53 protein-coding genes (1 of these 53 only partly in view) are annotated in these 56,136 nt (G+C 71.0%); 13 read left to right on the top strand and 40 right to left on the bottom strand.

The genetic code is table 11. From position 1 onward, the window contains the following. A protein-coding gene (locus ABGB01_RS16810) for an NADH-ubiquinone oxidoreductase-F iron-sulfur binding region domain-containing protein (protein ID WP_347774276.1) crosses the window boundary here: on the top strand, positions 1-1,494 show its 3' portion. The gene continues 126 nt to the left of window position 1, outside the view; the window shows 1,494 of its 1,620 coding nt (coding positions 127-1,620); the start codon falls outside the window, past its left edge; its stop codon occupies positions 1,492-1,494. Positions 1,495-1,520: 26 nt separating this feature from the next. Here ABGB01_RS16810 and ABGB01_RS16805 read toward each other — a convergent pair whose 3' ends face one another. Beyond that, entirely contained in the window at positions 1,521-2,132 is a 612-nt protein-coding gene (locus tag ABGB01_RS16805) for a L,D-transpeptidase family protein (RefSeq protein ID WP_347774275.1), read from the bottom strand. A 299-nt stretch (positions 2,133-2,431) separates the two neighbouring features. Between ABGB01_RS16805 and ABGB01_RS16800 the strand changes: the two genes are divergently transcribed. Further along, the gene (locus ABGB01_RS16800) at positions 2,432-3,067 is read left to right on the top strand and encodes a GNAT family protein (protein ID WP_347774274.1); all 636 of its coding nucleotides are present in this window, start codon (positions 2,432-2,434) and stop codon (positions 3,065-3,067) included. 21 nt (positions 3,068-3,088) lie between these two features. Here the strand turns inward: ABGB01_RS16800 and ABGB01_RS16795 are convergent, their stop codons facing one another. From ABGB01_RS16795 to ABGB01_RS16735, 13 genes are all read right to left on the bottom strand, one after another. Next, positions 3,089-3,838 carry a GntR family transcriptional regulator gene (locus ABGB01_RS16795; RefSeq protein WP_347774273.1) on the bottom strand — a complete coding sequence of 250 codons (750 nt, stop codon included), beginning with the start codon at positions 3,836-3,838 and terminating at the stop codon, positions 3,089-3,091. Continuing rightward, the gene (locus ABGB01_RS16790) at positions 3,835-4,149 is read right to left on the bottom strand and encodes a hypothetical protein (protein WP_347774272.1); all 315 of its coding nucleotides are present in this window, start codon (positions 4,147-4,149) and stop codon (positions 3,835-3,837) included. The genes ABGB01_RS16795 and ABGB01_RS16790 overlap by 4 nt, the downstream gene beginning before the upstream one ends. Further along, positions 4,149-4,592 (bottom strand): cupin domain-containing protein, encoded by a 444-nt coding sequence (locus tag ABGB01_RS16785; RefSeq protein ID WP_347774271.1) that lies wholly within the window; start codon positions 4,590-4,592, stop codon positions 4,149-4,151. The genes ABGB01_RS16790 and ABGB01_RS16785 overlap by 1 nt, the downstream gene beginning before the upstream one ends. 143 nt (positions 4,593-4,735) lie before the next feature. Next, the gene (locus ABGB01_RS16780) at positions 4,736-5,653 is read right to left on the bottom strand and encodes a VOC family protein (protein WP_347774269.1); all 918 of its coding nucleotides are present in this window, start codon (positions 5,651-5,653) and stop codon (positions 4,736-4,738) included. A gap of 31 nt (positions 5,654-5,684) precedes the next feature. Further along, complete coding sequence (locus ABGB01_RS16775) at positions 5,685-6,482, bottom strand: SDR family oxidoreductase (protein WP_347774268.1); 798 nt, start codon at positions 6,480-6,482, stop codon at positions 5,685-5,687. Further along, a complete protein-coding gene (locus ABGB01_RS16770) occupies positions 6,482-6,916 on the bottom strand; it encodes a cupin domain-containing protein (RefSeq protein ID WP_347774267.1) in 435 nt (144 codons plus the stop codon). Before ABGB01_RS16770 ends, ABGB01_RS16775 begins: the two co-directional genes overlap by 1 nt. Continuing rightward, on the bottom strand, positions 6,916-7,992 hold the full coding sequence (locus tag ABGB01_RS16765) for an alcohol dehydrogenase catalytic domain-containing protein (RefSeq protein ID WP_347774265.1): 1,077 nt from the start codon (positions 7,990-7,992) through the stop codon (positions 6,916-6,918). The genes ABGB01_RS16770 and ABGB01_RS16765 overlap by 1 nt, the downstream gene beginning before the upstream one ends. 115 nt (positions 7,993-8,107) lie before the next feature. Further along, the gene (locus tag ABGB01_RS16760) at positions 8,108-8,929 is read right to left on the bottom strand and encodes an SDR family NAD(P)-dependent oxidoreductase (RefSeq protein WP_347774264.1); all 822 of its coding nucleotides are present in this window, start codon (positions 8,927-8,929) and stop codon (positions 8,108-8,110) included. After that, entirely contained in the window at positions 8,926-9,855 is a 930-nt protein-coding gene (locus ABGB01_RS16755) for a fumarylacetoacetate hydrolase family protein (RefSeq protein WP_347774263.1), read from the bottom strand. Before ABGB01_RS16755 ends, ABGB01_RS16760 begins: the two co-directional genes overlap by 4 nt. Before the next feature lie 95 nt (positions 9,856-9,950). Further along, positions 9,951-10,922 carry an ABC transporter permease gene (locus ABGB01_RS16750; RefSeq protein WP_347774262.1) on the bottom strand — a complete coding sequence of 324 codons (972 nt, stop codon included), beginning with the start codon at positions 10,920-10,922 and terminating at the stop codon, positions 9,951-9,953. A gap of 36 nt (positions 10,923-10,958) precedes the next feature. Then, positions 10,959-12,476 carry a sugar ABC transporter ATP-binding protein gene (locus tag ABGB01_RS16745; protein ID WP_347774261.1) on the bottom strand — a complete coding sequence of 506 codons (1,518 nt, stop codon included), beginning with the start codon at positions 12,474-12,476 and terminating at the stop codon, positions 10,959-10,961. Between the two features lies 1 nt (position 12,477). Continuing rightward, positions 12,478-13,515: an ABC transporter permease gene (locus ABGB01_RS16740; protein ID WP_347774259.1), complete on the bottom strand. Its 1,038-nt coding sequence runs from the start codon at positions 13,513-13,515 to the stop codon at positions 12,478-12,480. 31 nt (positions 13,516-13,546) lie between these two features. Then, positions 13,547-14,692 carry a sugar ABC transporter substrate-binding protein gene (locus tag ABGB01_RS16735; protein ID WP_347774257.1) on the bottom strand — a complete coding sequence of 382 codons (1,146 nt, stop codon included), beginning with the start codon at positions 14,690-14,692 and terminating at the stop codon, positions 13,547-13,549. A gap of 557 nt (positions 14,693-15,249) precedes the next feature. Between ABGB01_RS16735 and ABGB01_RS16730 the strand changes: the two genes are divergently transcribed. Then, positions 15,250-16,320 carry a LacI family DNA-binding transcriptional regulator gene (locus ABGB01_RS16730; RefSeq protein WP_347774256.1) on the top strand — a complete coding sequence of 357 codons (1,071 nt, stop codon included), beginning with the start codon at positions 15,250-15,252 and terminating at the stop codon, positions 16,318-16,320. A 21-nt stretch (positions 16,321-16,341) separates the two neighbouring features. On the opposite strand, the gene hisD is transcribed toward ABGB01_RS16730, so the two are convergent. The 6 genes from hisD to ABGB01_RS16700 form a co-directional block, all read right to left on the bottom strand. After that, positions 16,342-17,667, bottom strand: a complete 1,326-nt coding sequence (gene hisD, locus ABGB01_RS16725) for a histidinol dehydrogenase (RefSeq protein WP_347774255.1) — start codon at positions 17,665-17,667, stop codon at positions 16,342-16,344. A gap of 345 nt (positions 17,668-18,012) precedes the next feature. Beyond that, on the bottom strand, positions 18,013-19,083 hold the full coding sequence (gene rhaS / locus ABGB01_RS16720; RefSeq protein WP_347774254.1) for a rhamnose ABC transporter substrate-binding protein: 1,071 nt from the start codon (positions 19,081-19,083) through the stop codon (positions 18,013-18,015). Further along, a complete protein-coding gene (locus tag ABGB01_RS16715; protein WP_347774253.1) occupies positions 19,080-20,066 on the bottom strand; it encodes an ABC transporter permease in 987 nt (328 codons plus the stop codon). The genes rhaS and ABGB01_RS16715 overlap by 4 nt, the downstream gene beginning before the upstream one ends. Continuing rightward, on the bottom strand, positions 20,059-21,102 hold the full coding sequence (locus ABGB01_RS16710; RefSeq protein ID WP_347774252.1) for an ABC transporter permease: 1,044 nt from the start codon (positions 21,100-21,102) through the stop codon (positions 20,059-20,061). The genes ABGB01_RS16715 and ABGB01_RS16710 overlap by 8 nt, the downstream gene beginning before the upstream one ends. Next, entirely contained in the window at positions 21,099-22,595 is a 1,497-nt protein-coding gene (locus tag ABGB01_RS16705) for a sugar ABC transporter ATP-binding protein (protein WP_347774251.1), read from the bottom strand. The genes ABGB01_RS16710 and ABGB01_RS16705 overlap by 4 nt, the downstream gene beginning before the upstream one ends. Before the next feature lie 113 nt (positions 22,596-22,708). Next, the gene (locus tag ABGB01_RS16700; RefSeq protein WP_347774250.1) at positions 22,709-23,701 is read right to left on the bottom strand and encodes an AraC family transcriptional regulator; all 993 of its coding nucleotides are present in this window, start codon (positions 23,699-23,701) and stop codon (positions 22,709-22,711) included. 102 nt (positions 23,702-23,803) lie between these two features. On the opposite strand from ABGB01_RS16700, the gene ABGB01_RS16695 reads away from it, so the two are divergent. Then, a complete protein-coding gene (locus tag ABGB01_RS16695; RefSeq protein WP_347774248.1) occupies positions 23,804-25,489 on the top strand; it encodes a zinc-binding dehydrogenase in 1,686 nt (561 codons plus the stop codon). Here the strand turns inward: ABGB01_RS16695 and ABGB01_RS16690 are convergent. From ABGB01_RS16690 to ABGB01_RS16680, 3 genes are read right to left on the bottom strand one after another with little or no spacing between them, the layout of a single operon-like run. Beyond that, complete coding sequence (locus ABGB01_RS16690) at positions 25,476-27,440, bottom strand: acetoacetate--CoA ligase (RefSeq protein ID WP_347774246.1); 1,965 nt, start codon at positions 27,438-27,440, stop codon at positions 25,476-25,478. The genes ABGB01_RS16695 and ABGB01_RS16690 overlap by 14 nt on opposite strands. Positions 27,441-27,498: 58 nt before the next feature. Beyond that, on the bottom strand, positions 27,499-28,356 hold the full coding sequence (locus tag ABGB01_RS16685; protein ID WP_347774244.1) for a serine hydrolase: 858 nt from the start codon (positions 28,354-28,356) through the stop codon (positions 27,499-27,501). Between the two features lie 43 nt (positions 28,357-28,399). Continuing rightward, a complete protein-coding gene (locus tag ABGB01_RS16680) occupies positions 28,400-29,329 on the bottom strand; it encodes a LysR family transcriptional regulator (protein WP_347774243.1) in 930 nt (309 codons plus the stop codon). A gap of 99 nt (positions 29,330-29,428) precedes the next feature. Here ABGB01_RS16680 and ABGB01_RS16675 point away from each other — a divergent pair, with 99 nt between their 5' ends. Then, positions 29,429-31,033: a penicillin-binding transpeptidase domain-containing protein gene (locus tag ABGB01_RS16675; RefSeq protein WP_347774242.1), complete on the top strand. Its 1,605-nt coding sequence runs from the start codon at positions 29,429-29,431 to the stop codon at positions 31,031-31,033. A gap of 43 nt (positions 31,034-31,076) precedes the next feature. Here ABGB01_RS16675 and ABGB01_RS16670 read toward each other — a convergent pair whose 3' ends face one another. The 7 genes from ABGB01_RS16670 to ABGB01_RS16640 form a co-directional block, all read right to left on the bottom strand. After that, positions 31,077-31,784 (bottom strand): haloacid dehalogenase-like hydrolase, encoded by a 708-nt coding sequence (locus tag ABGB01_RS16670; RefSeq protein ID WP_347774240.1) that lies wholly within the window; start codon positions 31,782-31,784, stop codon positions 31,077-31,079. A gap of 169 nt (positions 31,785-31,953) precedes the next feature. Next, complete coding sequence (locus ABGB01_RS16665) at positions 31,954-32,580, bottom strand: HAD hydrolase-like protein (RefSeq protein ID WP_347774238.1); 627 nt, start codon at positions 32,578-32,580, stop codon at positions 31,954-31,956. A gap of 88 nt (positions 32,581-32,668) precedes the next feature. Beyond that, the gene (locus ABGB01_RS16660) at positions 32,669-33,106 is read right to left on the bottom strand and encodes a DUF2690 domain-containing protein (RefSeq protein ID WP_347774237.1); all 438 of its coding nucleotides are present in this window, start codon (positions 33,104-33,106) and stop codon (positions 32,669-32,671) included. 115 nt (positions 33,107-33,221) lie between these two features. Continuing rightward, entirely contained in the window at positions 33,222-33,722 is a 501-nt protein-coding gene (locus ABGB01_RS16655; protein WP_347774236.1) for a hypothetical protein, read from the bottom strand. A 124-nt stretch (positions 33,723-33,846) separates the two neighbouring features. Beyond that, entirely contained in the window at positions 33,847-34,506 is a 660-nt protein-coding gene (locus ABGB01_RS16650) for an HAD family phosphatase (RefSeq protein ID WP_347774234.1), read from the bottom strand. Positions 34,507-34,548: 42 nt separating this feature from the next. After that, entirely contained in the window at positions 34,549-35,220 is a 672-nt protein-coding gene (locus tag ABGB01_RS16645) for a response regulator transcription factor (protein WP_347774233.1), read from the bottom strand. Beyond that, positions 35,217-36,605 (bottom strand): sensor histidine kinase, encoded by a 1,389-nt coding sequence (locus tag ABGB01_RS16640; RefSeq protein ID WP_347774231.1) that lies wholly within the window; start codon positions 36,603-36,605, stop codon positions 35,217-35,219. Before ABGB01_RS16640 ends, ABGB01_RS16645 begins: the two co-directional genes overlap by 4 nt. A gap of 135 nt (positions 36,606-36,740) precedes the next feature. Between ABGB01_RS16640 and ABGB01_RS16635 the strand changes: the two genes are divergently transcribed. Genes ABGB01_RS16635 through ABGB01_RS16625 form a run of 3 tightly spaced genes read left to right on the top strand, consistent with a single transcriptional unit; the run spans position 36,741 to position 40,002 of the window. Continuing rightward, positions 36,741-37,658: an ATP-binding cassette domain-containing protein gene (locus tag ABGB01_RS16635; RefSeq protein WP_347774229.1), complete on the top strand. Its 918-nt coding sequence runs from the start codon at positions 36,741-36,743 to the stop codon at positions 37,656-37,658. Then, positions 37,655-39,229: an ABC transporter permease subunit gene (locus tag ABGB01_RS16630; protein ID WP_347774228.1), complete on the top strand. Its 1,575-nt coding sequence runs from the start codon at positions 37,655-37,657 to the stop codon at positions 39,227-39,229. The genes ABGB01_RS16635 and ABGB01_RS16630 overlap by 4 nt, the downstream gene beginning before the upstream one ends. Further along, positions 39,226-40,002 (top strand): ABC transporter permease, encoded by a 777-nt coding sequence (locus ABGB01_RS16625; protein ID WP_347774227.1) that lies wholly within the window; start codon positions 39,226-39,228, stop codon positions 40,000-40,002. The genes ABGB01_RS16630 and ABGB01_RS16625 overlap by 4 nt, the downstream gene beginning before the upstream one ends. A 25-nt stretch (positions 40,003-40,027) precedes the next feature. On the opposite strand, the gene nagZ is transcribed toward ABGB01_RS16625, so the two are convergent. The 6 genes from nagZ to ABGB01_RS16595 form a co-directional block, all read right to left on the bottom strand. Continuing rightward, the gene (nagZ, locus tag ABGB01_RS16620) at positions 40,028-41,329 is read right to left on the bottom strand and encodes a beta-N-acetylhexosaminidase (protein ID WP_347774226.1); all 1,302 of its coding nucleotides are present in this window, start codon (positions 41,327-41,329) and stop codon (positions 40,028-40,030) included. A gap of 46 nt (positions 41,330-41,375) precedes the next feature. After that, positions 41,376-43,043 carry a phosphoenolpyruvate--protein phosphotransferase gene (gene ptsP / locus ABGB01_RS16615; RefSeq protein WP_347774225.1) on the bottom strand — a complete coding sequence of 556 codons (1,668 nt, stop codon included), beginning with the start codon at positions 43,041-43,043 and terminating at the stop codon, positions 41,376-41,378. Further along, on the bottom strand, positions 43,040-43,300 hold the full coding sequence (locus tag ABGB01_RS16610; RefSeq protein ID WP_132596043.1) for an HPr family phosphocarrier protein: 261 nt from the start codon (positions 43,298-43,300) through the stop codon (positions 43,040-43,042). Before ABGB01_RS16610 ends, ptsP begins: the two co-directional genes overlap by 4 nt. Positions 43,301-43,413: 113 nt before the next feature. Next, positions 43,414-43,860: a PTS glucose transporter subunit IIA gene (locus tag ABGB01_RS16605; RefSeq protein ID WP_347774224.1), complete on the bottom strand. Its 447-nt coding sequence runs from the start codon at positions 43,858-43,860 to the stop codon at positions 43,414-43,416. Positions 43,861-43,870: 10 nt separating this feature from the next. Then, positions 43,871-44,107, bottom strand: a complete 237-nt coding sequence (locus tag ABGB01_RS16600; protein ID WP_347774223.1) for a PTS glucose/sucrose transporter subunit IIB — start codon at positions 44,105-44,107, stop codon at positions 43,871-43,873. Between the two features lie 51 nt (positions 44,108-44,158). Beyond that, positions 44,159-45,193, bottom strand: coding sequence for an SIS domain-containing protein (locus tag ABGB01_RS16595; protein WP_347774221.1), 1,035 nt, complete (start codon positions 45,191-45,193; stop codon positions 44,159-44,161). Between the two features lie 124 nt (positions 45,194-45,317). Between ABGB01_RS16595 and ABGB01_RS16590 the strand changes: the two genes are divergently transcribed. The 3 genes from ABGB01_RS16590 to ABGB01_RS16580 all read left to right on the top strand — a co-directional run bounded on the left by ABGB01_RS16590 (position 45,318) and on the right by ABGB01_RS16580 (position 48,224). Continuing rightward, entirely contained in the window at positions 45,318-46,043 is a 726-nt protein-coding gene (locus tag ABGB01_RS16590) for a GntR family transcriptional regulator (protein ID WP_347616450.1), read from the top strand. 31 nt (positions 46,044-46,074) lie between these two features. Then, positions 46,075-47,388, top strand: a complete 1,314-nt coding sequence (locus ABGB01_RS16585; RefSeq protein WP_347774219.1) for a PTS transporter subunit EIIC — start codon at positions 46,075-46,077, stop codon at positions 47,386-47,388. 383 nt (positions 47,389-47,771) lie between these two features. Then, positions 47,772-48,224, top strand: coding sequence for an Rv3235 family protein (locus ABGB01_RS16580; RefSeq protein WP_347774218.1), 453 nt, complete (start codon positions 47,772-47,774; stop codon positions 48,222-48,224). Positions 48,225-48,369: 145 nt separating this feature from the next. On the opposite strand, the gene secA is transcribed toward ABGB01_RS16580, so the two are convergent. Then, entirely contained in the window at positions 48,370-51,159 is a 2,790-nt protein-coding gene (gene secA, locus ABGB01_RS16575; protein WP_347774217.1) for a preprotein translocase subunit SecA, read from the bottom strand. A 223-nt stretch (positions 51,160-51,382) separates the two neighbouring features. Here secA and ABGB01_RS16570 point away from each other — a divergent pair, with 223 nt between their 5' ends. Together ABGB01_RS16570 and ABGB01_RS16565 are read left to right on the top strand one after the other, a co-directional pair. Beyond that, positions 51,383-51,643, top strand: coding sequence for an HGxxPAAW family protein (locus tag ABGB01_RS16570; RefSeq protein WP_132596035.1), 261 nt, complete (start codon positions 51,383-51,385; stop codon positions 51,641-51,643). A gap of 266 nt (positions 51,644-51,909) precedes the next feature. Next, the gene (locus ABGB01_RS16565) at positions 51,910-53,106 is read left to right on the top strand and encodes a crosslink repair DNA glycosylase YcaQ family protein (protein WP_347774216.1); all 1,197 of its coding nucleotides are present in this window, start codon (positions 51,910-51,912) and stop codon (positions 53,104-53,106) included. Positions 53,107-53,221: 115 nt separating this feature from the next. Here the strand turns inward: ABGB01_RS16565 and ABGB01_RS16560 are convergent, their stop codons facing one another. The 3 genes from ABGB01_RS16560 to ABGB01_RS16550 form a co-directional block, all read right to left on the bottom strand. Then, positions 53,222-53,920: a response regulator transcription factor gene (locus ABGB01_RS16560; protein WP_132518859.1), complete on the bottom strand. Its 699-nt coding sequence runs from the start codon at positions 53,918-53,920 to the stop codon at positions 53,222-53,224. A gap of 172 nt (positions 53,921-54,092) precedes the next feature. Continuing rightward, positions 54,093-54,761 (bottom strand): ribosome-associated translation inhibitor RaiA, encoded by a 669-nt coding sequence (gene raiA, locus ABGB01_RS16555; protein WP_347774215.1) that lies wholly within the window; start codon positions 54,759-54,761, stop codon positions 54,093-54,095. Between the two features lie 601 nt (positions 54,762-55,362). Continuing rightward, positions 55,363-56,001 (bottom strand): ComF family protein, encoded by a 639-nt coding sequence (locus ABGB01_RS16550; RefSeq protein ID WP_347774214.1) that lies wholly within the window; start codon positions 55,999-56,001, stop codon positions 55,363-55,365. Positions 56,002-56,136 lie beyond the last annotated feature (135 nt).

Genomic DNA, 56,136 nt, shown 5'->3' with positions numbered 1-56,136 from the left:
GAGCTGGGCGAGCTCATCTCCCTTGCCAACGACGTGGACATGCGCGGGCGGGGCGGGGCGGCCTTCCCGTTCGCGCGTAAGCTGCGGGCGGTCGCCGACGCGGCGGGCACGGGCGAGAGCGTGGTGCTGGTCAACGGCGCCGAAGGCGAGCCGGCCAGTTCCAAGGACGCCATGCTGCTCACCCGCAACCCCCACCTGGTGCTGGACGGCGCGGTGCTGGCCGCCGAGGCGCTGGGCGCCCGCGAGGTGGTCGTCGCCACGGCCGGTGGCGAGGTCGCCGAGGCGTCCGTCGCCGCCGCCGTGGCCGAGCGCCGGGCCTCGAACGTGTCGGGCGGTGCGGAGAGCCGGGTCCCGATCCGGGTGGTCGGGATTGAGGAGAGGTTCATCTCCGGCGAAGGAGGCGCGCTCGTCAAGGCCGTGAACGGCGAGGAGGGCATCCCGCCAGGCCGCAAGAAGCGGGCCGCCACGAGCGGCGTGGACGGGCTGCCCACCCTGCTGTCCAACACGGAGACGTACGCGCAGTTCGCCCTGCTGGCGGAGTACGGCCCCGAGAAGTACGCCGAGGTCGGCACCAGCAAGGAGCCCGGCACCATCCTGCTCACCGTCAGCGGCGGCGCGGCCCAGGGCGCGGTCATCGAGGCGCCCACGGGCACCTACCTGGCCGACGTGCTCGCGCTGACCGAGGCCGAGATCGGCGACGGCGTGCTCATCGGCGGCTACCACGGCGCGTGGTTGTCCGCGGAGGTCGTCCAGACGGCCGTGCTCTCACGCGAGGGCATGAAGCAGGCAGGAGCGACTCTCGGGGCCGGGATCATCGTCCCGCTCGGCGAGTCCACCTGCGCGCTCGGAGAGGCCGCCAGGGTGTCGGCCTATCTGGCGGCCGAGTCGGCCGGCCAGTGCGGTCCGTGCCGCCTCGGGCTGCCGGACATCGCCAGGGCCATGTACGCGCTGGTCGAGGGCACGGGTTCGGTGGACGCCGTACGCCGTTGCGTGCGCGGCGTCGAGCGGCGCGGGGCGTGCTTCCACCCCGACGGCACGGCGAAGTTCGTGTTGTCGGCGCTGGACGCGTTCGAGACCGAGATCGCGCAGCACCTGGAGCACGGCTCGTGCGGCCGGCCGATCCGCGGCGTGCTGCCGATGCCCGAGCGCGAGGCCGACCCCGAGTACCGGCTGGAGGTCGACTGGTCCCGCTGCCAGGGGCACGGGCTCTGCGCGCACCTGCTGCCGGAGTTCGTGGACCTGGACGACTACGGGTTCCCGTCGTTCAGGAACGTCCCCGGCTACCTCGCCAAGGAGGCGCGGCGGGCGGTCGACATGTGCCCGGCGCTGGCCCTGCGGCTCGCCCGGACCACCGGGAACGGCCCCACGCCCGCCGGCTCGCCCCTGCGGCTGGTCAAGGACGGCGTGCTCAGGAGGGCCGGGGCGAGCATGCCCCGGCTCACGCGCGTGAGCACCGGCCCGAACGTCTCGAGGGTCGGAGGTACGGCGGGGTGACGCGACATATCCGAATATTTCAGTAATTACCATTTCTGTCGCACATATACCGGCTCCCCCATGCCCACCATTTGGTAGAGCCGCTTGGACGTTTCCATCGGAACGCGTACGCACCCGTGGGACGCCGGCCGGTTCGGGACTTTCGTGGAGCCGTGCAGCGCGATGCCGCCGACGAAGTAGAGGGAGTTGTACATCGACCCGAGCGGCCCGGTCGTCCAACCGGGCGCTCGCCGGTTGACGCGGAAATCGCCCACGGGCGTGACCGCGTCGCCGCAGCGCCCGTTGAGGCACCAGCGTTTCTGGGCGCCGCTGGAGATGTGCGAGATCAGCGCGGGACGGTGCCGGCGGTAGACGATCATCAGCTGCTCGCGGAGCCTGACCTCGACCCGGTTCGCCGGGCCGCCGGGCACCAGCGCACGGGTGCGAAGCGGCCGGTCGAGCGCCCGCCAGACGTCCGGCCCCACCGCGCCCCGCACCTGCATCTTGTGGCTCTTCTGCACTGCCCAGACCGCGAACTTCGTCTGCTCGTCGTAGCGCCCGTTGATCTCGCCGAAGTAGTAGCGGCCCTGGTGCAGTCTCCGCTGGAGCAGCTCGATCTCCTTGCCGCGGTCGCCCGGCCGCAGGAGGGGCGCCTTCACCTCGGCCGTTTCCACCGGTATCGGACGGTCTTTGTCCGCCATCGCAGGTATGCCCATCAGCAAGGGCGCCCCGCATCCAACGGCGAAAGCGCCGATTCTCCGAAACTTTATGATCATAATTCGATGCCTACCCACATCGTCGAGAATTCACCTCATGCATGGGTTTTGTCCGGTAAAGGCAGCGAATTAACGAATCCCGCTATAAACGGGCATTCCCCGTTTATTCGACTATCACTCCCCGCGACGGCCGGCGAAAAATCGGTCGCGAACGGACACACCGGCTGCCACCATGCGGTGGTATGCGGAACTGGCCCCTGTTCGACCTGTCCATCACCACGCCCCGCCTGGAGCTGCGCCTCCCCTCACTCGACGAGCTCGACGAGCTCGCGGACCGCGCCGCCGAGGGCGTCCACGAGGCGGGATTCATGCCGTTCTTCTTCCCCTGGACGGACGCCGAGCCCGCCGAGCGGGCCAGGAGCACGCTGCAGTACCACTTCCGCGCGTGGGGCTCGCTCGCCCCGGAGAAGTGGTCGATCGACTTCGTGGTCGTGTACGACGGCCAGATCGTCGGCACGCAGGGCATCACGGCGACGTCCTTCGCGGTCACCCGCGAGGTCGGCACCGGCTCGTGGCTCGGGCAGCGCTTCCAGGGCAAGGGCATCGGCACCGAGATGCGCGGGGCGGTGTTGCACCTCGCCTTCGCCGGGCTGGGCGCGCGCCACGCGACGACCGAGGCATTCGAGGACAACCCCGCCTCGCTGGCGGTGACGAGAAAGCTCGGCTACCAGGAGGACGGCATCACGGTCCACGACCGCCAGGGCCGGCCGGCCGTCACCCGGCGCTTCCGCCTGGCCAGGGAGGACTGGCAGGAGTCACCCGGTTTCGAGATCCACAACCTGCCCGCCTGCCTGCCCCTCCTCGGCCTCGGCGGCTGAGCGCCCGGCGGCTCCGGGCGCTCAGACGATCTCGACGTCGGGGGAACGCACCACCATGCGGAGCGCCTCACGAATGGCGCGCGGTTCGTACTCGGGCACGAGCAGGGCCGCGGCGCTCAGGGCCACCCGCGCGTAGTGGCGGGCCAGGGCCACGCTCGCCGCCTCGACATTCCGGTCACGCACCGCGACCAGGATCTCGTGATGCTCGCGCAGGCCCTGCCCCCATGCCGTCGGCACCTGAGTGGTGTAGGAGAACCGGTATCTCTCGGCGTGGTCGGCGGCCCGGTCGATGTCGGCCAGCAACCTGTCGCCGGCGAGCGTCAGGCAGGATCGATGGAACTCCCGGTGCGGTTCGTGCCAGGCGTCGTAGTCATGGTTCTCCGCGTGCCGGCGCATCGTCTGCTCCAGCTCGGCGATGCGGGCGATCTCCTCGTCGGTGAGGCGGGGAAGGGTCAGCCGCAGCGCGAGGATCTCGAGGCTGATGCGCACGGCGTAGATCTGGTCGAGGTCTTCGATGGAGAAGGGCGCCACGCGCACCCGCCGCCTCGGCTCGCTGACCACGAGCCCCTCGCGCTCCAGCAGGCGCAGCGCCTCGCGCAACGGGGTGCGGCTCACTCCGTAGCGCTCGGCGAGCTGGACCTGGCTGAGCACCTGGCCGGCCTCGAGCTCACCCCGGATGAGAGCCTCTCTCAGCCGGGCGTGCACGAGGCTGACGCCGTGCTCCCGCTCACCGGAGTCCACGGCGCCGTCGCCCGCTCGCGTAACCGTCACCGTGGATCCGCGGCCACGTCTAGTCTGGTCACGAACACGTCCAACCCCTCCTGACCCGCTGTGACGGCGACCCGGCTGCCGAGCCCGACCGTCAGCGACACGCCTTCGCGCAGAGGCACCGAGTCGTCGCCGATGGCGCCGGCGCCGCTTCCGGAGATCACGAAGGCCGCCAGTTCGACATTGTCCGCGACGAACTCCTCCCGCTGTCCAGGCGCCAGGCGCAGGTGCTGGAAATCTCGCCACGGGCCGGCGAAGTAGTCGCCGGCCGCGAGGCTCTGCCCCGGCTTGAGCGTGGTCACGAGCCCGGCCATCAGGCACCTTCCTTCTCGTCGGCGGCACGCTGCGTGCCGGGGTTGCGCTCTTCGGTGGGACGCCGCGGCGGCAAAGCCCTGCTGATCGCGGGCGGGAAGACCTCGATCACCACGTAGTCGAGCCGCTCGTCTCCGGTGTTCCAGGCCGCGTGGCTGCTGTGGTGCGGAGTCAGCACCAGGGTGCCCGGCGCCACCTCGTGGGTCTCGCCGTCGAGCTCGATCACGCCCGTCCCCTTGAGGAAATACCAGATCTCCTCGGTGTGGCTGTGCACGTGGAGCCCGGCCCGCGCGCCCGGCTCGAGCGCGACCCATTCGATGCCGTCCCAGTCGCCATGCAGATGCGAGCCCGTGGCCAGGCGCTTCCACAGCAGGGCGCCCGCACCGCCGTGCACCCCCATGACCGTGGCCGGTGCGTCGGCATCTCCGACGATGACGCTTGACATGTTGCTTCGTCCCTTTCGTTGACGGAAAGTGTATACAGTTTTGATCAGTGGAACAAGGCGACTCCACCGCGGGCATCCCCGCTTTCGCCGCATCTACGGAGCTTGCTCGATCGACGGTCGCCATGTTCTGTATGCAGCTCTACCTACTGGTGGGCGTCCGTCATCAGCGCGGCGAGGTCCTCGGGTTTGAGGAACGACGGCGGTGGCGGCGGGCCCCAGTTGTAGAGGCTCTTCATCCCCTCCCACACACCCGGCTCCCACAGCTGGTCGTCCACGATGCAGTCCATGTCGGAGTAGTACTCGGAGAAGTTGCCCGCCGGGTCGCGCAGATACCAGAAGAAGTTGGATCCGACATGGTGGCGTCCCATCCCCCAGACGTGCCGTTCGGGATGCTCCTCCAGCATCTGCATGGCCCCGCGCCCCACCTCGTCCACGTCGTCGACCTGCCACGACGTGTGGTGCAGGAAGGCCACGGGCGCGCGCTGCACGAGCAGGTTGTGATGGTCGGTCGAGCAGCGCAGGAACGCCGCTCGATCCGCGACCAGGTCGCTCACCTTGAAACCGAGTCCCTCGGTGAAGAAGCGCTGCGTGGCCTCCTGGTCGGTCGAGCCCAGCACGGCATGGCCGAGCTTGCGCGGGCGCACCCGGCCGTCGCGCAGCACCCCGTCGGCGCGGGAACCCTGCCGGTCGATCCTTCCCGGGCCGTTGTAGACCGGCGCCGGGCGCGCCTCCTGCACCGTCCGCGGCGCGATCTCGACCGTGGCGCGCACGCCGGTGACGGGCTCGACCGCGCTCACCGATCCCGTCGCGCGCTCGGTGGCCAGGTCAAGCCCTCGCAGGCCGCGTTCCACCCGGTCGAGGTCGTCCGGATCGTCCACCCCGACGCGCAGCTCGATGAGCCTGCGCGTGGGGGCGTACGTGAGGCGCAACTGCTCCCCGCCGTCCAGCGTCGCCAGCCGCCCGCCGCCCAGCGGGGTGAGCCCGAAGTCGGTGTAGTAACGCTCGGTCTCCTCGACGTCGGGCACGCCGATCGTGAGTGAGGTGAGTCCGTGAGAGGGCATACCGGCCTCCTTCCTTTCGTGTTGCCGCCCGTCAGTACAGTCCGTGGATGGTGCCGCCCACGTCGAAGGCCGAGCCGCTGATCCGGCGGGCCAGCGGCGAGGCGAGGTAGGCGACGAGATCGGCCACGTCCGCCGGCTCGCTCAGCCCCAGAGACAGCTGCCGGTCCTCCAGGTAGCGCTCGACCGCGCTCTCCCGATCGGTCCCGTACATGCCGGCCAGCCGGTCGGCTATGCCGCCGCGCCGCGACCAGAGCCCGGTCCACACCGGGCCGGGCAGCACCGCGTTCACCCGGACGTCCGGGGCGTAGCCGCGCGCGAGCACCTTGTTGAGGTGGAGGATCGCCGACTTCATGGCTCCGTAGTCGGCGGGGACCGTGTCCGGCTGCTTGGCCAGATCGGAGGCGATGTTGACGATCGCGGCGCCGCCCGCGGCCGCCATGGCGGGGGCCAGGGCCCGGCACGTGCGCACGTAACTCATGAAGTTGAGCTGGAACGTCAGCTCCCAGGCGGCGTCGTCGATGTCGGCGAACTCCCTGGAGACGCAGATGCCGACATTGTTGACCAGGATGTCGGGCGCGCCGCCCAGCCCCTCCAGCACGGTCTCGACCGCCCGGTTCACGCCGTCCGCGGTCGAGAGGTCGCATTCGGCGAGCACCGCGGGCCCGGCGTCCGAGGACCAGCGCGGCCCGCGGGCCCGCAACGCGGCGCCGTCGGCGTCGGCGATGGCCACGCGGACGCCCTCGGCGCAGAGCCGGTCGGCGATGGCCGCACCGATACCGTGCGCGCCGCCGGTGATGTACGCGGTCTTCCCCGCGAGGCGAAGATCCATCAGCCCTTCCTGTCCTGGTCGTCGATGCCGGCGATGGGAGGCGGGGCGGGGTGCGACTCGTAGCCCGCCTCGGAACGGTCGCCGACGCCGCCGTACACGCTGACGATGGTGCACACCTGCTGATAGGGGTTGGCGAAGCCGTGCCACTCACCGGCCGGGACGTGCACCGCGTCGCCCGCGACGACCTCGACGCCGCCGCTCTCCGTCAGGTGCACACCGCGCCCCGCCACCACGAACACCGCCTGCTCGGCGTGCGGATGCCGGTGCAACCGGTGCGCGGTGCCCGCAGGCAGTTCGTTGGTGTTGAGCACGATCGAGTCGGCGCCGGCCGTGCTCCGGTCGATCAGCCACCACACGGCGGTGCCCGCCGTGTCGGGGCGGGTGGTCGCGTCCCGGTCCTGGGGGACGTCGCGCCGGGATCGGATCCGCGCCATCACTCCTCCTCCGAGCCGAAGTCCAGCAGGACCTTCGGCCGGGCGCGATCCGGCTGAGCGAGCCGCTCGAACGCCTCATCGACCCGGCGATAGGGATAGACGTGGTCGATCAGCGGTGCGAGCGCCACCCCGCCCTTGCCGATCACGCCGATCAGGCGGTCCCAGTCGTCGATGCCGGACAGCACGCCGTGCACCGTCGCGTTCTTCACCACCAGCGAGGCGGCCGGGAAGTGCGGCACCGGGTGGTGGGGCACGCCGACCAGCCCCAGGCGGCCGCCGTACGCGAGCGCCGACGGCGCCTGGGCGGCGGCCTCGACCGCGCCCGACGCCTCGATGACCACGTCGTACCGGTCGTGCTCGACGTCCTGGGGCGTCAGCACTCCGTCCGCGCCGAGGCTGCCGGCCAGGTCGAGCCCGTACCGCTTGACTCCCGCGACGTGCACGCTCGCCCCGCGTGCCCGCGCGAGCTGCATGGTGACGAGCCCGAGCGTGCCGGTGCCGAAGACCAGCACCGAGTCGGTGTCCTGGACCCCGGTGCGCCGCACCGCGTGCAGCGCCGTACTGGACGGTTCGAGCAGCGCGGCCTCAGGACCGCCGATCGTGTCCGGCAGCGGTGTGAGCACCTTGGCCGGGACGCAGGCGAAGCGGGCGGCCACGCCCGGGTAGTCGCCGAGGACCCCCATCTCCGAATGGGCCCGGCACAACACGCGCCGGCCGGCCCGGCATTCGGAGCACGCGTCGCAGGTGACGAAGTTGTGTCCGGCCACCCGGTCGCCGCGGGCGAAACCGCGCACGTCGTCGGCGACCTCGACGACCGTTCCGCTCCACTCGTGCCCGAAGATGAACGGATAGTGCTTGAGCCCCTCGCGCAGATACATGCTGGAACCGTCGTGGAAGGACGCGTCGGCACCGCACAGTCCGACGTAGGCGATACGGACGACGCAGTGGCCGGGTCGCGCCGCCGGCGCCGGCACCATCCGCAGTCGCAGGTCCCGGGGGCCGGCCATGGTCAGGGCCGGCATCAGCTCACCCGGCCGCGGCGGTCGCGGCGTCGTGAGCGGCGTCGCCGTCGTCATCGCGCTCCTCCCCCGCCAGGCCGCGCGGGCCGGCGGTTCCGTGCTCGTGCCGTGTCGTGCATGTCGGGGTCCTTCACTCGTGTTCCGGGCCTCGTGTTCCGGGGGCGGCCGGGCGTCAGCGGGCGACCCATCCGCCGTCCGCCAGCAGGCTGCTGCCGGTGATGAGCTCCGCGGCCGGTGAGGCGGCGAAGGCGACGACGTCGGCGACCTCTTCCGGCGTGCCCATGCGGCCGAGCGGGATCTGCGCGAGTACGGACTCGCGGAAACGGGGGTCGGCCAGGTACGCGCCCGTCATCGCCGTCTCGACGAACGTCGGCGCGACGGACAGGACGCGGATGCCGTGCCCGGCCAGCTCGACCGCCAGCGCCTTCGTCAGCCCCTCGACCGCGTGTTTGGTGGCGCAGTAGACGCTGCGGTCCGGCGCGCCGACATGGCCCATCTGGCTGGTGACGTTGACGATCACGCCCCGCCGGCCGCGCTCGAGCAGGGACGCGACGAAGCGCTGGGTGGTCAGGAAGACCGCGCGGAAGTTGAGGGCCAGCAGATCGTCGAGGTCCCGGGCGGCCACCCGCACGAACGGTTCGGGGCGGTTCGTCCCCGCGCAGTTGACGAGGATGTCGGCGTCTCCGGCCTCTCGCATGGCGGCGGAGAGGGCGGCGTCGTCGGTGAGGTCCACCGGGACGGTGCTCGCCCGGCCTCCTCCTGCACGGATGGCGTCGGCCACCTCCCCGAGCTCGGCCGGGCTGCGCGCCATCAGCACGACGTCCGCGCCGCGAGCCGCGAGCGCGCGGGCGGCCGCGCGGCCGATGCCCCGTCCCGCCCCGGTCACCAGCGCCCGCCGTCCCCTCAGGGAGCTCCGGTCCGGCGCGTGCCCGTCGCCGTACCCGTCCCCCTGCCCGTCCCCATGCACGGCCGCATGCGCCCGGCGGTCGTTCACGCCGTCGCGCCGGCGGTGACGCCGCCGGCCCGCTCGGCCGCCGGGCCTGCCACCCGGTTGGCCAGGGTCCCGAGCCCGTCGATCTCGACCTCCACGAGGTCACCGTCCTTGAGCAGAACCGGCGGCGTGCGCTTGAAGCCCACCCCGGCGGGCGTGCCGGTCGCGATGATGTCGCCAGGCTCCAGGGTCATCGCCCGGCTCAGGTGGGAGATGAGCCGGGCGACGGAGAACACCATGTCCGCGGTCGTACCGTCCTGAACCGTCGCCCCGTTGACACGAGTGCGCAGCCGCAGGTCGTCCAGATCACCGACCTCGTCCAGCGTCACCAGCGACGGTCCGCACGGCCCGAAGGTATCCACGGCCTTGCCCATGGTCCACTGGCTGGTCGCCGCCTGCATGTCGCGGGCGCTCACGTCGTTGAACACGGTCACCCCGGCGACATGCCGCAGGGCCAGCTCCTCCGGGATCGCGCGGCCGCGGCGGCCGATGACGACGGCCAGCTCGGCCTCGTAGTCGACCCGCTCGACGGCGTTCGGGAGCACGATGGCGTCGGCCGGGCCGATGAGGCTGTTGCGGAACTTCGCGAACACCATCGGCTCACTCGGTAGTTGCAGCCCCGCTTCCTCGGCATGGTCGCGGTAGTTCAGCCCGATGCAGAGGATCTTCTCCGGGTCGGGCACGGGCGGGAGCAGGCGGACCTCGTCGAGGGCGACCCCTTCTCCCGCACGGGCCAGCGCGCCGGCGGCGGCGGCCACCGCCACGTGGTCGAGCTCCCTTTCGAGGTACGCCCGCACCGGCAGCGACCGTGGCAGCCCGGAGTCTTCCCCTGCCGCCTGGGCCACGGCACTCGCCAGGTCGACGACGCGATCGCCCGCGAGGACACCGCTCGCTGCGCCGCCACCGATGGCGTAGGTAACCAGTCTCATTACGTTTCCCCTTCTCGAATATCCGCTCGCGACGCGTGTGCCTTGGCGCTGAGCGGCCGGTTGTGCGTTCGGGTACGGGCCGTCCCGGCGCCGGATTACTTGATCACCGACAACTTCGCCCGGTCGATGGTCAACGCGACGGCGACGATGATCACCGCGCCGAAGATGACGTTCTGCAGCACCGGGTCGATCCCGACCACGACCATGCCGATCTGCACGACCGTCACGGTGAGCACGCCGACCAGCGTCCTGCCCACGCCGCCCACCCCACCGCTGATCGCGGTGCCGCCGACCACGACGGCGGCGATGGCCGGCAGCAGCAGGCCGGAGGCGAGGGTCGGCGAGCCGAACGACGTCCTGCCCACGAGGACGATGGCCGCCATCGCCGAGGTCATGCCCGTCAGGGCGAAGGCCGCCGCGCGGACGCGGGTCTTCGGCACGCCGGACATCAGGGCGGCCGGCTCCGCCGACCCCATGGCGTACAGGTAGCGGCCCCAGGGCAGGTATCGCACCATCAGCCCCACGATGGCCAGCACGACCAGCCCGAACACGAACCCGGCCGGGATGCCCGCGAAATAGTCGTTCACCCAGGAGATCGCGGCCGAGCCCTCGGCGAGCGGCGTGTTCGTCGCGTCCGACGCCTCCAGCGACAGGCCCGAATACAGGCCGAGCGCGCCCAGCGTCACGATGAACGATGGGACCTGCGCCACCGAGTGGATCACCCCCACCACGGCGCCCGCCGCCGTCGCGAGGGCCACGACGCCGGCGACGCCCGTGATGCCCGCCTGGTTCGCCCAGCTCACCAGAAGCACCGAGCAGAGGGACGTCAGTGCCGCCACCGACAGGTCGATTCCGCCCAGCAGGATCACCGGCGTCAGCCCGACCGCCAGCAGGAGGATCGGCGCGGCCTGGACGGCCACCGACCGCAGGGACGCGAGTCCGAGAAATGCGGGGTCGCGCACCACGATGAGCCCGACCAGGGCGACGAGCAGCACGGCGGGCAGGTAACCGCCGATGTCGAGCCGCTGGGACGCACCTGTCCGTCGCGGGATGTTCACCGGTGACATGACGCTCCTGTGTTCCATCGGTACGACCTCGTGGCCCTAGACCATCAACTTGACGAGCTCTTCGGACGAAGGGGGCGCATCGGGCACATCTGGGAAGCGGCCCGTCACCCGCCCGTCCCGCATGACGACGATCTCGTCGGACAGTCCGAGCAGTTCCTCGAGGGTGTCGGACAGCAGGACGATCGCGACCCCCCTGGCGGCGGCCGCGCGTACGTGCTTGTAGACGTCGGTCTTCGCCTTCAGGTCCAGCCCGCGCGTCGGGTGGTCCAGCACGAGCACGCGCAACTGCGGCAGGGCCAGCCACTTGGCCAGCACGACCTTCTGCTGGTTCCCGCCGGAAAGCTGGGAGATCTTCACCCGGGCGTTCGGGGCCTTGACCCCGAGCCGCTCTATCCAGCCCTCGACGAGGCCCGACTCACGCGCCCGGCTCAGCAGGCCCGCGCGGGTCAGCGCAGGTGTCGAAGCGAGCACCAGGTTCTCGGAGATGCTGCGCTCCGCGACCATGCCCTCGTGCTTGCGCTCGGCGGGCAGGTAACCCACGCCCAGCCGCACGCCGTCGCGGGGCGAGGCCATCGTGACCTCCTCGCCTTGGAGGCGTACGCGTCCGGCGGTCGTCGCAAGCGCCCCGAACAGGGCCCGGCACAACGCCTCGCGGCCCGAGCCGATGACACCGGCCACCCCGACGACCTGGCCGGGACGCACCGAGAACGTGACGTCGCTGAACGAGCCCTCGGCGGTGAGCCCGTCGACCTCCAGTGCCATGGCGCTGCGGTCGTAGGGCGCCCGGTCGCCGTCCAGGAAGTAGTCCTCGGCCCTGTTCTCGCCCACCATCAGGGAGTAGAGCTCGTTCTCGTCGCAGGCGGCGGCGTCTCGCTCGGCGACGCGGCGCCCGTCGCGCATCACGTAGATGCGGTCGGAGATGGCCAGGACCTCGTCCATGCGGTGGGAGACGAACACGATGCTCGCTCGGCGTTTGAGCCGGCGGATCTGGGCGAACAACGTCTCGATCTCCGCGGCCGACAGCACGCTCGTCGGCTCGTCGAACAAGATCAGCAGGTCGCCGTCGGTGCGCTCCTCCAGCGCGAGCACCTTCGTCAGCTCCACCATCTGGCGGTCGGCGAAGGACAGGCGCTGCACCAGAGCCGACGGGGAGATCTCGCTGCCCGTCTTGGCCAGTTGCTCACGCGCGAGCGCGTTGAGCCGTCGCCACTTGTAGACGCCGCCCGCCGTACCCGGATTCGGCCGGCCCAGGAAGACGTTCTCCGCCACGGTCAGGTTCGGCACCAGCGACTGTTCCTGGAAGACCATGCCGATCCCCTGCTCGGCGGCGTGCGCGGGGTTGCGTACCTTGATGGGAGAGCCGCGCATGACCAGCCGGCCCGAGTCCGGCTGCTGCACACCGGCCAGCAGCTTCAGCAGCGTCGACTTGCCCGCGCCGTTCTGCCCGATGAGCCCGACGACTTCGTTGGGGCGGATCTCCAGATCCACCTCGTCCAGAGCGACGGTGCGGCCGTACCGCTTGGTCAGGCCTTCGATCGACAGCAGAGGGGACATGTCACTTCACCACCCTGAGCCGGTCGCGGGCGCCCCAGCCCGTCGCGACCACCGCCACGATGATCACCGCGCCGACGACGGCCTGCTGGACGTACGGGCCCACGCCGCTGAGGATCATCCCGTTGCCCAGGACGACCAGGACCAGGACGCCGAGCACGGACTGGAGCACCCCGCCCCGCCCGCCGGCGAGGTGGGTCCCGCCCAGGACGACGGCGCTCAGCGCGGGGAAGAGCCGGTCCGCGCCCGCGTTGGCGTTCCCCACGCCGAGCTGCGCGGTCGCCATCAGGCCTGCCAGCCCGGCCAGGGCGCCGGCGATCACGAAGGCGAGCGTCTTGTAGGTGTCCACGCGGATCCCTGCCAGCCGCATCAGGTCCTCGGCGCCGCCGATGCCGTAGACGTGACGCCCGATCCGGGTGTAGCGCAGGAGCACGGCGCCCGCGACGGCCACCAGCACGGCGATCGTGACCAGGCGGCTCACCCCCAACCATTCCCCCAACGCCCAGGAGCGGAAGGACTGGTCCCGGACCACCGGCTGCTGGTCGGGGAACAGGTAGCTCGCGATTCCCAGCCCGATGAACCACGTGCCCAGGGTGACGATGAGGGAGGGAAGGCGAAGCCTGGCGTACAGCAAGCCGTTGACCAGACCGAACGCCGCGCCGATCGCGATGCCGCCGGCGACGGCGACGAGGCCGAGGTCATTGGAGTTCAGGCTGTTGGCGAGCATGAGCGACACGCTGATGCTCGTCGACGCCATCACCCCTTCGGCGCTCAGGTCGATGGATCCGGTGAGGATGACGAACGTGAGCCCGACGGCCAGCACCATCGGGATCGCGGCCTGGTTGGCGATGGTGCGCCAGTTGTCCGCCGTCATGAACTGGTCGTTCAGCATGGAGAACGCGGCCGTCAGCACGACCAGCATGACGATGGGAGCCCACTGGTCGATCCGGCCTGGCAGGAGGCGCGACATCCGTTGTGCGGGGGGCACGCGCACGGCCGGAACATGCTCGCCGTCGGGGGTGATGGTGTTGTTCAAGGTCACGATTGGTCCTTGGTGTCCCGCGGGCACGTGGTCATGAGTCGGACATCTCGGCGATCTGCCCAGGCGAGTCCGCCCAGAAGTTCTTCTTCAGCGCGTCGTAGGTGTACTTGACGTCGCCGACCTTGCTCTTGAGCAGCTTCGACGCGTTCTCCGGCGTCGCCAGTTCCTGCTTGAGGTAGAAGTCGCGCTGGGCGTGCGACAGCTTCTGCGGGTCGACGTCTCCGACCATCGCGGCGTAGGCCAGCCCGAACGTCACGGCGCCCTGGAGATATCCGTCGACGCGCATCGAGGTGAGCATGTCGCCGCGGACGATCGAGGCGAGCGCGTCGGCCGACCCGTCCGATCCGGTGACCTTGACCCGGGAGTTCAGGTTGTGGGCTCGGAGCGCCTCGACGGCGCCCAGGGCCATGCCGTCGTTGGCGGCCCACACGCCGTCGATCTGCTCGCCGTACTTGCCGATCCAGGTCTCGGTGATGGTCTGGCCCTTCGTCTGGTCCCAGTTGCCCACCTGCGAGTCCAGCAGCTTGACGTCCGGGTGCTTGGCGAGGGCCTTCTTCAGGCCGGCGATGCGTCCCTTGGCCGAGGGATTGTCGGGCACGCCGTTGAGGGCGACGATGTTGCCCTTGCCCCCGAAGCTCTCGAACAGCGCCTCCGCGCTCTTCTCCCCGGACTCGACGCCGTCGTACGCCTGGTGGGCCACCCAGCAGCCGCCGCCGAAGTCCCAGGGGTGGATCTCCGCGGGCCGGTTCCACAGCGTGAGGATGCGCGCTCCGGAGTTCGCCGCCATCTGCACGAGGGGCTTGGTGAACGCCGTGGAGGCCGGGTCCAGCACGATAGCGGTGTCCTTCCCGCCGGCCGCCAGGAGACCGGTGAAGGTGTTGAGGTGCTTCTGGCCGTCGAAGTTGCTCTCGTAGGCCTTGACGTTGCTCTCGGGGACGCCCGCCGACTTGGCCACGGCCTTCGCGCCCTGGATGAACTCCTGCGAGTAGGTGCTCGAGAACGCCCCGACGCCGAGATAGATCTTCACGTTCTTCGGATCCGACGGCGTGGCGCAGGAGCCGCCGGCGGCGGTACCCGATCCTCCAGGTCCGCTGCTACAGGCGGGCACGAACAAGGCGAAGGCCGCGGCGAGCCCCATGACCGTCGTACGACGCGAACGGCTGGAGGTTTCGGACATGTCTGTCTCCTTCGATGAACGTCATACAGCCGCGGCCGGAGAGCCGGGTCGATGAGGTGGCCGGATGAGGGGCTCAGCGCCGTGTCACTGTGGCGGCCTGTCGGCAACGCCGTACGGCGGATGTATGAGAAAACCGTGGCGTTCGCCGCGAAGTGGGGCCAACTGTATGCAGTTTGAAGAAGACGTGTCAACGATGTGACGGGGAATTTGTCCGTTTACGCACCCGACACCTCGGAGCTCGCGGCATAACCTACTGTCATCAGCGATGCTCTGTCCCGAAACCTGGGCGCCCTCATCCGGCACGGCGGCGCCGGCCGCGGACCGTTGACCGGCTGAAGATGAAGATGCATACAGTTTGCGCCTGCTGAGTCGATGCCCGGCATCCAGGGACCGGCCGCGGGACCGATCCGGCGCCGCCGGCGAGAGCGGCCCTCACGGGGTCGCAGCCGCCCGTGGGGCCTCGATCTGCATGCGCATTCAATGACGCCCTGGGCTATCATGAGCGCGCTGATGACCTATCGCAGGGTGTGCGGCGGGGGCACCGAGAAGGGGGCGTCATGGCGCAGTCGCCGGCACCCGGTGGCCGGCGGGCCGCGAAAGGCAAGGCCGGCGGCTCTGCCCCGCAACGAGCGAGACCTGTCACCAGCTACGACGTCGCCGCCCTGGCCGGGGTGGCGCAGCCGACCGTGTCGCGGGCGCTGCGCGGCGGCAGCGTCTCCGAGGAGACCCGGTCACGGGTCCTGGCCGCCGCCGAGCGCCTCGGTTACGTGCCGAGAGACGCGGGGCGCAGCCTTGCGACCCAGCGCACCCACCGCATCGGCCTGGTGGTGGCCGACCTGCGCAACTTCTTCTATCTCGGCGTTCTGACGGCCTTCGAGCAACGGCTGGCGGAGGCCGGATTCCAGGTGACGCTCTTCCGCGAGGCCGACGACGCCACCCTGCTCGCCCGGCTGTCGTCGGGCGGCATCGACGGGGTCGCGCTGACGTCGCTCACCCTGCACTCCTCCCTCCCCCGGGAGCTGCGCGAGCGCGGAATCCCGACCGTGCTGCTCAACCGCGAGAGCGCGCATCCCGACGTGGACGCCTGCGTCTCCGACAACATCCGCGGCTCGCGCATGGTCGCCGAACGCCTGGTCGAGCTGGGCCATCGCCGCATCGGCGCCATCTTCGGCCCGGCCGAAACGAGCACCGGGCGCGACCGCGCGCGAGGGTTCCGCGACGCCCTCGCGGAGGCGGGCGTCGCGCTCCATCCGGCCGCCTGCCGCGAGGTGCCGTACACCCATGAGGCCGGCCACTCGGCCCTGGTGGAGATCCTTGGCGCATCGCCCGCGCCGACCGCCGTGTTCTGCGCCAACGACGTCCTCGCCATCGGCGCGCTGAACGCCGCGAAGGCGCGCGGCGTCGACGTGCCGCGCGACCTCACCGTCATCGGTTACGACGACATGGACATGTCGTCGTGGGAGATCATCGACCTCACCACCGTCCACCAGGACATCGACACGATGGCGCGCACGGCCGCCGAACTCCTCGTCTCCCGCGTGGAAGGCGCCGACGAGGACCTCCGGCGGGTGGTGGTGCCACCGCGGCTGGTCATCCGGTCGACCGACGCCCCGGTGCGGGCCGGCTGAGGCAGCCCCGCACCCGGGTCGTCACCCGCCCGCCGCCCGCAGGCCCAGGTCGCTGAGCCAACCCGGCGTGCCGTCCTGTGCGGCGGCGCGAATGTCGCCGGATCGGGCGTGCCCCTCGAAAAGCTCCACCCGCGACGCCCGGCCGCAGATCCGGCCCAGCTCCGCACTGGTGGCGGGGTCGACGACCTCCTGGTAGGTGACGGTCTTGAGATATTTGCCCACCCACAGGCCGCCCGTGTAGTTCGCGGCGCCGCGGGTCGGCAGCACGTGGTTGGTGCCGATCACCTTGTCGCCGTAGGAGACGCACGTGCCCTCGCCCAGAAACAACGCACCGTAGTTGTGCAGGCGGGTCAGCGCGTCACGGGGAGCGGCCGTCAGCACCTGCACGTGCTCGGAGGCGAACGAGTCGGCGATCGCCCACGCCTCGTCGATGTCCGCCGCCACGATCACCTGGCCGTGGTCGCGCCACGCGGGCCCGGCGAAGTCCCTGGTCGGCATCTCCGGCAGGATGCGCTCGATCGTGTCGATGACCTGGCGGCCCAGGGACTCGGACGTGGTGACGAGCACCGCCGGCGAGTCGGGGCCGTGCTCGGCCTGACTGAGCAGGTCGACCGCGACCGTCACCGGGTCGGCGCTCTCGTCGGCGATGACGAGGATCTCGGTCGGCCCGGCGATCAGGTCGATGCCCACGGCTCCGAAGAGCTGGCGCTTGGCCTCGGCCACGTACGCGTTGCCCGGGCCGGCGATCAGGTCGACCCGGCCGATCGTCTCAGTCCCCATGGCCAGGGCCGCGACGGCCTGGACGCCTCCGAGGAGGTAGATCTCGTCGGCGCCGGCCAGCGACATGGCCGCGACGGTCGCCGCCGGGACCTCGCCCCGGATCGGCGGGGTGCACGCGACGACCCGGGGCACGCCCGCGACCTTGGCCGTGACGATCGTCATGTGGGCGGAGGCGACGAGCGGATACCGCCCGCCGGGCACGTACGCGCCGGATGCGCTGATCGGGATGTTCTTCTGCCCGAGGTGCACTCCGGGAAGCGTCTCGACCTCGAAATCCGTGATCGACTCCCGCTGTCTCTGAGCGAAGCCGCGCACCTGCGCCTGCACGAACGCGATGTCCTCGATCACCTGCGGGTCGACGCCGGCGACGATCTCCTCGATCTGCTCGGCCGACAGCCGGAAGGACGCGGGAGACCACTGGTCGAACTTCTCCGAATAGCGGCGTACGGCGTCGTCGCCGTTCTGCCGGATGTCGGCGATGACCGTGGCCACCGTCTCGCGTACCTGCTCGCTGACCTCCGCCAGGTCTGTTGTGGTGGGCACCGCGCTTTTCAGGACAGCCGACACGTCCGTTCCTCCTTGGGTTCGCTTCGTCACTGACGCCCCACGTAGAGGACGCGAGAATGAGCTCAAGAGTGCATTGCATGCGCATGCATTGTCAAGGCACGCCCAAGACGATCGCCCCGCCGGTAAGGGCACGGGCAAGCGGAGACAGCATGGTGAACGGCGGTTATCAGCGCGTCCAGTCGCTTGGCATCCGGATGCATACCCGAGGGAAGGGGGGCGCGCGCCCGGCCAGGGAGGGCCCGCCCACCGCTGTCACCGACGAAGAAACGGCGGCCCCGTGACGGGACCGCCGAGCCGAGCCTGCCAGGCTGACGGCGCGCGGCCCGGGCCGCGCGCCATCGCGCGTCAGAAGTCGAACTGGTCGATGTTGGAGGCGTCGAAGGTGAACGGCGGCCCGAGGATGACCTCGCCGTTCTCGCCGATCGTGCGCTCCCCCAGTTTGCCCGCCTTGAACGTCTCCCCCTCGGCCCCGGTGATCTGCCCCGACACCAGCGCCGCCGCCGCGTACGACGCGAGATAACCCAGGTCCTTCGGGTTCCACAGGGCGAACTTCTCCACCGTCTTGTCCTTGACGAACTGCCGCATCTGGTTGGGCGTGCCCAGGCCGGTCAGCACGACCTTGCCCTTGTACTTCGAACCCGAGATGTAGCGGGCCGCGGCCGAGACGCCGACCGTGGTGGGCGAGATGATGCCCTTCAGGTTGGGATAGGCCTGCAGGAGGCCCTGCGTCTCGGTGAAGGACTTCTGGTCGTCGTCGTCCCCGTAGGCGACCTTGACCAGCTTCATGTCCTTGTACTCCGGCTTGGCCAGCTCCTCCTTCATGAACTCGATCCAGGTGTTCTGGTTCGTCGCGTTGGCCGTGGCCGACAGGATGGCGATCTCGCCCTTGTGGTCGATCATCTCCGCGAGCAGCTGCACCTGGCTGCGGCCGACCTCTTCTGAGCTGGCCTGGTTGATGAACAGGTCGCGGCACTGCGGCGCCGCGTCCGAGTCGTACGACACGATCTTGATGCCCTTGGCGCGGGCCTGCTGGAGCGGGCCGCAGACGGCGTTGGCGTCGTTGGCGGCGATGAGGATGGCGTCGTGGCCCTGCTGGGTCAGCGTGTTGATGTAGGAGATCTGGGACGACGCCGACGCGTCGGACGGGCCGACCTCCTTGGCCTCGCCCTTGAACTCCTTGGCCGCCTCGATCCCGGCCTCGTCGACGATCACTTCGTACGGGTTGTTGATCTGTTTCGGCAGGAACGCCAGCTTGATGCCCTCCTTGAGCGGCGCGTCGGGGTTCGCCGAGGCGGCGGCAGAGGAGGCGGGGGCCTCCTGGGGAGCGGCGGTGACGGACGATCTCGTGGTGCCGCCGCAGGCCGCCACGCCGAGGACGAGCAGCGTGGCGACGGCGGTGAGGCGCATCGGGGTCATGGTGTTCCTTTCAGGGCCGGCCTGATGAGGGAGACGAGGCGCGGGGTGAGCACCGACACGATGAGGAGAAGCCCGGTGACGATCGACTGGATCTCCGTCGACACGTCGCCGAGCATCAGCAGGTTGCGGAGCAACCCGATGAGCAGCACGCCGGCGATGACCCCGCCCAGCGTGCCCTTGCCGCCGTCGAAGTCGACCCCGCCGAGCAGGACGGCCGCGATGACGGCGAGCTCGATGCCCAGGCCGTTGTCGGCGCGGGCGGAGCCGTACCTGAGGGTGAAGACGACCCCGGCGAACGCCGCGACCGTGCCGGAGACGACGAAGAGGAGGAGCTTGATGCGCTTGACCCGGATGCCGGAGAAGAACGCGACCTGCTCCTGCGCCCCGATGGCGTAGAGCGAACGGCCGAAGCCGGTGGAGTGCAGCACCACTCCGACGATGACGGCGAGCAGGATGAACAGCGCGATCGGGTACGGGATCGGCGTGCCGGGCACGTCGTCCACGGCCAGCGCGACGTAGCCGGGCGGGAACTGGGCGATCGCCTTGTCGCCGAGCACCACGTACGCCAGGCCACGGTAGAGGGCGAGCGTGCCGATCGTGACGGCCAGCGAGGGCAGGCCGAGCCGGGTCACGAGCAGCCCGTTGACCAGCCCGCAGACGGCGCCGACGAGCACCACGAGCGGGATGATCGTCTCGATGGCCATACCGCCTTCCCACATGGCGCCGACGAGCGCGCTCGACAGGCCGAGCACGGAGGCGACCGACAGGTCCACCTCGGCGGCCACCACCAGCATGGTCATGGCCAGCGCGATGAGCGCGATCTCGCCCAGGTCGCTCAGCGCGAACGACAGGTTGCCGGTGGTCGCGAAGCCAGGGGTGGTGAAAGAACCCGCCACGAACACGGCGACCAGCAGCGACGCCACCAGGACGTCCCACCGCAGGACCCGGCCCATCGCGAAACGGCCGCCTGCTTGCTCAGCCATGACGGCTCCTGTTCCTGAGCAGGCGGGCCACCCTCATGGCCAGCACCCGGTCGACGCTGATGGCGAGCAGGAGCAGCGCGCCGGTGATGGCCTGCTGCCAGAAGGGGTTGACGCGGAGCACCACCAGGGCGCTGCCGATCGTGGTGAGCAGCAGCGCGCCGAGGGCCGCCCCGTAGACGCTGCCGACCCCGCCGGTGATCGCGACGCCGCCCACCACGACCGCGCTGATCACGATGAGTTCCCAGCCGTTGGCCGAGTCGCCGATGACCGTCCCGAACCTGGCCAGCCAGAGCACGCCCGCCAGCCCGGCCAGGCAGCCGCTGACGAGGTAGGCGGTCAGGACGCGGCGGCGCACCGGCACGCCGGCCAGCCTGGCCGCCTCAGGGCTGGAGCCGATGGCGTAGAACTCCCGGCCGCTCGGGTAGGAGCGCAGGTAGTAGCCGATCAGCACCATGACCACGAGCGTGATGAGCGGCAGGTACGGGACACCCAGCACCGACCCGTTGCCGAGCGACAGCAGCGCGGGCGGCAGGTCGACGGCGTTGATCTGCCGGCCGTGCGCGATGTAGTGGTCGACCCCCTGGATCACGTAGAGCGTGCCGAGCGTCACGACCAGGGCCGGGACCCGGCAGAAGCTGACGAGGAGCCCGTTGAGCAGGCCGCAGGCCGCGCCGATGGCGATCCCGAACACGACGCCGGGCACCAGGCCCCAGCCGCTCGCGAGCACGTCGGCGGTGACGAACGCGACCAGCCCCACCACGGAGCCGACGGACAGGTCGAGGTTGCGGGTGATGACCACGACCGACTGCCCGACGGCCAGCAGGGCGAGGATCGCGGTGTTGAGCAGGATGTCCTCGATGCCCTGCCCGGACAGGAAGTTGGGGTTGACCGCGCCGGTCACGCCGATGAGCAGGGCCAGGGCGATGACCAGGCTCAGCTCGCGGGCCCTGAACACCAGGTCGACCAGGCTCCTGGCGCTGCGCCCTCCGGGGGCCTGCTCGGACGGCGCGGCCACCGTGCTGGTGGGCCCGGTCACGCGGCCCTCCCTGTCGCGGCGCTCATCACGCTCTCCTCGGTCGCCTCGGCCCTGGGGATCTCGGCGGCCAGCCGGCCCTCGTGCATGACCAGCACCCGGTCGGCCATGCCGAGCACCTCCGGCAGCTCGGAGGAGATCATGAGGACGGCGATGCCCTGGCCGGCCAGCTCCGACAGCAGCCGGTGCACCTCCGCCTTGGTGCCCACGTCGATGCCGCGCGTCGGCTCGTCCACGATGAGCACGGACGGCTCGGTGGCCAGCCACTTGGCCAGCACCACCTTCTGCTGGTTGCCGCCGGACAGCACGCCCACCCCGTCGGCCAGCCTGGCGAACTTCAGCTGCAGCCGCAGCGCCCAGTCCCTGGCCCGGTCACGCTCGGCCCTGCGGGAGATCGTCGGGCCGCGGCGCAGCTCGCGCAGGCCGGTCAGCCCGATGTTGCGCTCGATCGACAGGTCCATGACGAGCCCCTGCTGGCGGCGGTCCTCGGGCACCAGGGCCAGCCCCGCGTTCATGGCGGCCGTGGGGCTGCCCGCGGGCAGCGTGACGCCGTCCACCGTGACGGACCCGGCGTCCCAGCGGTCGATGCCGAAGACGGCCCTGGCCACCTCGCTGCGGCCGGCGCCGACCAGCCCCGCCAGGGCGATGATCTCGCCCCTGCGCACCTCGAAGGACACGTCGGTGAACACGCCCTCGCGGGTCAGCCGCTCGACCTTCAGCGCGACCTCGCCGACGGCCGCCTCCTCCTTGGGGAAGAGCGTGGCGACCTCGCGGCCCACCATGCGGCGGATGAGGTCGTCGTGCGTGAGACCCTCGACGGGCTCGCTGGCGATCCAGGCGCCGTCGCGCAGGGTCGTGACCCGCTGGCACAGGGTGAAGATCTCGTCCAGCCGGTGGGAGATGAACAGCAGGGCGCAGCCCTGCTCGCGCAGCGCCTGCGCGACCGAGAACAGCCGGGTCACCTCGTGGCCGGAGAGCGCGGCCGTCGGCTCGTCCATGATCAGCACGCGGGCGTCCCTGGAGATCGCCTTGGCGATCTCGACGAGCTGCTGGTCGGCGATGGACAACCCGCGCGAGGGCTGCTCGGGGTCGAGGGCCACGCCGAGCCGCCCGAACAGCTCGCTGGTCCGCGCGTGCATGGACCTGCGATCGATGCGGCCGAGGCCGCGCCGGGGCTGGCGGCCCATGAAGATGTTCTCGGCCACGGACAGGTCGGGGAAGAGGGTCGGCTCCTGGTAGATGACGGCCACGCCCGCCTGCTGGGCGTCGGCCGGTCCGGCGAGGTCGACCGGCTCGCCGCCGAGCAGCACCTGGCCGCTGTCGGGGCGATGCACCCCGGCCAGCGTCTTGACCAGGGTGGACTTGCCGGCGCCGTTCTCCCCCGCGAGCCCGTGCGTCTCGCCGGCGAACAACTCGATGGAGACGTCGCGCAGCGCGCGCACGGCGCCGAACGACTTGCTGACGTTCGCCAGGGCCAGCGTGGGGGGAGCGCCCATCCATCCTCCCGACAACAAACGTTTTAACGGGTGGCTGTCCGGAATCTAGGCGCTGTGTCCAGCGAGCGTCAATGCCTTGCTCCAAGGTATGGCGGCATTGTGATTGCTACGTTTTAATCACGTCCGGGACCTGGCGGAACACGGGCCCGCCGCCGGCTTCGACCGGGCGGCGCCGCGAGCCGGCACGCCTCGCGGCGATACCGGCCGGGCGACATGCCGTGCTCCCGCTTGAAGGCGTTGGCGAACGCGTACTCCGAACCGTAGCCGACCCGGGCGGCGATCTCCCCCAGCACCGCGTCCGACTCCCGCATGAGCCGGGCCGCCAGGGCCAGGCGCCACCAGGTCAGGTAGGTGAGCGGCGGCTGCCCCACCAGCGCCGCGAACCGCCGGGCGAAGGCCGACCTCGACAGGCCCGCCCGTTCGCCCATCTCCCGGACGGTCCACGGATGCGCCGGATCCCGGTGCACGGCGTCGAGCACGGCGCTGATCCCCGGATCGGCCAGGGCCGCCGCCCAGCCGCCGACCTGGCAGCGCCCCGGCTCCCCGGCGAAGCAGGCCCGCAGGATGTAGAGCAGGAGCATGTCAAGGAGCGACGTCACGATCGTGTCGGCGCCACCGCCCGGCCGCTGGACCTCCGTGCTCAGCAGGCCGATCGCGGCACCCAACTCGGCGTCCCGGCCGAGCGCCCCCGGCAGGTGCACCAGGTCGGGCAGGTCGGCCAGGATGGGGTGGGCGCGGCTCGTGTCGAACCGGTAACCACCGCACAGCAGCACCGTCGCCGCGCCCGTGCCGCCGAACGAGTCCGCGGCGAACAGGCCGAGCTCATCCTCCAGCGGGTCGCACGCGGGCTCGGCCGGCGGGGTGGACGCCGGGTCGGCCATGGCGTAGCCGTGCCCGCGCGGGAAGAAGAGCACGTCGCCCGCCGACAGCGCGATCGGCTCGCCGTCCGGTGGGATCAGCCGGCCGGTCCCCTCCAGGACGACCTGGAACCCGGCCGAGCCGGGGACCGTCGGGAACCGCTGGCCCCAGGGTGCGTGCCACGCGACGCGGGCCGCCCGGGGGCGCCCGGTGCGCATGAGCGCGATCACGTCACTGAGCACGTCCATAACCCTGGAGTGTAAGACGATGACGTATGAAATATGCGCCGATGAAGCATTGGATGTCTCGATGGGCGCTTCTACGGTTGCTGGCGACGGAAGGAGCGCTCTATGGGTGCGGTTCTGGTCACCGGGGCGACCGGCACGGTCGGCAGCCAGGTGGCGAAGCAGTTGCGGGCGGCAGGCGCCGAGGTCACGGCCCTGACGAGGGACCCTGCGGGGCGCCGTACGGGTGATCTCAAAGACCCCGGATCGTTGCCTCTCGACGGGGTGGAGTCGGTGTTCCTGGTGTGGCCGTTCGCGACGGCCGAGGGCGCGCGGGCGGTGGTCGACGTGCTCGCCGCGCGCGCCCGCCGCATGGTCTACCTCTCCTCCGCCGCGGCCCGCGAGCACGAACGCGAGATCGAGCGGCTGATCGAGGAGTCCGGGCTGGAGTGGACGTTCCTGCGCCCGCACGCCTTCGCGGCCAACGCGCTGCGGTGGGCCAGGCGGCTCAGGGCCGGAATCGTGCGCGCACCCTACGGCCGGGCCGCCATGGCTCCGGTGCACGAGCGGGACATCGCGGCAGTCGCCGTACGGGCATTGCTGGAGGACGGCCACCATGGCGCCTCCTACGTGCTGACCGGCCCTGAGCCGATCACCCAGGCCGGCCAGGTGGGCGTGCTCGCCGAGATCACCGGATTCCCGGCGCGCTGGGAGGAGGTCCCGCCGCACCATGCCCGCGCGGAGCTCCTGGCCGAGGGATGGCCCCCGACCGCCGTGGACGAGGCCCTCCAGGCCCAGGCCGCCCTGGTGACCGCCCCGCTCCCGGTCACGCGGACGGTCGAGGAGGTCACGCGGAGCGCCGCCCGCACGTTCCGCGAGTGGGCCGCGGAGCACGCCACGGCCTTCCGCGCCGCCCCTGTCCCGGCCGGCACCATGCGCGCCGCCCGGATCCACGAGTTCGGCGGCCCGTCGGTGATCCGGCACGACCGGATCCCGGTGCCGCGGCCCGGCCCGGGGGAGGTGCTGATCGAGGTGGCGGCCACGTCGTTCAATCCGGCCGAGGTCGGCCTGCGCTCCGGCCTGCTGACCGAGGTCTTCGGCACGAGCCTGCCGCGCACCCTTGGCTGGGACGTCTCCGGCACCGTGCTCGAGATCGGCGCGGACGTCACCGGCCTGGCTCCGGGCGACCGCGTGTTCGGCCAGGTGGACGGCGCCGCGGCCGAGTACGTGACCGCGCCCGCGGACCTGCTGGCCAGAGCCCCGGAGAGCATCCCGCTCGCCCACGCGGCCACCATCCCGGTGGCCGGGCTCACCGCCTGGCAGGCGGTCCACGAACACGCCCGCATCACCGGGGGACAGCGCGTGCTGATCAACGGCGCGGGCGGCGGCGTCGGCATGTTCGCCGTCCAGTTCGCCCGGCTGGCGGGCGCGGTCGTGACGGCCACGGCGAGCCCGCGCAGCGCGGCGGCGGTCAAGGGATACGGCGCCGATGAGGTGATCGACTACACCGCCACGCCGCTGCCCGACGGCATGGACGTGCTGCTGAACCTGGCCGCCGTCCCTCCGCCGGCCGCCGCCGCGCTGGCCCGGCTCGGGCGCACGGTGGTCACGATCGCCACCCCGATCGAGGGGGGCACACACTTCGTGACCCGCAACGACCCCGGCCGGCTCGCTCAGCTGGCGGCCCTGGTGGACCGGGGAGACCTGGTCGCCGGCCCGTCCGAGTGCCACCCGCTGGCGGCGCTGGCGGAGATCCACCGCAGGGCGGAATCGGGGCAAACCCGCGGAAAGATCGTCATCACACCGGTCTGAAGTGCCGCAGGACCTCCGGGTTGGCCATGGCGTCGGGGTTGGCCGCCTGCTCGACGGGCGCGCCGAGCAGGATCTTGCGTACGGGCACCTCGAGCTTCTTGCCCGACAGCGTGCGCGGGATGCCCGGCACGGCGTGGATCTCGTTGGGCACGTGGCGGGGCGACAACTCCTTGCGGAGGGCGTCGCAGAGGGCCCGCTGGAGCGGCTCGGTCAGCTCGGCCCCTTCGGCGAGCGTGACGTACAGCAGCAGCCGCCCCTCCTGGCCGAGCTGGCCGGTGTCAATCACGAGGCTGTCGGCGACCTCCTCGAACCGCTCGACGACCCGGTAGAACTCGCTGGTGCCCATGCGGACGCCGCCGCGGTTGAGCGTCGAGTCGGAGCGGCCGTAGATCACGCAGCTGCCGTCCTCGTTGATCTTGATCCAGTCGCCGTGCCGCCACACGCCGGGGTAGACGTCGAAGTAGCTGCCGAAATAGCGCTCGCCCGACGGGTCGTTCCAGAACTTCACCGGCATCGACGGCATAGGCCGGGTCACCACCAGCTCGCCCACCTCGCCGACGACCGGCTTGCCCGCGGGGTCGTACGACTCCACCTTCGCCCCCAGCGACCGGCACGGGATGATGCCGGCCCTGACCGGGTGGAGCACGGTGGCTCCGACGAAGCCCGTGCACACGTCGGTGCCGCCGGAGAACGACCCTAGCGGGATGCCGGGCAGCTCGGCGGCCAGCCACGCGAACCCCTCGGGCGGCAGCGGCGACCCGGTCGAGCCGACGCCGCGCAGTTTCTCCAGCCCTTCCGGATGAAGGCCGGCCTTCTGCGAGGCCATGATGTAGGGCGCCCCGACCCCGAAGTAGGTCACGTTCTCGGAGTCGGCGATCCGCCACAGCGCCGCCGCCGACGGATAGGTGGCCGAGCCGTCGTACAACACCGGCGTGGCCCCCACCAGCAGGGCGCCGATGAGGTAGTTCCACATCATCCAGCCCGTCGTGGTGTACCAGAAGAACACCTCGCCCTCACCCATGTCCTGGTGGAAGGTGAGCGACTTGAGGTGCTCCAGCACGACGCCGCCGTGCCCGTGCACGATCGGCTTGGGCAGCCCGGTCGTGCCGCTGGAGTAGAGGATCCACAGCGGATGGTCGAAGGGCACCCGCTCGAACTCCAGCGGACCCTCCTCGGCGCGCAGCCCCTCCCAGCCGATCACCTCGCCGTGCGGCGGCTCCGTGGCGTGCGCGGGCGCCGGCTCGGCGTGTTGCGGCGCCCGTCCCTCCTCGACCGCCGCCAGGTAGGGGATCCACACGGTCGCGCGCAGCGAGGGCAGCGCGGCGGCGATCTCGTTGACGGCGGCTGAGCGGTCGTAGCTCTTGCCGTTGTAGTGGTAGCCGTCGACCGCGATGAGCACCTTGGGCTCGATCTGCGTGAACCGGTCGACCACGCTCGGCACGCCGAAGTCGGGCGAGCCCGCCGACCAGATCGCGCCCAGCGAGGCGGTGGCCAGGAAGGCGATGAGGGCCTGCGGGATGTTGGGCACGTAGGCGGCCACCCGGTCGCTGCGCCCGACGCCCAGGCGGCGCAGCCCCGTCCGCACGCGGGCGACCTCTTCGCGCAGCTCGGCGTGGGTCATCTCCTGGCGGGCGCCGTCCTCCGAGACGAACACCAGGGCTGCGCCCCCGGCCCGCGGGCGCAGCGCGTTCTCGGCGTAGTTGAGAGTGCTGCCGGCGAACCACGTGACGCCGGGCATCGTGCCGGACAACACCGGCCCGTCGCCGCGCTCGCCGATCACGTCGAAGTAGTCCCAGATCGACGTCCAGAACTCCTCGGGGTTGTCGACGGACCACCGCCACGCGTCCTCGTAGTCGGCGGGGCGCCCCAGCCACTCCAGGTAGCGGGTCAGCCTGGCCGATGCGACGACCTCTTCACTCGGCTCCCAGACAAGCTCGCCCTCAGCAACCATGTGTCCCATCCTGTCGCTTGATCAACGGAAAGTCATACCCGGACTTCCCCACAAGTTGCTACTTCCTCAGGTGGTCCACCGCCATACGCGCGGCCGTGCCGATCACCGCGTCGGCGCGCGGCTGGTTGAGCGCGGTGCTGAAGGAGCGGGTGAACACGGCCACCGCGTAGCGCCTGCCGTCGGGATATTCGACGACGCCCGACTCGGTGCGCAACGTCGGGGCCGTGCCGGTCTTGCCGCTGACGGCGACGTCGTCGTACGGGAAGCCGGAGGCCAGCCGGTGCGGCCAGACCTGCTTGTTGAGCGCCGCGCGCATCCAGGCGCACGACTCGGCCGAGGCCGCCTCGTCCCGCCAGATCAGCGCGAACAACTCCGCCATCTCGCGCGAGGTGCTCCGGTTGGTCCGCTCGGGGTCGAGCGCGCTCAGGCGGGCGATGTCGTCGGGATCGACGAACGGCCACGGGTGGCCGGCGTCCTCGCGCATGCTGTCGTTGAACTCCTGGCAACTCTGCAGGACACGCGTGCCGTGCAGCCCCAGCGCCGCCAGCATCGTGTTGACCGCCTCGCGCCCGACCCTGGCCAGCAGCACGTCGGCGGAGCCGTTGTCGCTCACCGCGATCATCAGGTACGCCATGTCGCGCAGCGAGAGCGTCACCTCGTCCAGCATCGCCGAGATGCCTGTCGGCCCCGACGACCGGCCGGCCGCCGGCACGGTCATCCGGCCTGCGGGGTCGAGCAGCCCGGCGTCGGCCTGCCGGCAGAACTCCACCAGCAGCGGCACCTTGAACATCGACGCCGTGGGCAGCGGCACGTCGGCCCCGTGACCGATCTCCCGGCCCGAGTCGACGTCGACGGCGTGCAGCCAGCCGTTCACGCCGGCCGCCCTGAACAGGGCGTCGAAGTCGGGCGTGCTCACGTGCCCTCCTTCACCGGCCGCGTCAGCGGGTCGCGTCCGCGTCTCATGCCAGCATCCCCGGCCTGCGGCTGATCCGCCGTGCGGGTACGGCGCCCTCGTCCGTCATCCCCGCTCTCTCCTTCAATGTCCGTACGGCCACGGCGGAGAACTCGCCGATCAGGTCGTTGCCGGACGCCGTCGCCATGCGCCAGGCCGTGGAGACCCTGGACATGATCGGCGAGCCTAGCAGCGGCCGCCAGGCCAGCCCCGGGAGCTCTGCCTTCGGCCCGAACGCCACCGCCGCCCCGGCAAGGACCAGCCCGAGCCCGGCGCCCTCATGCACCTGCGCGGGGACGAAGCCGTGGCGCCGGCATTCCGACAACACCTCGGCGTGCAGCCCCGGCTCGCCCACCTTGGGCGGCATCACCAGCTCGCGTCCTGCCAGGTCGGCCAGGTGCACCTCGCCGACGGCGGTCAGCGGGTCGCCCTCGGCCAGCAGCGCGCCCTGCGCCTGCACGAGGACCCGGCCGTACTCCAGGCCGGGCGCGGAGACCGGATGGCGGACCAGGCCGACGTCGATCGTGCCCTCCGCCAGCGCCGTCACCTGGTCGGCGGTCCAGATCTCGGCGGGCGCGAGACGTACTTCCGGCTTGATCTCGCGGAAACCGGCGACGAGAGCGGCGATCGCGGCGGCGGCCAGGTCGGGCGGGACGCCGACCTTCAGCACCGTGCCCTGGCCCTGCCTGGCCAGCTCGTGCAGCCGATCCACCCTGGTCACGATCTCGCGGGCCTCGCCCAGCAGCAGCCGGCCCGCCTCGGTGAGCCTGACCTGGCGGGCCGAGCGGTCGAACAGCCGCACGCCGAGCTCCTCCTCCAGGCGCTTGATGCGCTGGCTGAGCGGCGGCTGCGCCATGCCGAGCCGGATCGCGGCGTTGCCGAAGTGGAGTTCCTCCGCGACCACGGTGAAGTAGCGGAGGTGCCGGACAAGGTCCATGAGCAGCAACTATAGCCAGATATATATCCTTTGAGCGGTCATATCAGTATTGGACATCCGCGATCCCGCTCTGGTGTCCTCTCCGTCATGGCACCACAAATGGGGACAAACTATGCCTACCTGCGGCCTGAGCAACCGCCGCGGCGCCGGAGCCGGCGATGGCTGTGGATCGTGGCGGGGCTGCTCGTCCCGGTCGTCGCGGCCGGCGGCGTCATCTGGGCGCTGCGTACGGAGGGCTCGCCGGAGCGGACGGCCGACGAATACCTCGCGGCCTGGTCAGGCCAGGACTACGCGGCGATGCGGGAGCTGGTCGTCGACCCGCCCGCCGACTTCGAGCGCCGGCACCGGCGCTTCCTCGCCGACCTCAAGGCGACCCGGGCCGGCTTCCACCGACCCGAGCCGACAGGCGTCTTCGCCCGCTCGGCCGCCGACGGCGACGGCGTCGTCGGCTTCGTCGCACAGCTGACCGGGGAACACGACTGGCGCTACAGCGGGGCGCTCAAACTCGTCGAAAGCGGCCGTTCCTGGAAAGTGGCCTGGACCCCCGCCGCCCTGCATCCCCTGCTGAAGCAGGGCCGCTCGCTGCGGGTCGTCACGGAGCAGGGCGACGCCCCTCCGGTCGTGGCCGCCGACGGCACCACCATCAGCACCCCCGACGCGCCCGGCTCCGTGCAGCAGCTCGTCGAAGGGATCAAGCAGACCCTTCCCGACCGCTTCAAGGTGCCGGAACGCTCCAGAATCGACTTGTACGAAGGGGACAAGGTCCTCCAGACGGTCGTGAAACCCGCCGGGAAGCGGCCGGTGCGGACCACGATCGACCTGAAGGTGCACCGAGCGGGGGCCCGGGCGCTCGAAGGCGTGTCCAAGCCCCGCTCGCTGGTGGCCCTGCGGGCCTCGACCGGGGAGATCCTCGCGGCGATCAACGCGCCCGGCGGGTTCAACCGGGCCCTGCTCGGCAAATATCCGCCGGGCTCGACCTTCAAGGTCGTGACGGCCTCCGCCCTGGTCGCCGACGGGACCGAGCCGAGCGAGAAGGTCGCCTGCCCCGCCGAGCGGAACATCGGCGGCTTCCCGTTCCACAACGCGGGTTACGAGGACTTCGGCACGCTGTCGTTCCGTGACGCGTTCGCGCATTCGTGCAACACCACCTTCGGCGAGCTCGCCGTGGCCGAACTGAACGGCGGCCGGCTGGGCGAGGTCGCCGGCAGCTTCGGCTTCGGCATCCCGATCACGCCCGGCGTGCCCGCCGTACGGGCGGAGTTCCCCGATCCGAAGGACGACACCGACCTCGCCTCCGCCGCCATCGGGCAGGGCAGGGTGCTGGCGAGCCCGCTGAACATGGCGTCCGTCGCCGCGGCCATCGCCTCCGGCGCGTACGTCCCGCCCAGGCTCGTCAAGGACGAGCACATCCCCGGCGCGCAACCGTCCCGGCCTCGCCCGCTGGAGCGAGGGGTGGTGGCGGCGCTGCGCAAGCTCATGCCCGCCGTCGTCACCGACGGCACCGCCCACGCCGTACGGTTCCCGGCCGGCACGGCGGGCAAGACCGGCACCGCGGAGTACGGCTCCGGCAAGGAACCGCCCGCGCACTCCTGGTTCATCGGCTACAAGGGGGACCTGGCGTTCGCGGTGGTCGTCGAGGGCGGCGGCGCGGGCAACGCGGTGGCGGCCCCGATCGCGGCCCGCTTCCTCGACGCTCTGCCCTGACCCCCGAGGTGCGGGCCGGCCGGCATCGCGATCGAGAGGGAGGTCAGCCGGCTTTGCGGTCGAGAGGGGACGTGAGGCCGGCGACCGCGGCCACCACCTCCGAGGCGTTGGACAGGTCGGGCAGCACGATGTCGGCGCCAGCCTCGCTGAGCTCGGCCGCCGTCGACCGCCCGGAGGCGACCCCGATCATGGCCGCGCCGCCGATCTTGGCGGCCTGCACGTCACGCGTGGAGTCGCCGATCACCACGGTGTTGGCCGCGGTGAACGGCACCCCGAGTCGCTGCTTGGCCCGCGACTGCGCGACCTGCAGCAGCGTCGCCTTGGGATAGACCTCCTCGCCGTAGCCGCCGAGCTCGAAGTCGATGTACTTGTCCAGCTTGAACGCCTTGAGCTTGTGCACGGCGTTGCTCTTGATCGTGCCGGTCAGCACCGTCTGGACCACGCCGTCGAGCTTGGACACCGACTTGAGCGCGTCTTTCGACCCGGGCATCATCCGGCCCTGCTCGGCCAGCCGCCCGCGCCGGTCGGCGAAGGCCATGGCCAGCGCCGCCAGGAACTTGGGCAGGTGGGCGTCCTCGGCCTGGACGCCGTTGACGGCCAGCGTCTCGAAGACGATCTCGGAGTCGGGGCGGCCCAGCGGGGGGACGAGCTTGACCAGCGGTCGCCCGGTCACGAGGCGGAACGCCTCGGCGTAGGCGTCCCTGGTCACGATGGCGACGTCGACCAGGGTCAGGTCGACGTTCCAGAGCACAAGGCGGTTGATGGCGGCCTCCTGAGGGGGGTGATCCCTGCCAAGGGTACGGCCGCCACCGGGCTCAAGGCCCGCGCCCGGGCGATTTTCGTATGCCCCGAGCATGCCCGAGCATGCCCGAGCATGGCCGAGCATGGCCGAGCATGGCCGAGCATGGCCGGAGCGCTGTCTAGGCGTGGTCGAGGGCGTCGGCGAGAGTGTCGACCACCGGCAGACCGGTGCTTTCGAGCTCGGCCCTGGTCGTCATGCCGCCGGTGTAGAGCACCGCCCTGGCTCCCACGTGCTTGGCGGCGAGCCCGTCGTCCACGCTGTCGCCGATCACCAGAATGTCGCCGGGATCGATGCCGAGCGCCGCGATGTGCGCGGTCATGTGGGCCGCCTTCTCGCCGCCGGTCAGCCCGAGCAGCCCGTCGATCCTGGTGAAGTGCCGGGTGATGCCGAACGAGTCGACCTTGGGCACCAGATGGGCGTGCGGCGCCATCGAGCAGAGCGACTGCGTGCCCGTCCAGCTGGAGAGCACGACCTCGGCGCCGGCGGCGAGCCGGCAGCTGTCGCACAACCGGTAGTAGTGCTCGTGGAACCCTTCGTCGAGCAGCTGCCACTCGCCCTCGGTCAGCGGGCGGCCGAGCAGGCGCTCGTAGGCGAGCCAAACCGGGCGCGTGTAGACCGCGCGGAATCCGTCGGCGGTCATCGCAGGCAGGTCGTACGGCTTGAAGACTTCGTTGGTGGCTTCGACCACGGCGTCAAGATCGTGGAAGAGGGTGCCGTTCCAATCCCAAACGATGTGTTTTGTCATGTCATGACCAGCATAGTGGCCCGCCTTGACATTCCACGGGATGCGCGGAGGCCACAGGCCGTCCGGCCGCGGCCTCCGCGCGCATGCCTCAGCGGCAGGCCTTGCCGGTCATGCCGGAGCCGTTCTGGCCGCCCCGGCCGCCGTTCCACTTCACGGTGGCGCTTCCCCAGGCGCACATGTTGTTCGCCCAGATCATGTCGCCCCAGTGGCGGCCCCCGTTGCCGGCCTTGTAGGAGAAGGTGTCGTAGCGCCCGTCTCTGGCGTAGACCTTGATGGTGCCGCTCATGCTGGAGCCGACCTTGATCTCGGTCCAGTTGGTCTTGCACTTGCCGGACCACATCAGCTTGATGGTCCCGACCGGGCCGTTGGCGCGGCTCGTGATCTTCGCGGACTTCACCACGCGGGCCGAGTTACCGCAGCCCGACTTGTAGGGGTCCTGGTGGTCGTACGGCTTGGCTGCCTGGGCGTTCGCGGGAGAGCCTGCGAAGAGGGCCGCCGCCGCTACCGCCCCCGTAACGACAGCCACAACTCGAAGCTTCACTGAGAACCGACTCCTTTGAGTAAAGAACAGTGCTGAGTCGGGACAATAGCGAGTAAAGTCACGGACCGGTCAAGGAAGTGTGACGGACGTAACGTCACCGTTACTCACCGAGAAGTTCGGGGATCTCCTGGGTCGCGTACCACATGAGCTCGTGGGCCTCCGCGCCGTCCACGGTGAACTTCGCGTCGTCGTCGCCCGCGTCGGAGGCCGGCAGCGCGGCGATCGCGGCCTCGACGTCGGCCACCGCGTCATGGTCGTCGACGTGCACGGCGGCCACCTTGGCCAGCGGGACCGGCCCGGCGAGGCGCACCCTGCCCCGCTCCTCGAGATCGACGCCGGCGGACACCTCACGGTCCGGCACCTCGGCCGCGACCACGACACGCCTGGGCGCGGCCTTCCCGCCGGCGGCGGCCAGCAGGCGCAGCGAGGCGCGGGCCGCCTCGGTGAGCGCGACGTATTCGAGCTCCTCGGTGTCGCCCGAGGCGTACCACTCGGTCAGCGCGGGGGTCACCGCGTAGCCGGTCAACGGGGCCGGGCCAACCTCTCCCGCCTCGACCGCCGCGGCCAGGGCAGGGAGAGTGCACGGCAGATAGACGCGCATGACGTACCTTTCCACGCTTTCGCCAGGGCTCGGCCATCGGGAACCCGAGCCACCAGACCGACACCTTACTGATGGGCGCCCTGCTCATCAGCCCGCCGCCTGACCACGACGCCCCGGCGGGCTGTCATGCCCGGCGCAGCGTGAGGCGGAGGTGGGACTCGAGCTCCGTGATGGTCGACTCCGCGTCGCGGTGGTGGATGCCGGCGATGCCGAGGGCGCGGGCGGCCAGGATGTTGGCCTCGATGTCGTCGATGAACACGCACTCCTCGCCGGGGAGCCCGATCTGGCCGAGGGCGTGGTGGAAGATGCGCGGCTCGGGCTTGCGCATGCCGACCTCGCCGGAGATCACGACCGCGTCGAAGAGGTCGTCCCAGTCGTCGCGGGCATACGTGTTCGCCCAGGAGTTGGAGAGCAAACACGTTTTAAGTCCATTTTTCCGCACGTCGCGGAGCACGTCGTACATCGCCTCGACCCGCTCGAACCCCGCGAACATACGATCCAGCAGCCCTTCCGCCACCGGCGGCACCCCGTCGAGCGTGAGCAGCCGGGCCGCGAGATCGCGCTCGAAGGCGGGACCGTCGAGCTCGCCGCGTTCGAGCGCGTGGACCGTGCTCTCCCCCGCACCGTCGCCGTAGGCGTGATCGACCATCTCGCGCATCACGACGTAGTAGTGCTCGGCGTCGATCCGGTCCTCGCGAATCCACCTGCCGATGGAGTCGGACAGGCTCGTCGTGAGCACCCCGCCCCAGTCGATCAGCACACCCGTGACCACGACCACCTCCATGCTCGAACGTCGTTCCAGAATAAGGTGTCCCGCGGCCCGCGCTCACGCCCGGCCGCGCGGCACCACCAGCCCCGTCTCGTACGCCGCGACGACCGCCTGGGTCCTGTCACGCAGGCCGAGCTTGTTCAGCACGCGACTGACGTGCGTCTTGACCGTCTCCTCCGTCACCAGCAGCCTCCCCGCGATCTCCGGATTGGACAACCCCTCCGCGACCAGTCGCAGCACCTGCGTCTCGCGCGGGGTGAGCCTGGCCAGCTCCGCCACGGGCGCCTCGCCCCTCGGGACCTGGCGGGCGAACTCGCTGATCAGCCGCCGGGTGACCGCCGGGGCCAGCAGCGCCTCGCCCGCGGCGATGACGCGTACGGCGTCGAAGAGCCGCTCGGCGGTGACGTCCTTGAGCAGGAAGCCGCTGGCCCCTGCGCGCAGCGCGTCGTAGACGTACTCGTCGAGGTCGAACGTCGTCAGGATGAGCACCCGTGGCCCGCCGGGCCCCGCGAGGAGCCGGGTGGCCTCGATGCCGCCCATGCCGGGCATGCGCACGTCCATGAGCACCACGTCGGGCGACCGCTCGCGGCACACCCGCACCGCCTCGGCGCCGTCGGCGGCCGTGCCGGCGACCTCGAAGTCCGGCTGGGTGTCGAGCAACTCGGCGAAGCCGGTGCGCACCACCAGATGATCGTCGGCGATGACGACACGGACCTTGGGGCCACTCATCCGCTCGGTCGTTCCTTTCCGGAGAGGCGTTCGTCGCTGCGCGGGAGGCGGGCCTCGACGAGGAAACCCCCGCCCGGCGCGGGCCCAGCGTGCAGGTCGGCGCCGACGGCCGCGGCGCGCTCGCGCATGCCTGACAGACCGTGACCACCCTGCTCATCACCGGGCTCATCATCGGGCTCATTACCGGGCTCATTACTGGGCGGTCCCGGCCCGTTGTCGCGGACGCGCAGCCGCACGACCTCGTCACCGTAGTCGAGCTCCACGTCCACGGCCGCGCCCGGGGCGTGCCGCCGCACGTTCGTGAGAGCCTCCTGGACGATCCGGTACGCGGCCAGTTCCACCCCCGGGTCGAGCTCCACCGGGGCGCCGCGCAGGACGAGCCGGGTGACCGTGCCCGACGCCTCGCGCGACGCGTCGAGCAGCTCGTTGAGCTCGTGCAGGCGCAGGCCCGGCTGAGGCCGCCAGGCCGGCTCTGCCTCCGCGTCCTCGCGCAGCACGCCGAGCAACCGCCGCATCTCGGTCAGCGCAGCCCTGGCGGTGTCGCCGATCGCCAGCAGCCGCTCCGCACCGGCGTCGGGCATCCCGGGGACGGCGAGCCGGGCCGTCTCCGCCTGCACGGCGACCATGGAAATGTGGTGGGCGACCACGTCGTGCAGCTCGCGGGCGATACGGGCGCGCTCGCCCCTGGCCGCGTGCTCCAGCAGGCTTTCCGACATGACCTGCCGGGCCGCCGTGTCGGCCATCGCCCGGCGGCGGGCCCGCCGCGCGATCCCCGCCAGCGCGGCCGCAGGGGCCGTGCACGCCGCCAGCAGGGCGAGCATCCACGCCTGGCCGTCCGTACGACCGGCCGCCGCCAGCGCCACCGCCAGCAGCGGGAACGGCGCCACGGCCAGCACGGCGGGGACCGGCGACCCGTGGCGGCCGGACCGGTAGGCGGCGATCAGCTGCGTGACCGCGCCCGCCACGGTGAACGTGTCGAAGGCCGCGATCGACATCACCGCCGCCGCGCAGGCGACCAGGGCACCCGCGAGCGGCTGCGCCCACAACAGCGGCAGCGGGAGCGTGGTGGCCAGCGCGAGCAGCGGCAGAACGATGAGCTGGGCCGGGCCCGGCACCCAGGGCCCGGCGCCACGCTCCCCCGGCCCCGTCGGATCCGCGGTCGGCGGGACGTTGACAAGGGTGCCCGCAGGCCCGTACGGGGTGCCCGCGGGCACGCTCACCGTGTCGCCCGTCACCGGCTGCGTCGACGAGAACGCCAGCGACTCGGCCACGGCGACCAGCGCCACCAGCAGGCCGGTCGCCAGGGGCGCGTACGGTGCCAGCGCCGTGCACGCGGCCGGGATCCGGCGCACCCACGCCACCCGCCTGCCACCCGCTCGCCTCACGCAAGCCATTGTCACCGCCCCGCGGCCCGCCGCCATCCCTCGTACGAGGGACGGGCCGTAGCGGGCGTCAGGGAGGGCGGAGATGGCTCCGTCGCGTGACGACCGGCACGGGGTCCGCTGCCTAGTCTGCCTGGCGTGGAAGCAACCATCGAAGTCTCCGGGCTGCGCAAGCGGTTCGGCGCGACCCAGGCCCTGGACGGAATGTCATTCACCGTACGGCCTGGCCAGGTCACCGGGTTCGTCGGCCCCAACGGTGCGGGCAAGTCCACCACGATGCGGGTGGTGCTCGGCCTGGACACCGCCGACGAGGGCAGGGCGCTGGTCGGCGGGCGACCGTACCGGAGCCTGCGCACCCCCTTGCGGCACGTCGGCGCGCTGCTGGACGCCGGTGCGCTGCAACCGAGCCGCACCGCGCGCGACCACCTGTTGTGGCTGGCCCGCTCCCAGGGGCTGGGCGCCGGGCGGGCCGACCTGCTGCTGGGGCGGGTCGGGCTGACCGACGCGGCGAGACGCCGCGCGGGCGGGTTCTCGCTGGGCATGCGCCAGCGGCTGGGGATCGCCGCGGCGCTGATGGGCGACCCGCCGATGCTCATGCTGGACGAGCCGTTCAACGGCCTCGACCCCGAGGGCATCGTGTGGATCCGTGAGCTGCTGCGGTCGCTGGCCGCCGAGGGGCGGGCCGTGCTGGTGTCCAGCCACCTGATGAGCGAGTTGCAGGACACCGCCGGCCATCTCGTGGTGGCGGGCCGGGGCCGGGTGATCGCGGACACCAGCGTGGCCGACCTGATCGCGGCCGCGTCCGGCGGCCAGGTGACGGTCCGCACGATGGCACGGGAGCCCGCGATGTCGGCGCTGGCCGGAGCGGGCGCCACGGTGACCGTCACCGGACGTGACACGCTCACCGTCGCGGGGCTGGCCGCCGAGCACGTCGTACGGCTGCTCGGCGACCGGTCCGTGCCGTTCTCCGAGGTGAGCGCCCACCGGGCGACGCTGGAGGAGGCGTACCTCGACCTGACCAGGGGCGCCGTCGACCACCGGGGAGCCGCGCGATGACCGCCGTCACCCCCTACCGCTCGGACCTGCGAGCCGGGCGGGACGGGTTCTGGCAGCTCGTACGCGCCGAGTGGACCAAGTTCCGCACCGTTCGCGGGTGGGTGGCCGGCGTGGCGACCGGGGCGCTGCTCGTCGTGGGCCTCGGGTTGTCGTTGGCCGCGGGCAGCCACTCCTCCTGCAGCAAGGGGCCGGTGGAGGTGCCGTGTCCCGTCCCTCCGCTGGGCCCTGGCGGGCAGGCCGTGGAGGACCGGTTCTTCTTCGTCCACCAGCCGCTGGACGGCGACGGCGTCATCACCGCGCGCGTCACCTCCATGACCGGCCAGATCCGCAAGCCCGACGCCACCCCTGGCGTCAGGAACGTGGTCGAAGGTGTCGTGCCCTGGGCCAAGGCCGGCATCATGATCAAGGAGAGCACGGAGCAGGGCGCCTCCTACGCGGCCGTGATGGTCACCGGCAGCCACGGCGTACGCATGCAGCACGACTTCACCGAGGACGTGGCCGGCCGTCCAGGCGGCGTCTCGCCGCGATCCCCGCGCTGGCTGCGGCTCACCCGTACGGGTGACACGATCATTGGCGAGGAGTCGCCCGACGGCAGGCGGTGGACCCGGGTCGGCACCGCCCGCCTGGAGGGATTGCCGGCGCAGGTCCGCATCGGACTGTTCGCCGCCTCCCCCGGTGACCTGACGATCTCGCCGAACGCCGCCGGCGGGTCCGTCGCGGCGTCCCGCTTCACGGAGGCCACCGCCGTCGCCGACCGGGTCACCGTGCGCGGCGCCGGCACCGGCGGCACGTGGAAGAACGACGACATCGGCGTCACGATGGACCTCGACGGCGTGACGCCCCATCACCCGGGCCGGCTGGAGCGCTCCGGCGGCGCGTTCGCCATCACCGGCGTCGGGGACATCGCGCCCCTCACGGGCGGGGGCACCGTCGAGCGCACGCTGTTCGGCGTGATGGCGGGGCTGATCGCGACGATCGTCGTGGGGGTGCTGTTCGTGACCGCCGAATACCGGCGGCGGCTGATCCACACCACGATGCTGGCCAGCCCGCGCCGGGGCCGGGTGCTGGTGGCCAAGGCCGTGGTGATCGGCTCGGTGACGTTCCTCGCCGGGCTGGCCGCCGCCGGCGTCACGCTGCCGGCCGGGCGGCGCATCCTGAGCGGCAACGGCGTCTTCACCCAGCCGGTCCCCCTGCTCACCGAACTGCGCGTGATCGCGGGCGTCGCCGCGCTGCTGGCCGTGGCCGCCGTCCTCGGCCTCGCGCTCGGCGCGCTGTTCCGGCGCAGCGCGACGGCGGTCGTCGTGGCCGTGGCGGCCACCCTCGTCCCGTACGTGCTCGCGATCCTGTCCTTCCTGCCGGAGAGCGCGTCGGAGTGGCTGCTACGGATCACCCCTGCGGCCGGGTTCGCGATCCAGCAGAGCGTGCCCGAATATCCGCAGGTGATCGCCCACTACGCGCCGGTGGCCGGCTACTACCCGCTGGCGCCGTGGGCCGGCTTCGCCGTCCTGTGCGGCTACACCGCCACCGCCCTCGCCCTGGCCGCGTACCGGCTGCGCGGGAGTGACGTATGAGACATGCCGTGTGCGCCGAGTGGACGAAGCTGCGCACCGTGCCGGGGCCCGGGTGGCTGCTGGCCGGGACGGTCGTGCTGACCGTGGCGCTGAGCGCCGTGGCGGCCTCTTCCGTGACGTGCGCGTCGGCGAGCTGCGGCCACGACGCCGCCAGGATCGGCCTGCAGGGCGTCCAGCTCGGCCAGGCGACGGTGGCGCTGCTGGCCGTGCTAATGGTGTGCGGCGAGTACAGCACGGGCATGATCCGCACCAGCCTCGTCGCGATGCCGCGCCGCACCACCGTCCTGGCCGCCAAGGCCACCGTGCTCACCGGCCTGACGCTGGCCGCGGGGACCGCCGGCGTGCTGGGGTCGGTGCTGGCCGGGCGGCTGCTGCTCCCTGGCAGCGGATTCACCCCGGCCCACGGCTACCCGCCGCTGTCGCCGGCCGACGGCCCGACGCTGCGCGCCGCCGCCGGGTCCGTGCTCTATCTGGCGCTGATCGGCCTGCTCAGCCTGGGCGTCGCCACCGCCGTACGGGACTCCGCCGCGGCCACGGGCACCGTGCTGGGCCTGCTCTACCTGTTCCCGCTCGCCGTACGGATGGTCGGGGACGAGGGGACGCAGCGGTTGCTCTGGCAGCTGTCGCCGGCCAGCGCCGGGCTCGCGGTCCAGGCCACCACCGGCGCCGCCGTCCTGCCGCTCGGCCCGTGGGCGGGGCTGGGCGTGCTCGCCGCGTGGGCGGCGGCCGCGCTCCTGGCCGGCGGGCTGCTGCTGGGCCGGCGAGACGCCTGAACGTCCGGGAAGGATCGCAGCGGCCTCAGCCGCCCGAGACCCGGGCGGCCAGCTTGCGGTGCTCGGCGGAGCGTAACACGCGGGCCGCTTCCTCGGCGGAGGCGACGGGGGCCTCGGCCAGCAGGCCCTTGGACTGCTTGAGCGTGAGCAGCCTGGTGACCGACTGGTCGAGCCGCTGCTCGGAGATGCGGCCCGACTTCACCGCCGCCAGCACCGCCCGGTGGGCCTCGGGCAGGTCGTTGGGCATGAGCAGCAGGTCGGCGCCGGCCAGCACGGCACGGACCGCCACCTCGCCGTCGTCGTATTTCGTGCGCGCCCCGCCCATGTTGAGCGCGTCGGTGGAGATCACGCCCTTGAAGCCCAGCTTCTCCCGCAGCAGGCCGGTGAGGATGGGCTTGGACAACGTCGCCGGGTCTCCCGACGGGTCGAGCTTGGGGAAGACGATGTGGGCGCTCATCACGGCGTCCACCCCCGCGGCGATCGCGGCCTTGAACGGCGGCGCGTCGATCCGCTCCCACTCTGCCTTCGTGTGCTCGATCACGGGCAGCCCGCTGTGGCTGTCGACGGTCGTGTCGCCGTGGCCGGGGAAGTGTTTGACCGTGGCGGCGATCTTCGCGTCGTCGAAGCCCTTGACCGCCGCCGAGACCATCTTGGCCACCTTCTTCGGGTCGTCGCCGAAGGCCCGCCTGCCGATCACGGGGTTTCCGGGGTTGACGTTGACGTCGGCGACGGGGGCGAAGTCGAGGTTGACGCCGAGCGCCCGCAACTCCCGGCCGGTGGCCGCGGCCACGGCCCGCGACAACGACAGGTCCTTCTTCGCGCCGATCTCGCCCGCGCCGGGGAATTCTGTCATGAGCGCGGACATCCGCGACACCAGGCCGTTCTCCTGGTCGGTGGCCACCAGGAGGGGGACGCCCCTGGCCGCGCGCTGCATGCCGTTGGTGAGGCCGACGACCTGGCGGGAGCTCTTGACGTTCTGCGGGAAGAGGATCACACCGCCCAGGTGATATTTCCTGATCACCTTGGCCGGGGTCTGGGCGCCGTAGCGGGCTTGGTTCTCCCCCGACACCGAGGAGGCGGAGGTGCCGTAGAGGACGGGCATGAACAGCTGGCCCACCTTCTCCGCGACGCTCATCTCGGCCAGCGCGCTCTTGACGGGATCGGGCCTGTCCGGCGTCTGGGGCGGGCGCTGCGGGGCGGACCGCGTGGGTGGCGCCGCCTTACTCCCCGGCGGCGTCGTGCCCGCCGAACCGCCGCCACCGGCGCACGCGGCGAGCGCGATCGTCAGGACACCTGCCGTTGCGATGCGTCGAGGGGAGTGAGGCATGCCTCCTAACGTATCCGTGCGACGACCCCGCCGACCCCGGCTTCCGTCAGAGCCCGAGCCTGCCGAGTTCGGAAAGGTGCACGCGGGCCGCTGCACGGGCGGCGCCCGCCGTCGTCTGCTCCCGCGCCGCCTCGGCCGCGAACGTGCACTGCTGCAGGGTGTGCGCGGCCAGCCCGGCGCGTACGGCGGGCAGCGCCCCGGCCCCCATCGACAACGTCGTCGCCCCCAGGCCGACGAGCACGCACGCCAGCGCCGGGTCGGCGGCCGACTCCCCGCAGATCCCGCACGGCTTGCCCACGTCGTGGGCGGCGCGCGCGGCCACGGCGACCAGGTCGAGCAGCGCGGGCTGCCACGGGTCCTGGAGCGCGCTCACGGCGCCGAGCTGGCGGTCGGCGGCGTAGGTGTACTGGGACAGGTCGTTGGTCCCGACCGAGACGAAGTCCACGGGCGCGAGCAGGTCCTTGGCCCGCAGCGCGGCGGACGGGATCTCGATCATCACGCCCACTCTGCGCAGCCCCTTGGCCCGGCACCGCTGCGCGAACCAGTGGCTCTCCTCGGCCGTGGCCACCATGGGCGCCATCACCATGAGGTCGTCGGTCGCGACTTCGGCCAGCGCGCCGAGCTGTGCCTCCAGCACCTCGGGGAACTTACGGAACGCGCGCAGGCCCCGCTCGCCCAGCGCCGGGTTCGGCTCTGTGGTGGAGGGCAGGAACGCCAGCGGTTTGTCCGCGCCGCTGTCGAGCGTCCTGACGACGACCTTGCCGCCGGGGAACGCCTCCAGCGCCGCCTGGTAGGCACGCCGCTGCTCCTCGGCGGACGGCGCCTCGGCGCGGTCGAGGAAGAGGAACTCGGTCCGGTAGAGCCCGATGCCCTCGGCCCCCGCCTCCCGGGCGGCGGCCAGGTCGGCCGGGCTGCCGATGTTCGCGAAAAGCGGAACGAGGTGGCCGTCGGCGGTCCGGCCGGGGCCCTCCGCCTCGGACACCGCGGCCTGCCTGGCCGTCGCGGCGCCGACGGCCTCGGCCACGTCGGACTCGGCCGGCTCCAGGCGCACCTCGCCCGAGCCGCCGTCGGCCATCACCCGCACACCCTGCCGGATGGTGGTCGCGCCCGGGCAGGCCACGACGGCGGGCACGCCCATCGCCCTGGCGATGATCGCGGTGTGGCTGGTGGGGCCACCCTCCTCGGTGACGAACGCGGCGACGTCGCCCCTGGACAGCAGCGCGGTGTCGGCGGGCGCGAGGTCCCGGGCGACCAGCACGTACGGCTCCGCCGGCGCGGCGGGCAACCCTGGCATCTCGTGCCCGTAGAGGAGCGCGACCACGCGGTCCCTGATGTCGTTGAGGTCGGCGGCCCGCTCGCCCAGGTATCCACCGGAGCCGGCCAGCACGTCCCGATATTTCGTGAAAGCTTCGTAGACCGCCCTCGGCGCGGCCAGCCCGCGGTCGATCAGGGAGCGCACCTTCACCACCAGGCCGGGGTCCTCGGCCATCAGCGCCTGAGCCTTGAGGATCTCCTCGGCCTCGCCGCCCGCCTGGTTGCCGCGGGCCTCCAGCTCGCCCGCGACCCGGGTGAGCGCGGCCATCGCGCGCTCCTTCTCCTGCTCCGCCTCACCGGTGTAGGTGGCGCCCTCGGGGGGTTCGGGCACGGAGGCGGTCAGTACGTACGCGGGGCCGTGCCCGATGCCCGGGCTGACCCCCACCCCCCGCAGATTCATGGCTTACCGGCGATCTCTGCCAGTTCGTCGAGCACCTCTTCTGAGCCTTCGCCCTCCGCGGAGATCACGACGGTCTCGCCCTGGCGGACGTCGAGCCCCATGATCGCGAGGATGCTCTTGCCGTTGACGGGGTCACCGCCGTGGGCCTTCGCCACCGCGATGTCCATCGGAGCCTGTTTGGCCCGCTGCACGAACGTCGCCGCGGGCCGGGCGTGCAGCCCCACCTCCGCCGCGACGGTGACCTTGCGCTCACCCATCTGTTTCTTCCTCCTTCTGCGCTGGTCCGGACCAGCCGGACCCGGGATCGTACGGCGCCTGCCGATCGGGGTCGAATCGGCGGCATGCCTATTGTGACGCCTTGGCAGCAGGTCTATTCCCATATGAACAGCTCGTCTCCTGCCTGCACCCTGCCCCGAGCGACCCCGGTCACCGCATCGGAGAGCGCGTCCAACGCGACCACCGGGCAGACCGGCGAGCGTCCGCCCGCCTCGACGTCCGACGGGTCCCACGCCACCACCGCCTGACCGGCGCGCACCCTGTCACCCTCGGTCGCCAGCAGCCGGAATCCCTCGCCCTTGAGCTGGACCGTGTCGATGCCCAGATGCACCAGCACGCCTCTGCCGTCGTCACCCACGATGACGTACGCATGCGGATGCAGCTTCATGATTTTTCCCGCTATGGGGGCAACGGCCTTTCCCGGCCCTCTCAGCGGATCGATCGCCGTTCCCGGCCCCACCATGCCCGCGGAGAACACCGGATCGGGCACCGCGGCCAACCCCACGGCCGCCCCCTCGACCGGGGCGAGAACAGTCGTCATGATCTCGCCCTTAGCCGATGATGTCCTCGATGTCGCTGGCGATCGTGTCCGCCTCCGGCCCGACGACGACCTGGACCACGTTGCCCGCGGCCATCACGCCGTGCGCGCCCGCCGCCCTGAGCGCCCCCTGATCGACCATGGACGCGTCGCGCACCTCCGTACGCAACCGGGTGATGCAGGGCTCTATCTCGATGATGTTGCCGGCACCGCCGAGCGCCGCGATGATCGCGTGGACGTCAGCCGCCATCCGGTCCTCCCTTGCGCTAACACTCTGACCAGGCTAGACGACGCTGTGTGATCAGTCCGTCTGAGTGACCTTGTTGAGGCCGCGCGGCGCGTCGGGGTCGATGCCGAGCCTGCGGGCGAGCGCCTCGGTGAGCAGCTGCCCCGGCACGATCAGGCCCATCGGCGCGACCCACTCGGGCAGGTCGGGACCGTTGAGCGCGGCCGTGCCCGCCCGCGCGAGCGCCTCGCCGCCCCCGATCGTGTACGCCGCCGCCCCCGCGGCCACCACCCGCTCGGCCAGCGCGACCGTACCGGCCAGGGTGGGGCTGTTCTCGGAGGCGACCAGCAGCGCGGGGGTGTCGGCGTCGACCACGGCGATGGGCCCGTGCAGCAGGTCGGCGTACGACAGGCCCATGGCGTGCAGGTAGCAGGCCTCCTTGAGCTTCAGCGCGGTCTCCAACGCCGTGGAGAACGCCAGCCCGCGCCCCGACACCACCACGCCCGGCTTGTCCGCCAGCCCTTCGACCAGGGCGTTGAGGTCGCCGGGTGCCGCGATGAGCTTCTCCACGGCCTCGGGCACCCGCCGCAGCTCCGCCACGTCCACGTCGGCACCGAGCCCCAGCGCGAGCACGGCCAGCGCGGCGAGCTGCGTGGTGTAGGTCTTGGTCGCCGGCACGGCCTCCTCCTCGCCGGCCACCGTGCAGAGTGCCACGTCGGCGGCCTGGGCCAGCGGGCTGTCCGCGCCGCCGTTGGTGACGCCGACCGTCCTCGCCCCGCAGTCCTTCGCCCAGGCCAGCGTCTCGACGATCTCCTCCGTGCGCCCCGACTGCGAGATGGCCACGGCCAGCACGCCGTCGAGGTCGAGCCGGCGCTTGTACGTCGTCGCGATCGACGGCGCGGCCAGCGCCGACAGGCGGCCCGCGTGCGACTCGACGAGGTAGCGCCCGTACACTGCCGCGTTGTCAGAGGTGCCACGCGCGATGAACAGCAGCTGCTTCGCGTGCTCGCCCACCGCGCGCACTTCGTCGACCCTCGGGAGCAGGGCGTCCAGCGTGGCCTGAATCGCGGCCGGCTGCTCGGCGATCTCGCGGCGCATCTTCGTGGTCATCTCGGGCTCATCCCTCAAATCCGTGGGGCTTAGACTTGACCGTCTTTTGCGACATGTGGTCTAGTCCGGACTAGACCAGTACGAACCCTAACTCATTGCCCTGGTCAGTTCGAGAGGAGGATCCGTGGCGCACATCGATCCGGACAGCCCGGTGCCCAAATACTTCCAGCTTCGCGAGATCCTGCTGGATCTCATCGACAGCGACGAGCTCAGCATCGGCGCCGCCATCCCCTCCGAGCGCGAGCTCTGCCAGCGCTTCGGCCTGTCCAGAATGACCGTACGGCAGGCGGTCGACCACCTCGTCTCCGAGGGGCGCCTGCACCGCGTCCCCGGCAAGGGCACGTTCGTGGCCCGGCCCAAGATCGAGCTGGCGCTGCAGCTGACCTCGTTCACCGACGACATGAGGGCCCGCGGCATGATCCCCGGCTCGCGCGACCTCGACAGGAGGATCGTGCGCGCCAGCGCCCACCTGGCCAAGGAGCTGGGCATCCAGCCGGGCGAGGAGGTGCACTTCATCGAGCGCCTGCGCACGGCCGACGGGGAGCCGCTGTCCATCGAGCGGGCGCACATCCCGGTCAAGCTCGCCCCCGGTCTGGCCGACCACGACCTGTCCGACAAATCACTGTATGAGCTGCTGGAGAGCCGCTACGGTCTCGTCATGGACGCCGGCGAGCTCACCATCGACGGCGGCATCGCCGACCCGAGCGACGCCGACCTGCTGAAGCTGCCGCGCGGCGGCGCCGTGCTGCTGCTCCAGCGCAGGTCGTTCGCCGGTGGTGTCTGCGCGGAGCTGGGCGTGTCCACCTACCGCGCCGACCGCTACCAGCTGCGCACCCTACTCGAGCCCTGAGGGTCGGCCCCCACCCCCGGAGGAACGCCCGGTGAACGAGACCACCGCCGCCCGGCCTTCGCCGGGCGCTCGCGTGATGACCGTGCTCCAGCGGCTGGGCCGCTCCTTGATGTTGCCCATCGCCGCCCTGCCCGCGGCGGCCCTGCTGCTCCGCGTCGGCCAGCCCGACATGCTCGGCTCGAACGGAGCCGAACCCGGCGGCCTGGCGGACGTGGCGGGATTCGCCTGGGTGGGCCAGGTGGCCGAGGTGCTGGCCGCGGCCGGCGGCGCGCTGCTGGAGAACCTTCCCCTGCTGTTCGCCGTGGGCGTGGCCATCGGCTTCGCCCGCAAGTCCGACGGCAGCACCGCGCTCTCCGCCATGGTCGGCTACCTGGTCTTCGACCGGGTGACGAAGGTCATGTTCTTCGGCTCCGACATCCGCGACACCGTCGCGATCAAGGAGGTCCAGGACCAGGGCGTCGTCGAGATCATCGACTACGGCATGCAGAATCCCACCCAGGTCCTCGGCGGCATCGTCATGGGCCTGGTCGCGGCCCTGCTCTGGCAGCGCTTCCACCGCATCAAGCTGCCGTCGTGGCTGGCGTTCTTCGGCGGGCGCAGGTTCGTACCGATCATCACCGCCATCGTGGCGCTGCTCATCGGCGTGCTCTTCGGCTGGCTCTGGCCGGTGCTCGGCGAGTGGATCCGGCACGCGGGCGAGGCCCTGACCGCGATCGGCCCGATCGGCACCGGCATCTACGGGCTGATCAACCGCCTGCTCATCCCCCTCGGCCTGCACCACTTCGCCAACTCCGTCGTCTGGCACGTGGTGCCGCAGTGCGACGTGGGCGGCCAACTGCTGGGCGGCGACTGGAACTGCTATTTCGGCGGCGCGGCGCACGCGGGCCAGTTCATGGCCGGCTTCTTCCCCATCATGATGTTCGCCCTGCCCGCCGCCGCCCTGGCCATGTGGCGCGCCGCGCCGCCGCACCGGCGGGCCAGCGTGGGCGGCATCATGTTGTCGGCGGCGCTGGCGTCGTTCGTCACCGGCATCACGGAGCCGATCGAGTTCGCCTTCATCTTCGTGGCGCCGCTGCTCCTGGTGGTGCACGCGATCCTGACCGGCCTGGCCATGGCGCTGACCACGCTGATCGGCGGTCAGCTGGGCTTCGGCTTCTCCGCCGGCCTGCTCGACCTGCTGCTGAACGCCAGCAAGTCCAACACCGAGAACTTACCCGGCATCCTCGCCCTGGGCGCCGTCTACGGCGTGCTCTACTACGCCGTCTTCACGTTCCTGATCCGCAGGCTCGACATCCTGACGCCCGGCCGGGAACCCGAACCGGACGTCGACTCCGGCGAGACCTAGCGCCGGTTCCCCGCGATCCGCCGCGGGGTAGTAATCCCCGCGACCCCCGCGAGCGATGTGGTGGGACCACCGTCATGAGCCCTGGCCGGTCGTCGCTGTTCGGCGGGCTGCAACGCGTGCTGTTCACCGTACTGATGCGCTCCCTGAACCTCGCCACGCCCGGCCGCGAGCCCGCCTGAGTTCAGGACGGCCGATGCGTACGCCGCTCCGCGACCGAAACGGCGCGCAGCCCTCGACGAGGGGATCCAGCTGCGGAGGACCTTCTTCTCGCAGCGGGACGAAAAGCGACCCCAGCCAGGGGAAGCTGGTGGCCGCTGTATTCCTGGGCCGGGCCGAAAACTCCTTATGACGTTTGTTTCTCCCCCTGAGCCCTTGGAGGTTGCGTGTCCGCAACACCCCACGTCGGCATCACCCCCGCCCCCGAGCCGCCCTACGACGACGGCCGGCGCAGGGCGGGCAGCGCGGCGTCCCGGACCCACGGAGCCCTGGCCCTGGACGCGCGTCCCCTGGTGTGGGGAGCACCTGGAGCGGCCCCGGACGAGCGCAGGCTGCGCCATCTCGGGCAGGCCCTGGCGGAGGTGCTCACCGGCCGCCGCCCGCCCGAGACGCTGGCCGGCCGGCTCACCGAGCGGGCCTACCGGGATCTCGTCAGGGCCGGGCGGATGATCGCGGCCAGCCGCCCCCCGTTCGCCGGGAGGCCGCACGTGACCGAACCCAGGGAAGGCGCCCTGGAGATGTGCGTCGTCGTGCACTGCGGCGAGCGCGACCACGTACTCGCCGCCCGCCTGGAACGGCGGGGCCACCAATGGCTCTGCACCGACTTCGAGACCGCCTGACCGCCCGGCGGCCTCACCTCATCGAGCGAGACCCCGCACAACCGTGCTTCAGCCCAGGAAAGGCCGCGCAACCGGCCGCCCGAAGAGGGTGCGTACAGAGCCGAAGACCCCCACCCCGGAGAGGTGAGGGTCTTCGCAGGAACCGTCAGGCGGCGTTCTTCGGGTCGCCGTGGCAGCGCTTGTACTTCTTGCCCGACCCGCACGGGCAGGGCGCGTTGCGCTCCACGTTGCCGTAGGCGGCCCGCTCGGCGGAGGTCGTGCGCACCCGGGTGTGCTCGACCTCGCCCTGCTCGCCGGGCGCCGAGTATTCGAGCTCGGCCGGTCGCTCGGGACCCCGCAGCCCGCGCGCGATGATCGAACGGGTCTCCGCCAGCGCGTCGTCCTCTTCGGCGACGATCGGGTTCTCCTGCACCTCGACCTCGAGGTTGAACAGGAAGCCGACGGAGTCCTCCTTGATGCCCTCGAGCATCGCGGAGAACATCTCGTAGCCCTCGCGCTGGTATTCGATCTGCGGGTCCTTCTGCGCGTAGGCCCGCATGCCGATGCCCTCGCGCAGGTAGTCCATCTCGTAGAGGTGCTCGCGCCACTTGCGGTCGAGCACCGAGAGGATCACGCGGCGCTCGAGGTCACGCGTGGTCTCGGGACCGAACTCCTCCTCGCGCCTGGTGTACGCGGCCAGCGCGTCGGCCTTCATCCGCTCGCTGATCAGCTCGGCGGTCACCTCCTCGCGGGAGCCGGCCTCCTCGACGATGTCCTCGATCGTGACCTGGACCGGGTAGAGCTCGCCGAACGCCTTCCACAACTTCTCGAGGTCCCACTCCTCCGCGAAGCCCTCGGTCGTGGCGCCCTGAACGTAGCCGTCGATCACGTCGCTGATGAAGCCGCGCACCTGCTCGTGCAGGTCGGCGCCCTCCAGCACGCGGAGGCGCTCGGCGTAGATGACCTTGCGCTGGCGGTTCATCACCTCGTCGTACTTCAGAACTTCCTTGCGGATCTCGAAGTTCTGCTGCTCGACCTGGTGCTGGGCGGAGGCGATCGCCTTGGAGACGATGTTGGACTCGATCGGCTGGTCGTCGGGGATCTGCAGTCTGGTCATGATCATCTCGACCCTGGCCGAGTTGAACAGGCGCATGAGGTCGTCGCCGAGCGACAGGTAGAACCGCGATTCGCCGGGGTCGCCCTGGCGGCCGGAGCGTCCGCGCAGCTGGTTGTCGATGCGCCGCGACTCGTGCCGCTCGGTGCCCAGGACGTAGAGGCCGCCGAGCTTGGTGACCTCGTCGTGCTCGGCCTTCACCGCCGCCTTGGCCTTCTCCAGCGCCTCGGGGTAGGCCTTCTCGTATTCCTCCGGCGTCTCGACCGGGTCGAGCCCGCGCTGGCGCAGCTCGAGGTCGGCGCGGAACTCGGGGTTGCCGCCGAGCTGGATGTCGGTGCCTCGACCCGCCATGTTGGTGGCGACGGTGACGGCGCCCTTGCGGCCCGCCTCGGCGATGATCGACGCTTCACGTGCGTGGTTCTTCGCGTTGAGCACCTCGTGCTGCACGCCACGCCGCTTGAGCGCCTTGGACAGCCGCTCGGACTTCTCCACCGAGGTCGTGCCGACGAGGACCGGCTGCCCGGCTTCGTAGCGCTCCTTGATGTCGTCGACCACCGCGTTGAACTTGGCGTCCTCGGTCTTGTAGACCACGTCGGCCTGGTCCTTACGGATCATCGGCCGGTTGGTCGGGATCGGGACCACGTTGAGCTTGTAGGTCTTGTTGAACTCGTTGGCCTCGGTGACGGCCGTGCCGGTCATGCCGGCCAGCTTCTCGTAGAGGCGGAAGTAGTTCTGCAGGGTGACCGTGGCGAGCGTCTGGTTCTCGTCCTTGACCTTGACGCTCTCTTTGGCCTCGATGGCCTGGTGCATGCCCTCGTTGTAGCGGCGGCCGTGCAGGATGCGGCCGGTGAACTCGTCGACGATCAGCACCTCGCCGTCGGCGACGATGTAGTCCTTGTCCTTCTTGAACAGCTCTTTGGCCTTGAGCGCGTTGTTCAGGAAGCCGACGAGGTGGGTGTGCTCCGGCTTGTAGAGGTTGTCGATGCCGAGCCAGTCCTCGACCTTCTCGACGCCGGACTCCAGGATGCCGACCGTGCGCTTCTTCTCGTCGACGACATAGTCGCCGGTGCTCTCCTCGCCGGGGTTCTTCGCCTCGACGCCCCTGCGCAGGCGGGGCACGATCTTGGCGAACTCGTTGTACCACTTGCCCGACTGCTCGCCAGGGCCCGAGATGATCAGCGGCGTGCGGGCCTCGTCGATCAGGATCGAGTCGACCTCGTCGACGACCGCGAAGAAGTGGCCGCGCTGCACGCACTCGTCGAGCGACCAGGCCATGTTGTCGCGGAGGTAGTCGAAGCCGAACTCGTTGTTGGTGCCGTAGGTGATGTCGGCTTCGTACTGCCTGCGGCGCTCGTCGGGCTGCTGGCCCGACACGATGCAGCCGACCTCGAGACCGAGGAAACGGTGGATGCGCCCCATGTTCTCGGCGTCGCGCTTGGCGAGGTAGTCGTTGACCGTGACGACGTGCACGCCCTTGCCGGCCAGCGCGTTGAGATAGCTCGGCAGGGTGCAGGTCAGGGTCTTGCCCTCACCGGTCTTCATCTCCGAGATGTTGCCCAGATGAAGGTTGGCGCCGCCCATGATCTGCACGTCGAAGGGTCGCTGGCCGAGCACCCGCCGGGCCGTCTCACGGACCGTCGCGAACGCTTCGGGAAGCAGGTCGTCGAGGCTCTCGCCGTCGGCGTGGCGCTTGCGGAACTCGTCCGTCATCGCCCGCAACTCCGCGTCGGACATGCCTGTGAAATGGTCCTCAATGGAGTTGACCTGGTCTGCGTACCGCTTCAGCTTGCGTAGGATCTTGCCTTCGCCGGCACGTAGGATCTTGTCGAGAATGGCTGCCACTTTATGTAAAGCTCCTCGCAGGTCTACCCCGGCGGCGCCGCCAGGAGGAGAGGCCGAGACAAACTTCCCCGTTGCCATGGTAGGCGGTTCCGCAAGCAGACACAGCCACCGTGCCGACGAGGGCGCAAGACTGGTCTGGGAGAATGGGCTCAAGGCAGAGGATATGCCGGTTGAGAGCCGGCTCGCACCAATAGCGCGATAACCGGCAAAGGAAGGATTTGTCATGGTTGAGGGGAAGAAGTCGGAGCAAACCGAGAATCTTGGCAGCCACGGCGGGCGCGCGTCATCGTGGCTGGCGGTGACCGTGATGCTGGTGGGCACGGTGGTGGCCGGCTTCGGGCTGACCGCCGGTAACTGGACGCTCGTCTGGATCGGTGCCGGTGTGTTCGTCGTGGGCGGCATCCTCGCTCTCGTCTTCGACATCTTCACCGACGTCGTGATCGACGCTCCGCGCGTGGGCATGCGAGCCGAAGACCACCGCTGACGTACTCTTCGCACGGCGGGCGCCCGTCCAACGGGCCGCCCGCCGTTTTCCATTCCGGCGATCCCCCGGGCGTGTCCCGCCCCACGGCCGTCCGCCACACCCCCGGATCCCCGGTCCCCGTCCGCCATGCCCGGGTGCCCGTCCGGTACGTCCATGAGCCAGGGCCTGGAGGCCCTCTTTCCCGCACCCCCGGCGGTCCGGGCGGGCGGAAATGTCGGTGGCCGCCGCTAGATTGCTCGCATGCACCGCCGTACGGAGATGCCGACATGACCCCCCTACCGGATCTGACCGCCGACGAAGCACGACGCATCATCCTGCGCGCCCAGGGCCTCATCGGGGCCGACGCACGCAAGGGTGGGGTGCACGCCATGCTGCGCAGGCTGGGTGCCGTGCAGCTCGACACGATCTCGGTCCTCGCCCGCTCCCACGAGCTGGTCGCCTACGCCCGCCTGGGCGCGGTCGGCAGGTCCAAGATCGAGCGCGCATACTGGCACAACCCCGCCCAGAGCTTCGAATACTGGTGCCACGCGGCCTGCATCCTGCCCATCGAGCACTGGCCGCTCTATTCGTTCCGCCGCCGCGCCTACCGCGAGCGGCGCTTCCGCTGGCACGAGGTCCCCGACGACGTCGACAAGCTGCTGGAGAAGGTGCGCGAGTCGGGGCCGCTGACGACGTCCGACGTGGGCGGCGCCAAGAACGGCGGCCCGTGGTGGGACTGGTCCGACTCCAAGATCGGCCTGGAGTGGCTGCTCGACATCGGCGAGCTGGTCTGCACCCGCCGCGTCGGCTGGCGGCGCGTCTATGACCTGGCCGAGCGCGCCGTCCCCGCCGACCTGCTGGGCGACGACCTGTCCGACGAGGAGTGCATCACGCGCCTGGCCGCCATCGCGGGCCGTTCGCTGGGCGTGGCCAACCGCACCGACCTGATCGACTTCCTCCGGCTCAAGGGGCGTCACGCGGCGATACTCGACGAGGTGCTGCTGAGCGGGGCCGCGGGGCTGGTGCCCGTGGCCGTCACGGGCTGGCCGGGCAAGCAGGGCCTCGCCAACGCCTGGGCCGATCCGGCCGCCCTGGCAGCCGAGCCGCGCGGCCGCCACCGCACGACGCTGCTGTCGCCGTTCGACTCGCTCATCTGGCACCGCGGCCGCACCGAGCGCGTCTTCGGCTTCCGCTACACGCTGGAGCTCTACGTGCCCAAGCACAAGCGTGTCCACGGCTATTTCACGATGCCGGTGCTGGCCGGCGGCCGTCTGATCGGCCGCGTCGACCCGGCGCGCGAGGGCACCACGCTGGTGGCCAGGCAGCTCAGCCTGGAGCCCGGCCTCTCCTCCGCCCGGTGGGCCGACGCCCTGCGGGAGGCGCTGTGGTCGGCGGCCGACTGGGTCGGCTGCGACTCCGTCCGTGTCGACCGCGCCGACCCTCCTGAACTCGCACCGATCCTGAGCACGGCCAGGAGGGGTTGAGCACCGTTTCGAGAGGCGCCATGTCCGAGATCTACGACTGGGCGCCCAAGGCGGGGGTACGACCGGAGCCCGTCCGGATCCGTCTCGACTGGGATCGGCTGCGCTCGTGGACCTTCTATGTGATCTCCAGCATGCGTTCGCGCACCGCGTAGACCACGGCTTCCATCCGCGAGTGCAGTTGCAGCTTGTCGAGGATGTTGCGCACGTGGTTCTTCACGGTGTTCTCGGAGATGAACAGCTGCTTGGCGATCTCGCGGTTGTTCATGCCCTTGGCCACCAACCGCAGCACCTCCATCTCCCGGTCGGTCAGCCGGGGCACGGGGAGCTGGGGCGGGCGCTCGGCCTCCTTGCGACTCATGTTGGCGAACTCGCTGATGAGCTTGGCCGCCATCGCCGGGTTGATTAACGACTGGCCCTCGTGCACGCCACGCACCGCGGCGGGGACGTCGTTGATCTGGACGTCCTTCAACAGATAGCCGGTGGCGCCCGCCTTGATGGCCTCGAAGAGGTCTTCCTCCTCGTCGCTCACCGTCAGCATGATGATGCGGGTGCTCGGGACGGAGGCCTTGATGCCCTTCGCCGCCTCGATGCCGTCCTGCCGCGGCATGCGCACGTCCATGAGGGCGACGTCGGGCATGAGGCGATCGGCCAGTTCGACCGCCTCCTGCCCGTCGCTCGCCTCACCGACCACCTCGATGTCGGGCTCAGCGGCCAGCGCCAGCGCCAGGCTGCGCCTGATCAGCTCGTGATCGTCCACGATCAGCACGCGGATCGGCTCGCTCTCGGACGCGCGGACCTCGCCGGACTCGGTCACGAGGCCTCCTTGCGCAGCCTCGCGACTGTGTGTTCGTCGCTTCGCTCGCTCATCTGAACCTGACTGAGCTCGCTCACGTCTCCTCCTCGTCGGGGGGCCAGAGCCGTTGAACCGCCATGATGGCACGGGTGCCGCGGTTCTCGGGTGGTCGAGAAGATCTTCTAGCGCGCTGTCAGGGCTCTACGAGCCGCAGCACACCATAGTTGTAACCGCGTCTGTTGTAGACGACACACGGCTGGCCGCTCTCCTTGTCGCGGAAGAGGTAGAAATCGTGCCCGACCAGCTCCATCTCGAGGAGGGCCTGGTCGATGGTCATGGGCTCCGCCTTGTGGAACTTCTCCCGGACGATGAGCGGACCGTCGCCGTCCATCTCGATCGGGACGATGTCGTCGTAGAGCCGGTCGCTCTTCTCCTGCTCGTCCTCGTCGGGCTCCTTGGCCTGCTCGGGGACGGAGGGCCGGGTTACCGGGGGAAGCCCGGCGGCGTCAGGAAGCGTCGCGGTGATCTCCGCCACAGAAGGCGGGCAGTGGTTGCCGTGATGGACCTTGCGCCGGTCGGCCAGGCGCCTGAGGCGGCCTTCCAGCTTGTCGAGGGCGAGATCGAGTGCTGCGAACCGGTCGTCGGCCGACGCCTCGGCGCGGATGGCCGGTCCTTTCGAGTGAATGGTGAGCTCGACACGCTCGCGTCGGTCGGCGAGGCGCGGGTTGCGTTCCTTCGACACCTCCACGTCGACTCGGATGATGTTGTTGTCCAGACGTTCGATCCTGGCCAGCTTGGTCGTCACGTGGTCTCGGAACCGATCACTCACTCCTGTGTGCCGGCCCTTGACGATGATGTCCATGCAACAGCCCCCTTCGTCTAACGACAGAGCAAGAGCGCCCGACGATGTGCGTGCCGGGTGGGGTCTTCTGTCTGCCTTTCTGCCACCGTTACCCTCTTCCGACTCGACGTCACCGGGAACTCAGTGGGCACCCGCCCGGCCGACCTGGTCTTCGACCCCACATCCGCCTGCTGAGGGTCTCGCAGCTCAATCGCCACTACTGCCCTTCTCTTCTGACGAGGGACATCTGGCCCCTCGGGAAGGCAGGACTTACCCCTAAGCCGCACCGTGATCGGTCGACAAAGAGTCGCCTTACGTGGACCGTTTTGCCTGCGGCTGGCATCGGCTAGCAGAGCCGGGAACACCGGCTCTGCGCAACCACGGACCCGAACGGGTGCCATGTCAGAACGCTATCCGCATCCAGGGAGAATGTCAGCCGGAGGGTCGATCAAACGATCACTTTCCGTGATTTTCCACGGTGCGGAAAGCGCATTCCGAGACCCGGCGCACCCGGCCGGCACCCCTTACGCGTACGAACGTCCTGACCGCTGAGCTGCCCCGGCATGCCACTCGGGCAAGGCACATGTCACCTTCAGGTTAGAGCGGCGAATTGGATCTTTCTTTACTCACCGTCACCTAACGACTTCCAAGATCTTCGGCGTGTCGCGGCGACGGTGACCGCCAGCGGCGTCCGCACGCCGGCCGACCGCAGCGCCCGCGCGGCCTCGGCGAGAGTGGCGCCGGTGGTCACGATGTCGTCCAGGAGCAGCGCAACGGGCGCTGGAGGGCCTCCGGCGGGCGAGGCGACCTGGAGTGACCCCGTGAGGTTGGCGGCCCTCTCGGCGGAGCTCAGGCCCGCCTGGTCGGCCACACCCCGAGCCTGGACCAGCCCTGGCCACGCCCGCGCCGGCATCCCCAGCGCCCGCAGGTCGCGCGCGACCAGCACGGCGAGCCGCCCCACCGGATCGTGCCCCCTGCCGCGCAGACTCCGCCGCGCGCTGGGCACGGGAACCACCGCGAACCGGCCGCACGCCCACGATGCCCGCGTCCGCCCGATCGCCGTCACGGTGGTGAACGTCGCCGCCTGCGCCAGCACCCCGGCCAGCGCCACCGCACCGCGCTCCTTGTAGGCCACCACCGCCTTCCTGACCACGCCGGTGTAGGGCGCCGCCGACCAGCAGTCGGGCAGGCAGGGCGGGGACGGGTCGGGCCTGCGCGGTGCGGGCGAGGCGGTCAGCTCGGCGACGCAGCCATCGCACAAGCGCGCCCCCTTGCCCGGGTTCGACATAATTCCGCGGCCTGGAGGCCCGAATCTAGCTCCTGACCTGTGCTGACATGGGTGTAGGCGCCTGGAGGGCGTTTCTCTAGGCGGAGCTGTTCGCCTGGTTCAGCGGGG

This window comes from Nonomuraea sp. B5E05 (assembly GCF_039880665.1).
Taxonomy (GTDB): Bacteria; Actinomycetota; Actinomycetes; order Streptosporangiales; family Streptosporangiaceae; genus Nonomuraea.
The sequence above is the reverse complement of the archived record's forward strand: the minus strand, read 5'-3'. Positions and strand labels throughout refer to the sequence as shown.

Excerpts from the sequence above, each read along its gene's own strand:
- ABGB01_RS16800 (WP_347774274.1), top strand. The coding sequence starts at position 2,432 with ATGCGGAACTGGCCCCTGTTCGACCTGTCCATCACCACGCCCCGCCTG.
- ABGB01_RS16790 (WP_347774272.1), bottom strand. The coding sequence starts at position 4,149 with ATGGCCGGGCTCGTGACCACGCTCAAGCCGGGGCAGAGCCTCGCGGCC.
- ABGB01_RS16785 (WP_347774271.1), bottom strand. The coding sequence starts at position 4,592 with ATGTCAAGCGTCATCGTCGGAGATGCCGACGCACCGGCCACGGTCATG.
- ABGB01_RS16780 (WP_347774269.1), bottom strand. The coding sequence starts at position 5,653 with ATGCCCTCTCACGGACTCACCTCACTCACGATCGGCGTGCCCGACGTC.
- ABGB01_RS16775 (WP_347774268.1), bottom strand. The coding sequence starts at position 6,482 with ATGGATCTTCGCCTCGCGGGGAAGACCGCGTACATCACCGGCGGCGCG.
- ABGB01_RS16770 (WP_347774267.1), bottom strand. The coding sequence starts at position 6,916 with ATGGCGCGGATCCGATCCCGGCGCGACGTCCCCCAGGACCGGGACGCG.
- ABGB01_RS16765 (WP_347774265.1), bottom strand. The coding sequence starts at position 7,992 with ATGACGACGGCGACGCCGCTCACGACGCCGCGACCGCCGCGGCCGGGT.
- ABGB01_RS16755 (WP_347774263.1), bottom strand. The coding sequence starts at position 9,855 with ATGAGACTGGTTACCTACGCCATCGGTGGCGGCGCAGCGAGCGGTGTC.
- ABGB01_RS16750 (WP_347774262.1), bottom strand. The coding sequence starts at position 10,922 with ATGTCACCGGTGAACATCCCGCGACGGACAGGTGCGTCCCAGCGGCTC.
- ABGB01_RS16745 (WP_347774261.1), bottom strand. The coding sequence starts at position 12,476 with ATGTCCCCTCTGCTGTCGATCGAAGGCCTGACCAAGCGGTACGGCCGC.
- ABGB01_RS16735 (WP_347774257.1), bottom strand. The coding sequence starts at position 14,692 with ATGTCCGAAACCTCCAGCCGTTCGCGTCGTACGACGGTCATGGGGCTC.
- ABGB01_RS16730 (WP_347774256.1), top strand. The coding sequence starts at position 15,250 with ATGGCGCAGTCGCCGGCACCCGGTGGCCGGCGGGCCGCGAAAGGCAAG.
- rhaS (WP_347774254.1), bottom strand. The coding sequence starts at position 19,083 with ATGACCCCGATGCGCCTCACCGCCGTCGCCACGCTGCTCGTCCTCGGC.
- ABGB01_RS16715 (WP_347774253.1), bottom strand. The coding sequence starts at position 20,066 with ATGGCTGAGCAAGCAGGCGGCCGTTTCGCGATGGGCCGGGTCCTGCGG.
- ABGB01_RS16705 (WP_347774251.1), bottom strand. The coding sequence starts at position 22,595 with ATGGGCGCTCCCCCCACGCTGGCCCTGGCGAACGTCAGCAAGTCGTTC.
- ABGB01_RS16700 (WP_347774250.1), bottom strand. The coding sequence starts at position 23,701 with ATGGACGTGCTCAGTGACGTGATCGCGCTCATGCGCACCGGGCGCCCC.
- ABGB01_RS16695 (WP_347774248.1), top strand. The coding sequence starts at position 23,804 with ATGGGTGCGGTTCTGGTCACCGGGGCGACCGGCACGGTCGGCAGCCAG.
- ABGB01_RS16690 (WP_347774246.1), bottom strand. The coding sequence starts at position 27,440 with ATGGTTGCTGAGGGCGAGCTTGTCTGGGAGCCGAGTGAAGAGGTCGTC.
- ABGB01_RS16680 (WP_347774243.1), bottom strand. The coding sequence starts at position 29,329 with ATGGACCTTGTCCGGCACCTCCGCTACTTCACCGTGGTCGCGGAGGAA.
- ABGB01_RS16675 (WP_347774242.1), top strand. The coding sequence starts at position 29,429 with ATGGGGACAAACTATGCCTACCTGCGGCCTGAGCAACCGCCGCGGCGC.
- ABGB01_RS16665 (WP_347774238.1), bottom strand. The coding sequence starts at position 32,580 with ATGACAAAACACATCGTTTGGGATTGGAACGGCACCCTCTTCCACGAT.
- ABGB01_RS16655 (WP_347774236.1), bottom strand. The coding sequence starts at position 33,722 with ATGCGCGTCTATCTGCCGTGCACTCTCCCTGCCCTGGCCGCGGCGGTC.
- ABGB01_RS16650 (WP_347774234.1), bottom strand. The coding sequence starts at position 34,506 with ATGGAGGTGGTCGTGGTCACGGGTGTGCTGATCGACTGGGGCGGGGTG.
- ABGB01_RS16645 (WP_347774233.1), bottom strand. The coding sequence starts at position 35,220 with ATGAGTGGCCCCAAGGTCCGTGTCGTCATCGCCGACGATCATCTGGTG.
- ABGB01_RS16630 (WP_347774228.1), top strand. The coding sequence starts at position 37,655 with ATGACCGCCGTCACCCCCTACCGCTCGGACCTGCGAGCCGGGCGGGAC.
- ABGB01_RS16625 (WP_347774227.1), top strand. The coding sequence starts at position 39,226 with ATGAGACATGCCGTGTGCGCCGAGTGGACGAAGCTGCGCACCGTGCCG.
- nagZ (WP_347774226.1), bottom strand. The coding sequence starts at position 41,329 with ATGCCTCACTCCCCTCGACGCATCGCAACGGCAGGTGTCCTGACGATC.
- ptsP (WP_347774225.1), bottom strand. The coding sequence starts at position 43,043 with ATGAATCTGCGGGGGGTGGGGGTCAGCCCGGGCATCGGGCACGGCCCC.
- ABGB01_RS16610 (WP_132596043.1), bottom strand. The coding sequence starts at position 43,300 with ATGGGTGAGCGCAAGGTCACCGTCGCGGCGGAGGTGGGGCTGCACGCC.
- ABGB01_RS16605 (WP_347774224.1), bottom strand. The coding sequence starts at position 43,860 with ATGACGACTGTTCTCGCCCCGGTCGAGGGGGCGGCCGTGGGGTTGGCC.
- ABGB01_RS16600 (WP_347774223.1), bottom strand. The coding sequence starts at position 44,107 with ATGGCGGCTGACGTCCACGCGATCATCGCGGCGCTCGGCGGTGCCGGC.
- ABGB01_RS16595 (WP_347774221.1), bottom strand. The coding sequence starts at position 45,193 with ATGACCACGAAGATGCGCCGCGAGATCGCCGAGCAGCCGGCCGCGATT.
- ABGB01_RS16570 (WP_132596035.1), top strand. The coding sequence starts at position 51,383 with ATGGTTGAGGGGAAGAAGTCGGAGCAAACCGAGAATCTTGGCAGCCAC.
- ABGB01_RS16565 (WP_347774216.1), top strand. The coding sequence starts at position 51,910 with ATGACCCCCCTACCGGATCTGACCGCCGACGAAGCACGACGCATCATC.
- raiA (WP_347774215.1), bottom strand. The coding sequence starts at position 54,761 with ATGGACATCATCGTCAAGGGCCGGCACACAGGAGTGAGTGATCGGTTC.